This is a genomic window from Pseudomonas fluorescens, from assembly GCF_001648775.1.
GTDB lineage: Bacteria > Pseudomonadota > Gammaproteobacteria > Pseudomonadales > Pseudomonadaceae > Aquipseudomonas > Aquipseudomonas fluorescens_M.
The window spans coordinates 113458-169267 of the sequence record NZ_LVEJ01000016.1 but is presented as its reverse complement, the minus strand read 5'-3'; the positions used below and the strand labels follow the sequence as shown (position 1 = coordinate 169267).

Here is a 55810-nt window from a genome sequence, read left to right as displayed (position 1 = left end):
TGCCGACTTCATGGCTGGAACTGGTGATTCGCGAAGGGCGCAACCGTCAGGTGCGCCGGATGACGGCGGCAGTCGGCCTGCCGACATTACGGCTGGTGCGGGTGAAGATTGGTGACTGGACGATCGAAGGGCTCGACCAAGGTCAGTGGAAAGAAGTGCCGGCGCGCTTATAGAGCGCCGGATTCGATCAGGCCGATCACCACACTCTTGATGATGAACGCGGCCACGCCCAGGCCCAGCACGAAAAACAGAATGAACGAGCCAAAGCGCCCGGCCTTGGACTTTTTCGCCAGATCCCAGACGATGAAACCCATGAAAATGATCAGGATGCTGACCAGTCCGGTCATCATCCACTCTTCTAATAATGCTGGATCCATTGGGTTTCTCCGGCTTGGGCGCGGCTAAAAGGGCGCGGCGAGTATACGCCAAGGTGTGTGGGGTGGCATTGATCTGGGTCTGATCCGAAGCCTTTAGCCCTCACCCTAGCCCTCTTCCAGAGGGAGAGGGGACTGACCGAGGTGTCTGGCGTCATACATCGACCTGAAAGATCGAGTCGATTATGGATTCACAGCAGAGCCCTCAGGTCGGCGTACTTCTTCAGCATCTCACGGTCGGCCCCCTCTCCCTCCGGGAGAGGGCTGGGCGGGCGGCGTTCCGATGAGGGTGCCCTTGATCAACTACGTAAATGGGTGAGGGGCAATTCAGTGCTGTTGAGCACCTGATTCAGCACAAAGCTCGAGCGCACGCTTGTCACGCCTTCAATCCGCGTCAAATGCCCCAGCAACAACTTCTGATAGTGATCCATATCCGGCACCACCACTTTCAACTGGTAATCGGCATCCACGCCCGTCACCAGGCTGCACTCGAGCACCTGCGGCAACGTCCGGATCGCCGCCTCGAAGTTCTCGAAACGCTCCGGCGTATGCCGGTCCATGCCGATCAGCACATACGCGGTCAGGCTCAGCCCGAGCATCTTGCGATCGAGCAAAGCGACCTGACGCGAGATATAACCGTCGTCTTCCAGCTGTTTGACCCGACGCGAACAAGGCGAGGGCGACAGACCGATGCGCTCGGCCAACTCCTGGTTGGAGATGCGGGCGTCGCGCTGCAATTCCGCCAAAATGCTCAGGTCGTAACGGTCGAGTTTGCTCATCAGTCTGTCCTTGGTTGTAACTATTGCGGCGGATTATCTATCCAGGGTTAAAAATTGCGCAAGTGGTGTTTATTTCAGCAATCTTCGCAATCCTCTGTCGCGGCCTCAGGCCTATTCTTATCACCAGAATCACTGCTCGGTAACACAGTCCACGCGGCCCGCCCTATCCGGCCTGCCGCGGCCGCCACCCCCACCGGGGTTGTGCCGGCCCCCGAGCTGCACACTGTCCAGAAGACGGCGTGAGGTGAGCCGACGTCAAAAGCGTCGAGCCAGGACGAAGTTCTCTAGAAGGGAGGCCGACGGGTCTCCCTTTTTTCTTGCCTGCGATTTCATGCCAGACGCTCAATAAATAAGTTGCGCGACTGATAACCTGTTGCAGAACCCGTTGTGGGTATTCCCGGTCTTAGTGACAAGCCCTCTTACATTTACAGGCCCCGCAGTGAGAAAAAGCATGAAGTCGCGCATCTGGCGTCTGGCCGGTGTTGGTTTGCTGTGTGTGAGTGTCAGTGCGCAAGCGCTTGCCGATGAGCCGCAGAATCGTGGACCGGACGGCGGTGGCCATGGTCCGGATCATCAGGGCAATAATCAGGGGCATGGCGGCAACAATCAGCCGCGCCCGCAGAACAATCCATCGCAGAACCAGCCGCAACAGAATCAGCCGCGCCCGCAGAACAACGAGATCATTCGTGGCGACAACAGCCGCCAGTTCGAGCACAACGGCCAGCAGCACAACAACAATGGCCAGTGGCAAAACCACGACCAGAACCGCCCGGCCTACAACCCGAACCCGGTCCGTCAGCCGCCACCGCCGCCGCAACTGCCGGCCAACAGCCTGCCGATCCAGCCACGCCCCGACACCGTGCGCCAGACTCAGGAGCCGCGCCAAGGCTACTACCGCGACGAGCGTCCGCAAAACGGCTACAACAACCAGCATTGGCAAACCAACAACCGGCCCAATGACAATCGCTGGCCGGGGCGTCCCGATGGACACGGCAACGGTTGGGGGTCGGGCCCGCAATACCGGCCGGGGCATGTGATCGACCGCTTCCCGGATCGCGATTACCGCGTGCCGTATCGTGGCCAGGATTACTTCTTCTCTGGCGGCTACTGGTATCGCCCGCAAGGCCCGCGCTACATCGTTGTGCAGCCACCGCGTGGGATTCGTATCCAGTACTTGCCCGATTACGCCCGTGAAGTATGGATCGGGGGGTCGTTGCTGTTCCTCGCCGCCGGTTCCTATTACGCGTACCAGGAAGCGACGCAGGATTACGTGGTGGTCGAACCGCCAGTGCAGCAGCAACAGCCTCAGCCGCAATCACAAGGTTATGACGTCGAAGCGTACCCGGCCAACGGCCAGTCGCCGGAGCAAGTGCAGCAGGACGGATACCAGTGCTACCAGTACGCCGTGCAGCAAAGTGGTTTCGACCCGCGCACCGCGACGTATCAACCGGCGCCCGAAGTGGTTCAGGCGTACCGCCAGGCTCAGGGTAATTGCCTGAGCAGTCGCGGTTATCAGGTGAGCTACTGAAGCCGGGTTTGCGCCCCTTCAGACTTGACCACTTCCTGCGGGTCGGCGTGCACCAGCACTTCGGCGCGCGGGTAGGCCTTGTGAATGGCATCGGCGGCTTGATCGCTGATGCCGTGGGCCACTGACAGCGTCAACTCTCCCGGCAATTCCAGGTGCAACTGCACGAACCAGTGGTTGCCGGAGATCCGCGTGCGCAAGTCATGCGCGCCCAACACCCCCGGCACACTGCAGGCGAGTTCGAGCATGTGCTGACTGACGTCCGTCGGCAGCTCCTCATCCATCAACACCGAAAAACTTTCCCGGGCGATCTGGATCGCGCTCCACAGAATGTACGCAGCAATCCCCAGACCGAACCACGCATCCAGTTGATCAAAACCAAACCCGGCCAAAATCAGCGCAATCAGAATGCTGCCGTTGAGTAACATGTCCGAGCGATAGTGCAGCGAATCCGCGCGCACGGCGTTGGAACCGGTCTGTTTGATCACCCGATGCTGCAACACTAGCAACGCCGCCGTCAGCAGCAGCGAAAACACGATCACGCCGATGCTCAACCATGGCGCGCCGAGCGGTTGCGGATCGTGCAGCCGCTCGTACGCCTGAAACGCGATCAACACCGCACTGCCGCCGATGAACAACGCCTGCGCCATGCCCGCCAGCGATTCTGCCTTGCCGTGGCCATAACGGTGATCGTCATCGGCCGGGCGCAGCGCGTAATGCACCGCCAGCAGATTGAGCATCGAGGTGATGCCATCCAGCGCCGAGTCGGTGAGGCCGGCGAGCATGCTCACCGAGCCGCTCAGCCACCAGGCGATGGCTTTGGCGACGATCAGCGTGCAAGCGACCGCCACCGAGGCGCGGGTCGCCAGCCGTAGCAGGCGAGCGTGTTCGGGGCTGGAGGTCATTGCGTTTCCTTTTTATGCGGCAGGTTGCAGGCCGAACATGGCCAGTTGTTGAGTGCTGCCCTTGTGTTGAATCAGGCGCGGGTCATCCAGTGGGAAGTCTCTGCCGAGCTCGCTTTCGAGAATAGCCTGCAACTTGTGATTATCGACCTGACCGTCGGGGCCGATGGCTTGCTTGAGCTTGGCCGGATCGATTTGCGCGGTGTGGCCCGGTTCGAAATAAATCGCGCCAGTGGCAAAGTCGACGGCAAACGCGATCAGCCCGGGAATGATGTAGAACAGCAGGCCCACGGCGTCGAGCACGGCAATCGCCGGGTCGACTTTGCCGTCAATCTGACCGCGACGATCCGGATAGAAAATCGAACCGCACGCAGTGATTTGCGTGAGCAGGGTGGCGACCAGTACACCGCCGATCAGGCGAAAAGGTAAGCGCATGGGGAAATCTCCTGAGTCATTTGAAAACGAAGCGTAGTCGTCTGGAATTAAGACCCTGACGAACGCCCGGCAGTTCGCCGTTATACTCGCGCCTGGCAGGGCGTGCCCACAGTAAATTGCGGCCTCGTCTCACCCCTACCGAAATACGTTGAGGATTGAAGTTGTTTTCTCCAGATCGACACCGCGTGAAGGCTAATGAATCCTATCGGGGTTCGGCCCTACGGGCTAAAGCTGTGAGCGCGCCATGCTGCGTTGCGGGACTTGGCAAGGAAACGACCCTTACCTGCGTCCCGCGCCTTGCCTGGCACGCTCACAACTTTAACGCGACTCGCAATTTACTGTGGGCACGCCCTGGGGAGCCAGCATGATTTCTTTGCCAATCGATGAAGTTTTACCCGCCCTGCGTGAAGCCTTGGCGACGCGCCACGAAGCCGTGCTCGAAGCTCCGCCCGGCGCTGGTAAAACCACGCGCGTGCCGTTGGCCTTGCTCAATGAAGCGTGGCTGGCCGGGCAGACCATTCTGATGCTGGAACCGCGCCGTCTCGCCGCGCGTGCAGCGGCGGAACGGCTGGCCAGTGAGCTGGGCGAGAAGGTCGGGGAAACCGTCGGTTATCGCATCCGTCTCGACAGCAAGGTTGGCCCCAACACCCGTATCGAAGTGGTCACCGAAGGCATTCTCACCCGCCGCTTGCAGGATGATCCGGCGCTGGAAGGCGTGGGCCTGCTGATCTTCGACGAATTCCACGAACGCAGCCTCGATGCCGATCTGGCACTGGCCTTGAGTCTGAACGGTCGCGAGCTGTTTCGAGCTGAACAGCCGCTGAAGATTCTGTTGATGTCGGCCACGCTCGAAGGCGAGCGCCTGGCAGGATTGCTCGATGACGCGCCGATCCTGCGCAGCGAAGGCCGCATGTATCCGGTGACGATGCGCTGGGGGCGGCCGTTTCAGCCCGGCGAATACATCGATCAACGTGTCACGCAAACCGTGCTTGAAGCACTGCACGACGAAACCGGCAGCCTGTTGGTGTTCCTGCCGGGGCAGGCGGAAATTCGTCGCGTGCATCAACAATTGGCCGACGCGATCGGCGAGCGCAGCGATGTGTTGCTGTGCCCGTTGCACGGTGAACTCGACCTCAATGCGCAACGCGCGGCGATCGATCCGGCGCCGGCCGGTCAGCGCAAAGTGGTGCTGGCGACCAACATCGCCGAGACCAGTCTGACCATCAACGGCGTGCGCGTGGTGATCGATGCGGGGCTGGCGCGGGTGCCGCGTTTCGATCCTGGCAGCGGCATGACGCGTCTCGATACCCAGCGAATTTCCAAGGCCAGCGCTACTCAGCGCGCGGGCCGGGCGGGACGACTGGAACCGGGTGTTTGTTATCGCTTGTGGTCGCAGGATCAACACGAACAGCTTGCGGCTTACGGCAGTGCGGAAATTCTCTCGGCGGATCTCGCCAGTCTCGCGCTGCAATTGGGGCGCTGGGGCGTGACGCCGGGCGAACTGGTTTGGCTCGATGTTCCGCCAGCCGCTGCTTATGCCCAGGCGCAGGATTTGTTGCAACGACTTGGCGCGCTGGAAGGTGAAGCGCTGACGACCCATGGTCAGGCCATGGCTGAGTTGCCGGCGCATCCGCGCATCGGTCATTTGTTGTTGCGCGGTCAGGCGCTGGGTTTGGCCACCATGGCGTGCGACGTTGCCGCGTTGCTCGGTGAGCGCGATATCTTGCGCGGCGCCGGAGCGGATTTGCACAGTCGATTGGCCCTGCTGTCCGGTGAAGAACGCGCGGCCCGTAGTGCGCAGGGCGGGGTGCAACGGGCTAAGCAACTGGCGCGGCAATATCGCGGTTACCTGCGCGGCAAGTCCAGCGAGCCGGTCAGCGATCCCGATCATCCGCGCTGGCTCGGTGCGTTGCTGGCGCTGGCGTATCCGGATCGCGTTGCGCAACAGCGGCGCGCCGGAGGTGCCGAATATCGTCTGGCCAACGGTCGTGCGGCGCTGTTCGCCGAAGCCGACAGCTTGATGAAAGAGCCGTGGATCGTCATCGCCGACCTCGGCAGCCGCCAGGGTCAGCGTGAAGAGCGTATTTATCTGGCGGCTGATTTTGATCCGGCGCTGTTTGATTCCGTGCTCGCTGAACAGGTACGCAACGTCGATCAACTGGACTGGGACGAGCGCGAAGGCGTGCTGCGCGCCGAGCGTCAGCGCAAGGTCGGCGAGTTGGTTCTGAGCCGCGAACCGCTGACCGGCCTCGACGAAAATGCACGCAGTCAGGCGCTGGTGAATCTGGTGCGGCGCAAAGGTCTGGAGTTGCTGCCGTGGACGCCGGAGCTGCGCCAGTGGCAGGCGCGGGTGGCGTTGTTGCGTCAGTTGGAATTGAATAATCAGGCTGACAGTCAGTGGCCGGATGTCAGTGATGCGACGCTGCTGGATACCCTTGAAGATTGGCTGATGCCCTATCTGGGCAAGGTCTCGCGGCTCAGCCACTTTGCCAACCTGGACCTGTCGAGCATCGTCCGTAATCTGCTGCCCTGGCCGCTGCCGCAAAAGCTCGATGAGCTGGCGCCACATCATTTGAGCGTGCCGTCGGGTTCGTCGATTCGTCTGGACTACAGCGAGTTCCCACCGATCCTGGCGGTGCGTTTGCAGGAATTGTTCGGGCTGGCCGATACGCCGCGAATTGCCGGCGGGCGGCAGGTGGTCAAATTGCATCTGCTGTCGCCAGCGCGGCGACCGGTGCAGGTCACGCAGGATCTGGCCAACTTCTGGCGCAGCACCTATGCCGAGGTGAAGAAGGATCTGAAGGGGCGGTACCCGAAGCACTATTGGCCGGATGATCCGTTGGTGGCCGAGGCGACTGCACGGGCGAAACCGCGCGGTACCTGAAGAGCAAAAGATCGCGGCCTTCGGCAGCTCCCACAGGTTTTCGCGGCATGATCCGATTTTTAGTGGTGGGTCTTGGCGGTTAATTGTTCGCGGCAATAATCGGCGAACAGCTGCGCCGGTTTGGTCAACTGCCCGCGCTTGAGCCACGCCGCCACTAGGCCTGAACCGGTAACGTCTTCGACGATGTCCACGCACACGACTTTCTTGCCGTCGTAGGTGCATTCCGAATGCGGTTTGGTCACCAGAATCGAAAAGCCGAACCCCTGGCCAACCATCCCGCGCACCATCTCGATCGACGGCGAGCTGAACTCGATACGCGGCGTCAGGCCCAACTCTTCAAACAGGCTGACGAAGTAGGTTCGGCTCGGCTGCACGTCGAGCAGGATCATCGGGTCCAGACACAGATCGCGCAGTGACACTTGCTTGTATTCGGCGAAGCGATGGTCAGCGGGTAACAGCGCATACGGCCGTTGCGCGGGCATCAGCGGTTCGGTCTGGATGGTCGCGTCGAGTTCATGTTCGTAAAGAATCACCAGATCGAAGGCCCCCGAGGTCAGGCCTTGCACCAGCTCTTGCTGCTCGCCGTCGCGGATGCGGATTTTCACCCCCGGATACAGCGCCGAAAATCCGGCAATCAGTTGCGGCAAGTACAACGGCGCAACCGTTTCGAAACAGCCGATATCGATCTGTCCGGCGACCACGTCGTTGTCGGCGAGGGCGTTCTGTTCGAACTCCTTGGCCATGCGCAGCAGTTCCTGAGCCTTGCGCAGAAAGCGCGCACCGCTCGGCGTGAGGGAAACCCCTTGGGCGTGATGACGGATCAGCAGTTGCACGGCGAAGCTGTCTTCCAGCGCCTTGATCGCCGTGGAGATCGCCGGTTGCGCGATGTACAGCTTGCGCGAAGCCTCGGCAACGCTGCCGCATTCGACGGTGGTGATGAAGTATTTCAGCTGACGCAAATTGTAGGCGGCCACGGCAAACCTCAGGACGAGCGGACTCGACTTCCAAGCAATTTGTGCGCCGCCACGTCCGTTGCGCGACGATGTTGTTATCCCTCAACCATAGCCACCTGCGCGGTATTTTGGGGAAGTCATTGCCCAGTGTTTTTATTGCCTGCGAAGATATTTTTACTATTTTTAGCCCATGCGGGCCTGAGCGACCATCGAGGCACAATAACGTCTCAGGAGCATCCGTCGTGTTCGAGCTTGCAGAGTGGCAGCGCCGCGCCGTTGCATTGAAATTTCCCGATCAGGCCGTGATTGACGGCAAACATTGCGCCGCGCTGTCGGGGCAGACCTTTGCCGCGATCAACCCGGCGACTGGCGAATGCCTGGCCAATGTGGCGGCGTGCGGCGAGGAGGATGTCGACGCGGCGGTGCGCAATGCGCGACAGGTGTTCGAGGCCGGGACGTGGTCGCAACGCCCGCCGGCCGAGCGCAAGCCAGTGCTGCTGCGTCTGGCTGATTTGCTGATGACGCATCGCGAAGAACTGGCGCTGCTCGATTCGCTGAACATGGGCAAACCGGTGATGGATGCCTACAACATTGACGTGCCGGGCGCCGCCGGGGTGTTCCGTTGGTACGCGGAGGCCATCGACAAACTTTACGATCAGCTCGCCCCCAGTGCGCCGAATGTGTTGGCGACGATCACCCGCGAAGCACTGGGTGTGGTGGCGGCCGTGGTGCCATGGAACTTCCCGTTGGACATGGCCGCATGGAAGCTCGCGCCGGCCTTGGCGGCGGGGAATTCGGTGATCCTCAAACCAGCCGAGCAGTCACCGTTTTCGGCGTTGCGTCTAGCCGAGCTGGCGCTGGAAGCAGGGCTGCCGCCGGGTGTGCTGAACGTCTTGCCGGGGCTTGGTGAGCAAACCGGCAAGGCCTTGGGTTTACACGCGGATGTCGATTGTCTGGTGTTCACTGGCTCGACCCAGGTCGGCAAATATTTCATGCAGTACTCCGCGCAGTCGAACCTCAAGCAGGTGTGGCTGGAGTGCGGCGGCAAGAGCGCCAATCTGGTGTTCGCCGATTGTCAGGATCTGGATCTGGCGGCGGAGAAAGCTGCGTTCGGCATCTTCTTCAATCAGGGGGAAGTCTGCTCGGCCAACTCGCGACTGCTGGTGGAACGTTCGATTCATGATGAGTTTGTTGAACGCTTGAAAGCCCAGGCCGAGCTCTGGTTGCCGGGCGATCCGCTGGATCCGCAGAGCAGCGCTGGCGCCATCGTCGACCACAAACAGACGTCGGGCATCATGCGTTTTATTCGCAGTGCCGAGCAGTCAGGGGCGACCCGGGTTTGTGGCGGTCAGCAGCGGCGCTTCAACGGCTCGGACAACTTCATTGAACCGACGATTTTCACTGGCGTAACGGCGGACATGCCGTTGTTTCGTGAAGAGGTGTTTGGCCCGGTGCTGGCGGTGATGCCGTTCGATGATGAGGCCGAGGCTGTACGACTGGCCAATGACAGCGTGTACGGGCTTGCGGCGTCGTTGTGGACTGATGACCTCAACCGCGCGCATCGTGTGGCGCGGCTGTTACGCGCAGGCACGGTATCGGTCAACACGGTGGATGCACTGGATGTGACGGTGCCTTTCGGCGGCGGCAAACAATCGGGATTTGGCCGGGATCTATCGCTGCATTCGCTCGACAAATACACCCAGCTGAAAACTACCTGGTTTCAGTTGCGCTGACACCGAGTTGCCCCTTCGCGAGCAGGCTCGCTCCCACACTGGATCTATGCCACACCGAAGATCCTCTGTGGGAGCGAGCCTGCTCGCGAATGCGTTCGCCCGTTCAAAGCATTTCTCCAGACATGCACCCACCTCGCGCACCCGCGCAATCGCCGCCCTTTAGCAGTGCGCACTACCCAGTTTTTTCATCATTTGCAGCCAACAATTTCCTGATTTTCCTCACCGCGCACATGGGCCACCATCGATCTTGCCCGCCAGCCGAAGTTTGTCCGCCCAAGCGTCCGCGAGAGACCAACGGCAGCAACTGCACAACGGCCGGCGACCGTACTGCCCATGACAAAACTAAATCAACAGCGTCGGGAGTGCTCCATGATCAAGTCCTTGTGTATTCGTCTCACTCATCCTCTGGCAATTACTGCTCTGGCCGCCACGGTCGCGACCAGCGCCCAGGCCGGCACCTTGTCCATCGGCCACACCACGTGGGTCGGCTACGGCACGCTTTATCTGGCTCAGGACCTGGGCTACTTCAAGGAAAACGGTCTGACCGTCGAATTGCCGGTGGTCGAAGAGGCCTCGATGTACATGGCCGCACAGGCGTCCGGGCAATTATCCGGTTCGGCGTCGACCATCGATGAAGTGCTCAAATACCGCCCGCAGTTTTGCTTCAAAGCGGTCGCGGCACTGGATGACAGCCATGGTGGCGACGGTGTGCTGGTCGGCAAGGATGTGAAGAGCCTGCAAGAACTCAAGGGCAAATCCGTCGCGGTCAACGAGGGTTCAACCTCGCAATTCTGGCTCTCGTATCTGCTGAAAAAGAACGGCATGAAGATGAGCGACATCACCGTGCAGAACATGACCGCTGACGATGCCGCCACCGCGTTCATCGCCGGTCGCGTGCCCGCCGCGGTGACCTGGGAGCCGCATCTGTCGATGGTGCGCGACAAGCAGCAAGGCAAAGTGTTGATCGACAGCAGCAGCACCCCCGGGGTGATCGTCGATGTGGTCGCGCTCAATTGCACGGTTATCGAAAAACAGCCGGAAGACGTCAAGGCGCTGGTCGCCGGTTTGTACAAAGCCGTGCAGTACACCAAGGATCACCCGGAAGACGCGTACAAAATCATGGCCAAAGGCGTCGGCGGTTACCTGTCTGATCCGAAGGAGCTGGCTGCCGCCGCACAAGGCGTGCGTTTCTACGATCAGGCTATGAGCGAGAAACTTCTCGGCTCGCCGGGCAAACCGGGCGACAGCGCAGCGCTGATCAAACTGGCCAACGAAACCGCCAGCGAACTGCAGGGCAAACCTTACAACGTCAGCAACGACGAGCTGGTCGACAACCGTTTCGTCAGCCCGCTCTAGGAGGTATGCCATGTTCAAGCGCAATTCGTGGCTGAGCCGCAGCCTCACGCCGAAAACCGCTTTGCCGGTGCAAGTGGTGTGGAGCGCCAGCGCTCTGGCCTGGGTGTTGTTGGTCGGCTTGTGGGCCGGACTTTCTTATGGCGGCATCGTCCCGGGGATGTTCCTGCCAACGCCGGGCGCGGTGGTTGAAGCCGCCGTGCGCCTGAGCCGCGACGGCACACTTGGCACGCATGTGTGGGCGAGTGTCGAAGTGGTGATGGTCGGCTTTATTGTGTCGTCGCTGGTGGCGGTGCCGTTGGGGTTGCTGATGGGCAGCTTCCGCATCGTTCAGGCATTCCTTGAACCGCTGGTGAACTTCATCCGTTACCTGCCGGTGACCTCGTTCGTGCCGCTGTTCATTCTGTGGATCGGCATCGGTCTGGAGCAGCGCGTGTCGGTGATTATCTTCGGTGTGTTCTTCCAGCAACTGGTGATGATCGCCGACGTGTCGAAGGGTATTTCCAAGGACTTGATCAACGCCTCTTACACTTTGGGTTCCAATCGCCGCGATGCGGTGTTGCACGTGATCGCGCCGGCCTCGGTGCCGGGTGTACTCGACACCTTGCGCGTCACCATGGGCTGGGCCTGGACTTATCTGGTGGTGGCTGAACTGGTCGCTGCTTCCAGCGGTTTGGGTTACCTGAGCCTGAAGGCCATGCGCGGTTTTCAGGTCGACGTGATTTTCCTCGCCATCGCGATCATCGGCCTGCTCGGTCTGGTCACCGATCAACTGTTCCGTTTTCTCCGCTTGAGGGTTGCCGCATGGGCTCAGTGACAGCTGCCAATCATCGTTTTATCGAACCCGTCGCAACCCCGGCGCAAGCCGCGCCACGTTTGCAGGTGGACAAGGTCAGCCTGCGTTACCAGAAGCCTGACGGCGGCACCTTTACCGCGCTGGAAGAAGTTTCGTTTGAGGTGCCGGATCAACAGTTTGCCGTGCTGGTCGGGCCTTCGGGTTGCGGCAAGTCGAGCCTGTTGTACCTGACTGCCGGCCTGGCTGAGCCGACCTCCGGCGAGATCTACGTCGGTGGTCAGCAGGTGCAAGGTCCCGGCGCAGATCGCGGCATGGTTTTTCAGAGTTACACGTTGTTCCCGTGGCTGACGGTGCGGCAGAACGTCGAGTTCGGCCTCAAACGCCGCGGCATGCCGGCGGCGCGGCGCAAGGAGATTGTCGATTACTACGTCAACGAAGTCGGCCTCACCGGGTTCGCCGACAACTACGCCAAGCAGCTGTCGGGCGGGATGATGCAGCGCGTGGCGATCGCCCGCGCACTGGCCAATGACCCGCAGATTCTGCTGATGGACGAACCGTTCGGCGCGCTCGACAGCCAGACGCGTTTGCAGATGCAGCAGTTGTTGCTGCGGGTCTGGGGCAACAGCAAGAAGACCGTGCTGTTCGTCACCCATGACATCGACGAAGCGATTCTGCTCGGCGACCGGGTCTATGTGATGGGCGCGAAACCAGGGCGGATCAAGCAGATTCTCGATGTGCCGATCGAGCGTCCGCGCTCACTGGACATGGTCATGGAGCGCTCGTTCATCGACATGAAACGGCAGATCTTCGGGCTGCTGCATGACGACCTGGAAGAAGTGCATTAATGCGGAGATACACAACACCTGTGGGAGCGAGCTTGCTCGCGAAGGCGTAGTGTCAGTCGATGTATTTATTGCCTGACGCACCGCATTCGCGAGCAAGCTCGCTCCCACAATGTGACTTCACGGCAGGGCAAACACGGTTTTGACCCATCCCTGCAGGGTGTATTTCTGGTAGATGTGTTCAGGCACGTCGACATACGGATCCGTAATGAACCGTTCAGGAATCACCGGATTGGCCTCGTCAATCACCAGAATGTTCGCCGGATTGTAAAAGTCATAGTCGACTACGCTCTGGTTGGTGGTGATGACTTTTTTCCGTGAGGCCATGGCTTCGAAGAAACGGAAGCTCAACCCGGCCTGACCGGGCTTGGCAATGTCGAGAATGATCCGCGAGCGTTTGACCAGCTCACCCACCGATTCCAGCGACATTCTCTGCTCGAAAAAGGTGATGCCCGGATGCGCGCCCGAGACCGGTTTGCACTGGACCAGAAACTTGTAATCGGTGACTCCGAGGCGATCGAACTCCTGCGCGAGGCCGGCCAGTGCCGGCACCCGATCCTTGCCCGCCATCACCACAAACGCCGAATATTCACCGGGCGCGCCGTCGGCGCTGTAGTCGTCGTAGATGAAGTTGTAGAGTTTTTTCAGGCCGTAGCTTTCAGCATTCTGCGGATCAAAGGAAAACACCTCGTCATAGCCGGCAAGCGCTTCGCGGGTCATCGGCCAGCGACTGAAACTGTCGTAGAGGTAGGCGATCTTGCGCGCGCTGGCATTGAGGCCGGCGGTCAGTTGCCTGGGCTCGATTTGCGCCGGGTTGATGATCAACGCGACGTCAAAATGCGCAGATGCACCGAGGCGCTTCTTGAACTGGCGCAACTGCGCCCAGCGCTTCAGCGGGCGGCGGATGATTTTCGGGGCTCGATCAAAGCGGTTGGACAGCGACGATGTATCGATGAAGCACACATCGTTGTCACGCCTCAGATAGTCGGCGAGTTTGCTGGCGTAACCGCCGATGTCCTTGCACACCAGTAAGATTTTCATGCGAGTTCCATTTCTTCAATTCGGCGGCTGACGCCATGTTCGGTGGGGCTGGCCCGACAGTTTGCGCACGTCCGTCGCTAGGGCGCCGCCGGCAACAGGAAGCGCGCGATCACCGGCAGATGATCGGAGATGCGCAGGGTATCGTCCTGGCGCACCGTCGCTTCGACCCGTTTGATCTTCGGGCTGTAGAACAGGTAATCGACCGTGCGGTCCGGGCCATTCAGGCCGGGGTCGTTGGGATAGTGGGTCAGCCACTGCGCACGGTCGATGCCGCTGGCTTCGTTGTTGGTCGGGATCATCGGGTATTTGTCCCACAGCAGATGCAGTTCGCTGTCGGCGGAGTAGGGCGTGCGCTGTTCGGCCGGCAGGCGGTGGTACTGGCCAAGCGGCAACAGATTGAAGTCGCCGGCGATCAGCCACGGCAGGCCTTGGCTCTCGTACTTGTCGAGCACTTTGGCCACGGCGCTCACTTGTGCCTGCGCGGTGTCATCCGGTTGGCTGGCGCGCTCAAGGTGCGTATTGAACACAGTCAGTTGGCCGCCATCGCTCAAGGGCAGTTTGGTCGCGAGCAGGGCGTCTTTTGGCTGGAATTGACGACTGATGATATTCGCGGAGGCCACCGGCAATTGCAGGCGTTCGGCGTGCTCGATGCGGTAGCGGCTCAGGGTCGCCAGTTGTCGGCCGACGCTGCCGAAGATATGCCGATCAGGGACGAAGTCGGCTTTCCAGTCGAAAGCGCTGGCACTGCACGGGTACAGATCGGCGACGCGTTCCTGCAACAGTTTGAGCTGGTCCTGATAGTCGCTGGCCTTGGCGCCGTCATCGAGTTCCTGCAACAGCACCATATCGGGCTGTTCGTCGCGGATCACCCGCGCCACTTCGTCGAGGCTGAAGGCCATGTCTTCCGGCGTCGGCGCTTCATCATCGCCCTGAGCCAGATCATTCCAGAACACGTAACGCTTGCCGGCCAGAAACTGCACGTTCCAGGTCATGACCTTCAGCGCTTGCCCGGGCACCAGCGTCGGCGCGGTGGCGGTGCAACTGACCGGCAGGGTTTCGCGGGCGTCGGGGCGCCAGGTCAGGCTGAACATCAGCCCGCCGATCAGCACGATGGCGAGCACAACGAGCAACAGGGTGTAGCGCAGTAGGCGGGTCATGGCTCGACTTATAGCGTTACAGAAAGTGGCCCCGAGCATACCTGAGCGCGGGCGCGAAGCCCAAGCGCAGAGCGGTCAGCGTGCGCCATCACGCTTGTCGGGCAATTCACTGATCAGCATGAACAGGCGAAACAGCACCACGCTGGTGAACAGTTGCAGGAAGCTGTGAGCGCTGTCGATCAATATCGCGATCACAGGATTCTGCGGTTCGGGGTAGACCGCCAGCGTCGCGCCTTTGAGCAACCACAGCGGCGTCATCACGCAGAGAATGCACAGCAGGATCCGCCAGAAGTGCCCGCGGGTCAGGCGCAGGCTTTCTTTCATGGCCTGCAACGGTCCCATGCCGCGCAGCACCAGCAGGTATTCGCCGAACGCGAGCATGACCATCAACATCAGACCCGGAAGGAAATACAGCGACAGGCCCAACAGAATCAGCAAGGTGTTCAGCGCCGTGAGCAGGGCGAAACGTGGCCACAGGGTGGCGGCCATCGCCAATAGATCACGGTTGCGCGGCGCCTCGCCACGGCTGCGCGCATCGAGGAACAGGATCAGGGCGGCGGTGTACAGCGGATACACCAGCAGACCGACGACGATACTGATCGCCGAGATGTTTTCCGGCCCGCTGGCGTGGTCGACCACTTGTTGCAAAAACGCTTCGAAAATCACCAGCGGCAGGCACAACTGCACGATGCTGCCCAAATGGCGTTTGAAAAAATACAGAGAGTCGCGCAGTACTTCGAGGGCATTCATCGGTCGGTATCGCAGGTCGAAAACAGTGGCTCACTTTAACCGATGATGGCTGGCGCGACACAAACGTAAACATTCGGTAAAGGTCATTGAAACGTTTTGTCACCGCCTCCATTACAGGAGAGCACCTCGGCCAACGTGGACGAGGGCAACGTTATCCCCGGCAATCTACGAGGTCGCCATGAACAGCGAAGAGCAAACCCTGATCGATGGACTGTTTTCCCGGCTGCAACAGGCCGAAACGGAGGCAGCCCCGCGCGACGCCCAGGCTGAAACGCGGATCAAGGAACACCTGACGCGCCAACCGGCGGCAGGTTATTTCATGACCCAGGCGATTCTGGTGCAAGAGGCGGCGCTCAAGAGCCTCGATGAGCAGAACAAACAACTGACTCAGCAAGTCCAGCGTTTGCAGGCCGAGTTGCAATCGGCCAAGGCGCAGAGTGCCGCGCCGGCATCCAGCGGCGGCGGTGGTTTCCTGTCGAGCATTTTTGGTGGCAGTTCGCGTCCGGCGCCGACCCAAAGTGCCGCCCCGGCGTCGACTGGCGGCTGGCGTGAACCGGCCCCGCAGCAGAACTTCGGCGCTCCAGCACCACAACAGAACTTCGGCGCAACACCGCCTAATTACGCTCAGCAAGCGGCTCCGGCAGCGGGCAGCAGTTTCCTTGGTGGCGCCTTGAAAACCGCCGCCGGTGTCGCCGGTGGCGTGATGCTGGCGCAGGGCATCAGCAGCCTGTTCCATCACAATCAGCAGCCGGAAGAAATCGTTGAAGTGATCAAGGAAGAGCCGGCGCAGGTCGCTGACCAGAGCAACAATGGCTGGGGCGATGATCAGCGTGTGGCCGATAACGGCTTCTCTGGCAACGACCAGGGCGGATTCACCGACACTGACTACAGCAGCGACGACAACTCATCGTTCTTCGATGACGACGATTCCTTCGTCTGACCAACGGTCAATCACCAGGCAACACAAACACTGTGGCGAGGGAGCTTGCTCCCGTTGGACTGCGCAGCAGGCCTTTCTTTGAAAAGATGGGGTCGCTACGCAACCCAACGGGGGCAAGCCCCCTCGCCACAGTGGTTTTTACTGGCATACTGAGCGCCTTTTTCGGGCCCCGCGCCCGATCCCGCTTCGTGCGCTTGCGCGCCCACAGGAACTCCGGTGAAAAAAATCGCAGTGTTCGCCGACGTGCAGAACCTCTACTACACCGTGCGTCAGGCCTATGGTTGTCACTTCAACTACGCCGCATTGTGGGCCGACATCAGTAAGGACGGGCAGATCGTCGAGGCTTACGCCTACGCGATCGACCGTGGCGACAGCAAGCAGCAGCAGTTCCAGCAGATCCTGCGCAACCTCGGTTTCACCGTGAAGCTCAAGCCCTACATCCAGCGCAGCGACGGCTCGGCCAAGGGCGACTGGGACGTCGGCATCACCCTCGACATCATGGACGCCGCCGACCACGTCGACGAAATCGTCCTGGCCTCCGGTGACGGTGATTTCGACATGCTACTGGAGCGCATCATCAGCAAGCACGGCGTACAAGCAGTCGCCTACGGCGTGCCGGGCCTGACCGCCAATTCGCTGATCCGCGCCGCCAGCCGTTACGTGCCGATCGAAGGCGCGCTGCTGCTGAAGAATTAAGCAGAAAATTTGATTTGTACGGAGTTGAACCCGGTTTGGAACGCATTGCAGTCATCGACTTTGAAACCACCGGCCTCTCGCCGAACAGCAGCTGCCGCGCCACGGAAATCGCCGTGGTCATGCTGGAAAACGGCCGCATCGTCGAGCGTTACCAGAGCCTGATGAACGCTGGCGTGCGCGTCCCCGCATTCATCGAACAACTGACCGGCATCAGCAACGCCATGCTGCGTACCGCGCCGCCGGCCGAACAGGTGATGAACGAGGTCAACGAGTTTGTCGGCTGCACGCCGCTGGTGGCGCACAACGCCTCGTTTGACCAGAAGTTCTGGGACTTTGAACTGGGGCGGATCAAACGCACGCGGTTGCAGAACTTTGCCTGTTCGTTGTTACTGGCGCGCCGGTTGATGCCTGCGGCGCCGAATCACAAGCTCGGTACGCTGACCACTTTTGCGCGTTTGCCGCACACGGGGCAGGCTCACCGGGCGATGGCGGATGCGGAGATGGCGGCGAATCTGATGGCGCATCTGGCGGAGGAGTTGCGCCGCAAGCACGGCGTCAGCGAGCTGTCGCATGAGCTGCTGTGCAAATTGCAGAAAGTCCCGGCCGCGAAAGTCACCGAGCATTTGCAGCGCTACCGCTGACCTGAACCCAGTACAAAACCCCTGTGGGAGCGAGCCTGCTCGCGAAAGCGGTGTATCAGACAACATCAATGTTGAATGAAAAACCGTATTCGCGAGCAGGCTCGCTCCCACAGGGGGAATCATCGTCTTCAGGATTTGCCGTTGCCTTCGATCTGGCCTAACGGCACGCGCTTCTCGATCGCACTCGACAGCACAATAGACGTCTTGCTGAAGCCAAACTTCGCCACGCGATTGATCAACTCCTCCAGCTCCGTCATCGATCCCACCGCGGCCTTCATCATCACGCACGGATCGCCCGTCACTCGAAAGCACTCGGTCAGTTGCGGGATTTTCACCAGCTCGTCGTAGACCTTCTGACTGCCGTTCTGATGCAGGCGCAATTCGATCATGCACTGGATCGGCAGGCCGATTTTCGACAGGTCGATTTTTGCCTCATATCCGGTGATCACCCCGGCTGCCTCAAGCTTGGCCACGCGTTCGGCGACGGCCGGGGCGGAGAGGTTCACTTTGCGCGCGAGGTCGGCGTAGGACGCGCGGCCGTTTTCCAGCAGGGCGCTGAGCAGCATGCGGTCGTATTTGTCCAAGGCCGGACTCCTGAAAATGCCAGACTTTCGAAATCGTGGTTTATTCCACCGATCTCCGTGATTTCTAAAGTGTACCGGCGCTATAAACAGGTTTTGTAACTTATTTTTGCCCGCAAGCCTTTCTAGAATAACTAATCCCGAGAGCCTGATATTTGAGCTGCCCATGCCTGCCTTGCGCCGTTTTTCCTTGCCGCTGATCGCCGCGTTTTTTGCGTTGTACGTGATTTGGGGATCGACCTATCTGGTGATCCGCATCGGCGTCGAATACTGGCCACCGCTGATGCTTGGCGGTGTGCGCTTCGTGATCGCTGGCACGTTGATGTACGCCTTCCTGCGCTGGCGCGGGGCACCGGCGCCGACCTGGGCGCAATGGAAAGCGGCGGGGATCATCGGGATTTTGCTGCTCAGTTTCGGTAACGGCGCGGTGAGTGTGGCCGAGCACACCGGCGTGGCTTCTGGTGTAGCGGCGTTGGCGGTGGCGACCGTGCCTTTGTTCACGCTGCTGTGCGGATATTTCTGGGGCGCGCGCAATACGCGTCTGGAGTGGGCCGGTGTGGCGTTGGGGATTGTCGGTATTGCCATGCTCAACATGGGCTCCAACCTGCAATCGAGTCCGATGGGCGCGGCGTTGCTGATTTTCGCGGCGGCAGCCTGGGCGTTCGGTTCGGTGTGGAGCAGACATTTGCCGTTGCCGCAGGGCGCCATGGCCAGTGCCGTGGAAATGCTGGTCGGCGGTGTGGTGCTGCTGATCGGCAGCGCCGTCAGTGGCGAGCGTCTGCAAGCAATGCCGCCAGTTGAAGGCTGGCTGGCGCTGGCGTACCTGATCTTCTTTGGATCGATCATCGCCTTCAACTCTTATATGTATTTGCTCAAGCACGTGCGTCCAGCGGCAGCGACCAGTTATGCCTACGTCAACCCGGCGGTCGCGGTGTTGCTGGGGATTGTGTTTGTCGGCGAGACCATCGGGATCGAGGAAGCGCTGGCGATGCTGGTGATCATCAGCGCTGTGGTGTTGATCGGGCTGCCGCAGTGGCGCCGTCCTTCACAGCCGCCGATCGTAGCGCCGACAGCCGTTCGCGAAGAACAGCGTACGAATTAGGGTAAACTGCGCGGCATTGCATGCCCGCGTCATTTTTTCCTACGGTACTCCCATGACTTTCGCCACCCTTGGCCTGATCGAACCCTTGCTGCGCTCCCTCGAGACGCTCGGCTACCAGACCCCGACGCCGGTTCAGGCGCAAGCCATTCCGGCCGTGCTGGCGGGTCGTGACCTGATGGCTGCCGCCCAGACCGGCACCGGCAAGACCGCCGGTTTCGCCTTGCCGCTGCTGCAGTTGCTGAGCATGGAAGGGCCGAAAGTCGCTGCCAATTCGGCGCGTGCGCTGATTCTGGTGCCGACCCGTGAGCTGGCCGAGCAGGTTCATGAGTCTGTGCGCCAGTACGCCGAAAACCTGCCGCTGCGCACTTATGCGGTTTACGGCGGTGTCAGCATCAATCCGCAGATGATGAAGCTGCGCGGCGGCGTCGATGTGCTGGTCGCCACGCCGGGTCGCCTGATCGACCTGTTCCGCCAGAACGCGCTGAAACTCGATCAGTTGCAGACTCTGGTGCTGGATGAAGCCGACCGTATGCTCGACCTGGGCTTCTCCGAAGAGCTGGCGAACATTTACCGCATGCTGCCGAAAAAGCGCCAGACCCTGCTGTTCTCCGCGACCTTTTCCGATGATATCCGCCTGCTGGCCGGGCAAATGCTCAACGATCCGCTGAGCGTTGAAGTCAGCCCGCGCAACGTCGCCGCCAATACGGTCAAGCAGTGGATCGTGACGGTGGATAAGAAGCGCAAGGCCGAACTGTTTGTGCACCTGATGCGCAAGAACAAGTGGAAGCAGGTGCTGGTGTTCGCCAAGACCCGTAATGGTGTCGATGCGCTGGTGGAAAAACTTCAGGGCCTCGGTGTGAATGCCGACGGTATCCACGGCGACAAGCCGCAGGCAACCCGTCAGCGCGCGCTGGATCGTTTCAAACTCAGTGAAGTGCAGATTCTGGTCGCAACCGACGTTGCAGCGCGGGGACTGGATATCGAAGACTTGCCGTTGGTGATCAACTTTGATCTGCCAATCGTGGCTGAAGACTACATCCACCGCATTGGTCGTACCGGCCGAGCGGGCGCGACCGGTGAGGCGATCTCGTTGGTTTGTGCGGATGAAGTGAACATGTTGTCGGCGATCGAGATGCTGACGCGGCAGACCTTGAAGCGTCAGAACGAACCGGATTTCGAACCTGAGCACCGCGTGCCGGATACCGACGCCAGTGGTCAGGTGATCAAGAAGCCGAAGAAACCGAAGAAGCCGAAAGCTTCTGGCGGTGGCGGCAAGCGTAATCTGGGCAAGTGGGTGGACAGTGGCGAGACGCAGGCGCCGGAGCCATCGATCAAGCCTGTGCGTAAAGTGCCGGTGTTTAACACTGGACCTCGCAAGCGTAAGCCTTAAAGTCAAAAGCCCCTCACCCTAACCCTCTCCCAGGGGGAGAGGGGACTGATTGGGGGATATTCGGAATTACGCCGACCTGGTCCGACTGTTGTGAATCCACAATCGGCTCAGTCTTTCAGGTCGATGCATGACAGCAGACACCTCGGTCGGCTGACAAAATCCATAATCGACTCGGTGTTTCAGGTCGATGGATGACGTCAGACACCTCGGCCAGCCCTACTGAAAGTGCTTTGCCGAATCCATAATCGACTCGGTCCTTCAGGTCGATGGATGACGTCAGACACCTCGGTCGGCTCCCTCTCCCTCTGGGAGAGGGCTGGGGTGAGGGTTCAGGCAGACGCCGCGGATTTGAGCCACTGCACAATCCCCAACCCAGCCGCCCGCCCGCTGGCAAAACACCCCGTCAGCAAATAGCCACCCGTCGGCGCTTCCCAATCGAGCATCTCCCCCGCGCAGAACACCCCCGGCAACGCCTTGAGCATCAGGCGCTCATCCATCGCCTCGAACGTCACGCCCCCGGCACTGCTGATCGCCTCGTCCAACGGCCGCGTTTTGAGCAGAGTCAGCGGCAAGGCTTTGATCGCCCGCGCCAACAGCGCCGGATCGGCGAAGGTCGCCGAATCGGTCAACTCCCGCAACAGCGCCGCTTTCACTCCATCAATCCCGACCTGACTGTGCAAATGCTTGGCCATCGAACGCGAACCGCGTGGCTTGCTCAACGCCGCCTGCAATTTATCCACAGGCCGGTCGGGCAGCAGATCGATGTGAATAAGCGCCGCGCCATGCTGATTGATCGCCTCCCGAATCGGCGCCGACAGCGCGTAAATCAGGCTGCCTTCAATGCCGGTCGCGGTGATCACGCACTCGCCCAAGCGCGGCACATCGTCGTTCAAACCGATGGCGATATTTTTCAGCGGCGCGCCGGCGAATTTACTCACCATCAATTCGCTCCAGGCCTGCACCTCGAAGCCGCAATTGCTTGGCTGCAACGGCGCCAGTCCTACACCGCGTTGCTCCAGAGGCAGCATCCAAGCGCCGTCGGAACCGAGGCGAGCCCAACTGCCGCCGCCAAGGGCGAGCAGGGTGGCGTCGGGTTTCACGGTGATTTCGCCCTCGGGGCTGTCAATGCGCAGCGCGCCGTGTTCATCCCAACCGAGCCAGCGGTGGCGGGTGTGGATAACTACGCCACTGTCGCGCAGGCGTTTGAGCCATGCGCGTAGCAGCGGGGCGGCTTTCATGTCGGTAGGAAATACGCGACCAGAGCTGCCGATAAAGGTTTCGATGCCCAGATCATGAATCCATTGGCATAACGCATCGGCGTCGAAGCCGCGCAGCAGCGGGGCGATTTGCGGTGCGCGTTCGGCGTAGCGCGAGAGGAACGTCGGGTAGGCTTCGGAGTGGGTGATGTTCATGCCGCCGACGCCGGCCAGCAGGAATTTGCGTCCCACAGAAGGCATGCCGTCATAGAGGTCGACACGAATTCCAGCCTGGCTCAGCACTTCAGCGGCCATCAGGCCGGCAGGGCCACCGCCGATAATGGCGACGTGAGCGGAGGAGGAGGCGGAGTTCTGGGTCATGGCGTGCGCTGCGGTATGGCGGGATAAGGCGCGCATTCTAACAGCGCAGATCAATGTGGGAGATCCTTGTGGGAGCGAGCTTGCTCGCGAAAGCGGTGGGTCAGTCAATTAAATGTTGAGTGTACCGACGCCTTCGCGAGCAGGCTCGCTCCCACAGGAGAGTTTGATGAGCTCAGTATGTGGTTGAAAAATGATCAGTGCGCTGCAGGCCATAACCGGTATGGCCTGTAGTCCCTTTCACTCAGGTTATCCACAGGCAGTTCCACAGCGATTGTGGGTAAAGCAGCACAGCTCAATGACAACCGTGTGACTGCCAGACCCGTTGCGCACTGTGATGGAGGATGCCGTGGCGGCGGGCGAGGGCGTGGCGATCCTTGCTGTAGCCGCCGCCGATCACGCCCATCACCGGAATATCGCGGCCCAGACAATGGCGCATCACGCTTTCATCACGAGCAGCGACGCCTGCGTCGGTCAGTTGCAGATAACCGAGGGCGTCGTCCTTGTGCACATCCACTCCGGCGTCGTACAGCACCAGATCCGGTTGATACAGCGGCAGCAGGTAATTGAGTGTGTCGTCGACCACTTTCAAATAATCAGCATCGCCCATGCCTTTGGGCAGCGGAATGTCCCAGTCACTTTCCGCTTTTCGTGCAGGAAAATTCTTCTCGCAGTGCAGGGAAACGGTAACTGCCTCCGACGTGTCATGCAGGATCCGTGCGGTGCCGTCACCCTGATGCACGTCGCAATCGAAGATCAGCACGCGATTCACCCGGCCGCTTTGCAGCATGTAATGGCTGATGATCGCCAGGTCATTGAAGATGCAGAAGCCTGCCGGATAGTCGTAATGCGCATGGTGAGTGCCGCCGGCCAAGTGACAGGCCAGCCCATGCTCCAAGGCTTTCTCCGCGGCCAGAATCGAACCGCCGACCGCGCGCACCGTACGTCGCGCCAGAGCCTCATTCCATGGCAAGCCAAGGCGCCGCTGGTCTTCGCGGGACAACTCGCCGCTCATGTAGCGTTCGATATACGCACGGTCATGGGCGAGGGCGAGGATGTCGTTGGGGCAGATCTCCGGCCGCAACAGGTCGGCGTCGCGGGTCAAACCGCTGTCGACCAGGTGATCGCGCAACAACCGAAACTTGTCCATCGGGAAGCGGTGATCCGCCGGAAACTCGGGGCTGTAGTCTTCGTGGTAGATCAGCGGCAATGGCATGGCGATTTCGTGTAGGAACGTAGGAATAAGTGAAGGATCCTACCAGCGATGTAGACTTGCGGCATGGAAACGGAGGAGCACGATGGAGCCGATACTGGAACTGCAAAGCGCGCGCCTGCTGATGCGACAGTGGCAGGACGAGGATTTGCCGGCATTTGCGGCGATGTGTGCCGATCCTCAGGTGATGCGCTATTTTCCGGCACCGTTGAGCCGATTGGAAAGCGCCTCGATGATCGGCCGCGTGCGCGGGCATTTTGCCGAGCACGGTTTCGGCTTGTGGGCGCTGGAGCGCAAGGACAGCGGCGAATTTATCGGTTTCACCGGACTCGGCGTGGTCGGCTTTGATGCGCCGTTCACTCCAGCGGTGGAAATCGGCTGGCGTCTGGCCAAGGAACATTGGGGGCTGGGTTATGCCAGTGAAGCGGCGTGGACCGCTCTGCGTTGCGGCTTTGACCGCTTGGCCTTGAAGGAAATCGTTTCCTTCACTGCGCAAAGCAATCTGCCGTCGGAGAAAGTCATGCAGGCGATTGGCATGCATCACGCCCCGGAAGATGATTTCGATCACCCGAAACTGGCCGTCGATCACCCGCTACGCCGGCATGTGCTGTACCGCATCACTCGGGAACAATGGCTGCAAACCTTGCATGGCTAAGCCGACACGGACGTTTACAATGGCCGCCATATCATTGGCCCGTGCCAGAATCTGAATCGGCCGCCGCAGCCAAGACTGCGCGGCATAGCTTTGTGTGAGGAGAGTCTGAATGAGCCAAGTGTTGGAAGATCTGGTCGACCTGCTGACCCTGGAACCGATCGAAGAAAACCTGTTCCGTGGCCGTAGCCAGGACCTGGGTTTCCGTCAGTTGTTCGGTGGTCAGGTGCTCGGCCAGTCGCTGTCGGCGGCCAGTCAGACGGTTGAAGAGGCGCGTCATGTGCATTCCATGCACGGTTATTTCCTGCGTCCGGGCGATGCCAAGTTGCCGGTGGTTTATTCGGTTGATCGCGTGCGCGATGGCGGCAGTTTCAGCACGCGTCGGGTTACCGCCATTCAGAAGGGCCACCCGATTTTCACCTGCAGCGCTTCGTTTCAGTACGACGAGGCAGGCTTCGAGCACCAGAGTCAGATGCCGGTCGTGGTCGGCCCGGAAAACCTGCCGTCGGAGCTGGAACTGACTCAGCAACGCGCGCACCTGATTCCGGAACACATGCGTGAAAAACTGCTGTGCCCGAAACCGATCGAAGTGCGCCCGGTCACCGAGAAAGACCCGTACAACCCGCAACCGGCCGATCCGGTGAAGTACGTGTGGTTTCGCGCTGATGGCGCACTGGCCGACATCCCGGCGCTGCACAAATACCTGCTGGCCTACGCCTCGGACTTCGGCCTGCTGACCACCTCGATGCTGCCCCACGGCAAGTCGGTCTGGCAGAAAGACATGCAGGTCGCCAGCCTCGATCACGCGCTGTGGTTCCACAACGATCTGCGCGCCGATGACTGGTTGCTCTACGCGATGGACAGTCCTTGGGCCGGCAATTCCCGCGGGTTTTCCCGTGGCAGCGTGTACAACCGCGCCGGGCAACTGGTCGCGTCGGTGACGCAGGAAGGCTTGATCCGCCATCGCAAGGATTGGGCATGAGCCTGCAAGAGGTGAAGCACTGGGTGTTCGACATGGACGGCACGCTGACCGTCGCCGTGCATGATTTTGCGGCGATTCGCGTGGCGCTGGCGATTCCGCCGCAGGACGACATCCTCACTCATCTGGCCGCGTTGCCGGCAGATGAGGCCGCAGCGAAGCACGCCTGGTTGCTTGAACACGAAAGGGATCTGGCGCAGGGTTCGACCCCGGCGACCGGTGCGGTGGAGCTGGTGCGCGATCTGCATGCGCGCGGCTATCGCCTTGGCATTCTGACCCGCAATGCGCGGGAACTGGCGCATGTGACGCTGGAGGCGATTGGGCTGGCTGACTGCTTTGCCGTCGAAGACGTTTTGGGCCGCGACGAAGCGCCGCCGAAACCGCATCCGGGTGGTTTGTTGAAACTGGCAGACGCCTGGCAAGTGCCGGCCAGCGAGATGGTCATGGTCGGTGATTACCGTTTCGATCTGGATTGCGGGCGAGCAGCGGGCGCGCGAACGGTGTTGGTGAATCTGCCGGATAACCCGTGGCCGGAGTTGACGGATTGGCATGCGAAGGATTGTGTCGAGTTGCGGCGGATGCTTCTGGCCTGAAATCTCCGGTGCCTGAGCTGGCCTCTTCGCGAGCAAGCTCGCTCCCACATTTGGAACACATTCCCCTGTGGGAGCGAGCTTGCTCGCGAAGAGGGCATAAGGTCCACCAGAGAGCTTATTATTCAAACAACGCCTTCTGCCCCTCCGGCGAGGTCAACATCCCATCGCCGTTATGCCCGACCCCCGGCACTTCCACCAGCCGCTGATTCACCCCTTCCGGATGCCGGCGCAGCAAATACCCGAAGTACAACTTCCCACGCTCCAGGCGATACGCACCTTGCGCCTCGGCTTCACAACCCTTGTCCAGCGCCGGATGCTTGGGATCGATGTCCTGCTGCCCGAGCAGATAAATCACCTCGCGTTTGACGTAACTGCTTTCAAGCTGCAACGGCGTTTGCCCACCGGCGTACACCGGCGTGTCTGACAGACCATACTTCCAGCGATTGAAACCCACGCACTTGGCGTGATCGAACGCCACCGGTCGTTGCTCATTGAAATACGCATAGGAAGACGGATTGGCCACTACATAACGAAGGCGAATGCCGTTGGCCTTCAACGCTGGCTGATCCTTGGCGAGCAGGGCATAACGCTGCACCACTTGACCGCCACCGGAGTGGCCGAAAATCACGATCTGCTTCACGTCGGGAAACTGTTTGCGATCGCTGATCCGCGCGACGATCTCATCGAGCGCCGCGTAGGAACTCAACGGATTCGGTCCTGTGGATAACCCGCCGCCCATCCATTCGTTGCCTTGCCAGCGCAGCAGCGTCGGCGGCAACGAATACAGGGCCACGTCGCTTTCATTGAGAAACTGCGGGGCAATCACCAGCGTATGAGCGGTTTGTCCCGCCAGCTCTGCAGCGCTCTCGGCGCTTTTGCGATAGGTCTCGGCGTTGCGTAATCGGCCATGAATGACGATCAGCACGCGTTCGATTTTCTCCGGCGCAGGTCCGATGCCTAGCGCCATTTCCCCGGCCTTGAGTTGCAAACGACCGGGGCTGATCGCATCGACACCGGCGGCTTGCGCGGTGCTGCCAACAATCAGTAAAGCCAAAAGCCATTTATGCATTTACAGGTTTTTCGCCGCGAAGGTGTCGCACTGGCCGACCTGGCCCTGCGCGAATCCGGTTTTGAACCAGCGCACCCTTTGCGCCGACGTACCGTGGGTAAACGAGTCCGGCACCACACGGCCCTGACCTTGTTGTTGCAAGCGATCATCACCGATGGCGTTGGCCGCGTTCAAGGCTTCTTCGATGTCGCCCGGTTCCAGCCAGTTCAGACGCTTTTGCGCGCTGTAGGCCCAGACGCCGGCAAGGCAGTCGGCCTGCAATTCCTGGCGCACCAGCAAACCGCCGTCACCTTCCATTTGCCGACCCTGCTGGCGGGCTGCCTGAATTTTCGCCGAGACGCCGAGAAGCGTCTGCACATGGTGTCCGACTTCGTGAGCGATCACGTAGGCCTGAGCGAAATCACCGGCGGCCTTGAAGCGTTGCGACATCTCCTGGAAGAACGCCATGTCCAGATAGACCTTCTGGTCAGCCGGGCAGTAGAACGGACCGGTTGCCGAGGTCGCCAGACCGCAGGCGGAATTGACCCGATTGCTGAACAGCACCAGGGTCGGATCTTTATATTGGCGCCCGGCCTGTTGGAAAATCGCGCCCCAGGTGTCTTCGGTATCGCCGAGGATCGAGCGGACGAATTCGGCCTGTTCATCGTTGGCTGGCGGCGCCTGTCGGGTTTGCGAGGTCGGCGCCGGTTGCTGACCCACTTGCCCGGTCAGTTGGCCGAGAATCTGCAACGGGTCCTGCCCGGTGATCCAGCCGATACCGACGATCAGCAGAATCGCCCCGAGGCTCAGGCCTTTGCCGCCGCCGAAACGCATGCCGCCGCCACCGCCGGCATCATCACCACGGGCATCGACGACGTTGTCACTGCGTCGGCCTTTTTTCCATAGCATGTGGGAATCCTCTGTTTGTATCGGGTGCTGATGAGTGTTGCTGCTGTGTGAGTGTGGCGCCAGTCCGGTCGTCCGTCTATTGGCCACACGCAAACAGGCCCGGCCTCGTGCTGACGAGGTCGGGCCTGTTATTGACGATGGCGAGGCCTGCGAATTCAATCCCGTGGCGGGTTTCTTTCAGCAGGTCATGGTTTAGCGATCAAAGGCATCCCACTCGGGGGCAAAATCCGGGCTGACCTGACGTTCGCGTTTCGACAGTGCGGCGATCAATGCGCGGTCTTCATCGTCGAGTTCGACCTTGAGTGATGCCAGGTTGGCCAGTTGATTGGCACGGCTGCTGGCCTTGGGAATCGCCGCGACGTTGGGTTGATCGAGTAACCATTTCAACGCCACTTGAGTCGGCAGCACGCCGTGCTTTTGGGCGATCTGTTGAATCTGCGGGATGTCCGAGACCTTGTTGCGTGCCAGTGGCGTGTAGGCCGTCAGTGCCATGTCGTGTTGGCGGGCGTAGTCGAGCAGGGCGTTTTGGCCGAGGAGGACGTGGTACTCGACCTGAATCGCTGACAGACCAATCCCATATTCCTCGACGACATTGCGCAGCAACGGCAGAGGAAAATTCGCCACACCGATGTTGCGTGCCAAGCCTTGCTCCTTGAAGGAGGCCAACGTGGCGAGGGTGCTTGGCAAATCCCAGTCGGTGGTCGGCCAGTGGATCATGAACAGGTCAACGTAGTCGCTGCGCAAAGCAGTAAGGCTGCGGTCCAGGGAATGGCGCATCGCATCGGGTTGCAACTGGTCCCACCAGACCTTGGTGGTGACGTGAATCTGCTCGCGCGGTGTCGGCGTATTCGCCAATGCTTGTCCGACCGCGTCTTCATTGTTGTAGGCCGCTGCCGTGTCGATGTGTCGATAACCCAATTCCAGCGCTTGCTCGACGGCGCGGGTGCATTCGTCGTCGAGCATCGGCCAGGTGCCGAGACCGAGTTTCGGCATGTTCAAACCCTGGGCATTAACGATGTGCTGCATGGTCGATCTCCTGTTCGAAAGCAGTCATGCCGGCAATGTGCCGGGCGGCGATGTAACCGAAAGTCAGGGCCGGGCCGAGGTTGATCCCGCCCGCCGGGTAGTGGCCACCCATGATGCTGGCCATGTCACCGCCGGCGGCGTAGAGGCCGGCGATGGGCTGTTCGTTGGCATCCAGCACTTGCGCGTGCGGGTTGACCCTGAGCCCGGCGAAGGTGCCGAAGCAGCCCGGTTGGACTTTCACCGCGTAAAAAGGGCCGTGTTCTATTGGGGCAACGCAAGGGTTGGGAAGGTTCGCCGGGTCACCCTGTTTGCGGTTGTAAGGTGTTGTGCCGCGCCCGAACAACGGGTCTACGCCATGGCGTGCATGGCGGTTGTAGTCGTCGACGGTGTGGCGCAAGCCGCCTGGATCGATGCCACAAGCGCTGGCCAATTCTTCAACGCTGTTACCGGTTTTCAGATAGCCGCTGCGGATAAATTCTGACACGGGCAGCGGAAACGGCCTCGATATGCCGAGGCCATAACGCCGTTGAAAGGCGTGGGTGCAGATCAGCCACGAGGCGACCTCCTCACCTTCCGGCGCCGCATCGACCATGGCGCTGACGTAGTCGTAGTAACCGTTGGCTTCGTTGACGAAGCGTTGGCCGTTACGCAGCACGCCGATGATCCCCGGTTTTCCGCGTTCGATGATGTGTGGGAAATGGCCGGTGCTGCCGTCGGCATGTGGCACCTGCGATACCGGTGCCCAGGCCACGGGTGAGGCCACATCGGTATTGACCCGTGCGCCAACGCTTTCGCCCAGGCGCAGGCCATCGCCGTTGACGGCCAGCGGTGGCAGTGCCCAGTGTTCATGGCCGGTCGGAGTGCGTGGGAACAAGGCTTTGCGCCGCTCGATGTCGTTGGCGAAACCACCGGCGGCGAGCACCACGGCTTTGCGTGCATGAATGCGGACCGGGCCTTTGTGAGTGTTGATCACGGCGCCCGAAACGCGTGAACCGTCACGCAGCAGTTCCGTCACAGGCGCCGATTCCCAGAGCAGAACGCCAAGGTCTTCGGCGGACTTTGCCAGCCGTGCCACCAGCGCCACACCGTTGACCAGTTGCATGGCCCGGCCATGCACGGCAAGGTCAAACAGATGTCGAGTGAAGCGTTGGGTCACGTGCCATGCAGCTTTCAATGAGCGGGTCAGATTGAGGAATGCCGACAGATCCGCCCCGGCCATAATCGGCATGCCCATGAAGGACGTTTCGCGCATCGTTGTACGAAGGCGCTTGAGCAGGCGTCCGACCTTGCGTCCGTCATAAGGCGCTGCGATCACCGAGCGGCCGCCGGTGCCGGCACCCGGCGTGTCGCCATGAATGTCGGCAATGGCGTTGCCGTCAGCAAATTGCAGGGCGGTGTGCTGCTCGAAAAACGCGACCATGCGCGGCCCCGCTTCGAGGAAGGCGTCGATCATTGCCGGATCAAAATGCTCACCCAGTTCATGGCGCAGATAGGTGCGTGGTTGTTCGATGTCTTCGATGATGCCGGCACGCCGTGCCAAAGGATTGCACGGCACCCACGCCCAACCGCCCGACCAGGCGGTGGCGCCGCCGAACACTGAGTCTTTTTCGACGACGATGACTTTCAATCCATGCCATGCGGCGGTCACGGCGGCTGACAACCCGGCGGCGCCAGAACCGACGACCAATACGTCGCAGTCGATATCAGGGAGTTCGGCAGGCATCAAACAACGCTCCAGCGATCAATTGTTTTTGGAATTTGATTCCAGAAAGTAACCAGTGTTGCTGTCGTGCGACAAGCCTTGAACCCACAAAGCGGGCGGTTATCGAACAGCTGGTTCCAGATTTCGCTTTGTCGCCGATGTCTTCTAGAATTGGCGAAATTTCATTTGGATTTCCCCATGGCCGGCAGTCAAATCGAACGGGTTTTCAGCGTGCTGGAAAGCCTCACCAGTGATCCGCGCGGGCTGCCGATGCAGACGCTGGCCGAGCAACTGGACATCCCCAAGAGCGCAACGCACCGCTTGCTCGCCGAGCTGGTACGCCTGGGCTACGTGCGACAGAATCCGGAAACCTTGCGCTATCACCTGTCGACCAAACTGGTCGCGATGGGCTTTCAATACCTGTCGAGCAGCGGTGCCGATATTGTCCAGCCGGTGCTTGATCGGCTGGCTCAGGAAACCGGTGAACTGGTGCGTCTGGGCGTAATCGATGGCGAGCGGCAGACCTGGATCGCCAAGGCTCAGGGCGCGCGCACCGGTTTGCGTTATGACCCGGACATGGGCCGCGATGCGCCGCTGTTTTACACCGCCTCCGGGCATGCGTGGCTGGCGTGCATGAGTGACGCTGAGGCGCTGTCGTTGGTCGAGCGCCAGGCGGCAGAGGTGCCGGTGGGCGTCGGGCCGAATGCGCCGCGCTCCAATATCGAATTGCTGGAACGCCTGCGCCTGGCTCGCGAACAAGGTTATGCCTGTGTCGAAGAGAGTTCGGCAGTGGGGACTTCGGCGATTGCGGCGGTGGTCAGACATCCCACTGATGGTCGGGTGATCGGCGTGCTCAGTATCGCCGGGCCGAGTGCGCGAATGCCGGGCGCGCGGTTGCATGAGCTGGCGCCGTTGTTGCTGAAATTCACCGAGGAATTATCAGCGGCTAGCCTGGCCTCGGAACTGTTTATCTAATCCGAATTCACATAGGCCTCTGTGGGAGCGAGCTTGCTCGCGAATGCGTTCTGTCATTCAGTATTCAGGTCAGCTGAAAATCCGCTTTCGCGAGCAAGCTCGCTCCCACATTTGATTTTGGGTTGTTCATGGAAATTGTGCGGTGTTCGCACGGTTTTGTGGTTGATGGGTTTTTGATTCTGGAACTCGGTTCTAAATTGTTGCTGGAGTGGTATTCCAATAACAATCACAAGAGGATCGCGCCTTGAATTCGCCCCTTCGAATCGCCCTGATCGGCGCCGGCAACATGGGCCAGCAACATTACCGGCATCTGCAAACCCTCAGCGAAGCGACGCTGTGCGCGGTGGCTGATCCGGGCCCGCAAGCACAAGCTCTTGCGGCGCAATGGGGTGTAAGGCATTTCACCGATCACTGTCAGATGCTCGAGCACGTCAGGCCAGACGCGGTGATCGTCGCCAATCCGAATAATCAACACGTCAGCACCGCGCTCGATTGTCTGGCGGCGGGTGTGCCGGTGCTTCTGGAGAAACCGGTCGGCGTGCACCTCGATGAAGTGCGCGAACTGGTGGCTGCGGTAAACAGCAGCGGCGTGCCGGTGTTGGTTGGCCACCATCGACGCCACAATCCGCTGATCGTGCGCGCCCATGAATGGGTGCAGAGCGGGGCGCTCGGGCGTCTGACCACGGTCACGGCGCTGTTCCAGCTGCGCAAACCGGATCACTACTTCGACATCCCATGGCGCCGCGAACCGGGCGCCGGGATGTTGCTGACCAACCTGATTCACGACCTCGATTTGCTGCGGCACCTGTGCGGCGAAGTGCGCTCGGTGCAAGCGATCACCGACAACGCTGTGCGGGGTTTTGCCAATGAAGACAGCGCGGCGGTGTTGCTGCAATTCGAGGGCGGCACATTGGGTACGTTGAGCGGATCGGATGGGGTCGCCGCGCCATGGAGTTGGGAGCTGAGTTGCGGCGAGAACCCGGTGTATCCGCGTCAGGCCGATCAGCCGTGCTATCTGCTGGCCGGTACGGCCGGGGCCTTGAGCATTCCGCAGCTCAAACGCTGGCATTACGCGGCTGATCAGGTCGACGCCGGTTGGCATGATCCGTTGCTGGTGGTCGAAGAGTCCTACAGCGGTGACGAAGCTTTGCGCCTGCAGTTACTGCATTTCGTACAAGTGGCGCGGCGTGAAGTCGAGCCGTTGGTCAGTGCCGCCGATGCCGCCCGCACCCTTGCGCTGATTGACGCCATTCGCGAGGCCGCCGCTACCGGTCGAGCCTGCGCCCCTGCACTGATCGAGGCTTGAACATGAGTGAACGAATCCTCTCATTGGCCAGCCTCACGGTGCTGGAGTTGTCGCCACCGCAAATGGTCGAAGTGGCGGCGCGTGCCGGTTACAGCCATGTCGGTTTACGCCTTGAGCCGGCGACGCCTGAGGAATATCACTTCCCGTTGGTGGCCGATGGCGACTTGCGGCGTCAGACGTTGGCGCACTTGCGCGACACCGGCATCCGCGTGCTCGATGTGGAAATCCTGCGTCTGAAGCCGCAAACCGTCGTCGCTGACTTTGAGAAACTTCTCAGCGTGGGCGCGCAATTGGGCGCCACTGAATTACTCGTCGCCGGCAATGATCCTGACGAGCAGCGGCTCACCGATAACTTTGCGGCACTGTGTGATCTGGCCGCGCCTTACGGGTTGCATCCGCACCTGGAGTTCATGCCCTGGACGGATGCACGCAATCTGCAGCAAGCGCTGCGAATTGTTGAAAACGCTGATCGGGACAACGCCGCGGTGTTGGTCGACGCTTTCCACTTTGATCGTTCGGCGTCGCGACTGGAGGATCTGCAAGCGGTGCCAGCGGCGCGCCTGCGTTATGCGCAATTATGTGATGTGGCGGGGCCGAGGCCGTCAGACATGGCCGAGATCTTGCGTCAGGCGCGCAATGAGCGGCGGTTTCCCGGCGAGGGCGATTGTGATTTGCTCGGGTTGTTGCGGGCACTGCCGACTAATATTGCGTTGAGCCTGGAAATTCCCACGGTGAAACTGCTGGAGCAGGGCGTGAGCGGATTGCAGCGAGCGCAGATGGCGATTGATAAAACCCGAGCGTTGTTGGCGCGGCTGTAAGCGGTGCTGCGCACCTATCGCGGGCAAGCCCGCTCCCACAGGGACAGTGTCGTTCCTGTGGCGGCGATACTTGCCTGCGAAGATTTTTGATCTTTTTGGCAACACAAGGAAACTCAATGACCGTCAGCACTCCGCTCTCCGGTGTCAACCAACCCTTCAAGGGGATCTTGCTGATTGTCGTGGCAACCTTCCTGTTCTCCAGCCATGACGCGCTGTCGAAATACCTGTCCGGGTTCTATCCCATCGTGATGGTGGTCTGGGCGCGTTATCTGGTGCACACCTTGCTGATGGCAGGGATTTTTCTGCCGCAGTCCGGGTTGCGCGTCCTGCGTACCAAGAAGCCGTTATGGCAATTGGTCCGGGCACTTTGTCTGCTCGGCACCAGCCTGTTTTTCACCACCGCGCTGTTGTACATCCCGTTGGCGGAAGCCACGGCGGTCAACTTTCTTGCGCCGGTTTTGGTGACAGCCTTGTCCGTGCCGCTGCTCAAGGAACGGGTCAGTCGCGGCCAATGGATTGCGGTGATCTGCGGCTTTATCGGCGTGCTGATCATCGTCCACCCCGGCGGCGAACTGTTCACACCTGCGGTGTTGTTGCCGTTCTGTTCGGCGCTGTTTTTCTGCTTCTATCAGTTGCTGACCCGCAAGCTTGCGCAAATCGACAGCCCGACCACCAGTAACTTTTTTGCCGGGCTGTGCAACACGCTGGTGATGAGTGCGCTAGTGCCGTTCTTTTGGCAGGTGCCGACGCTGACCCATGCCGGGCTGATGCTGGCATTGGGCAGCTGTGGGATGACCGCGCATTTGTTTCTGACCCAGGCGTTTCGCCATGCCGCTCCGGCGTTGCTCGCACCGTTCGGTTATTGCCAGATTGTGTTCGCAGGGTTGTTGGGCTGGCTGCTGTTCAATCACACGCCGAGCCTGTTGACGGTGATCGGTATTGCAGTGATCTGTTGCAGCGGACTGGCGGCAGCGTGGCAACAGAGCCGCCGTTGAGCAGGCAGCGCAAGAAACTGTGGGAGCGAGCTTGCTCGCGAAAGCGGTGTGTCAGTCACATTTGTTTCGACTGTCAGTCCGCATTCGCGAGCAAGCTCGCTCCCACAAGGGGCCAATCAAGTGGCCAGGTTATTCGGTGATGGTAGGAATTTTGCGCGGTGCCATGAAGTACATCCACGTCAGCGCAATGAAATACATCGCCGGGATCAGGGTGAACAACACCGTGTAGTTGTTATTGGTGACGGTGAGAATGTGGCCGACGATCTGGGTCATGAACATCCCGCCGATCGCCGCGCACATGCCACCGAAACCGAACACCGTGCTCATCATGTGCTTGGGCGTGTAGTCCATCACCAGGCTCCAGATGTTCGCGGTCCACGCCTGATGCGCGCCGATGGCCAGAGAGATAGCGGCCACTGCAACCCACAGATTCGCCGAACCGGCCGCCATCACCACGCCAATGATGCAGCAGGCAAACAGGAACATCGACAGCAGCCGCGCCTTGATCGAATTCATCCCGCGACCGATCAGGAATGAAGACAAGATGCCGCCGCCAACGCTGCCGAAGTCAGCCGTGACGTAGATGATGATCAGCGGAATGCCCATCTGGGTGACGTTGATGCCCAGGTTGTATTGCTGATTGAGAAACGGCGGCAGCCAGTACAGGTAGAACCAGAACACCGGCGCGGTCAGCGAGTAGGCGAGGGCGAAGGCCCAGGTGCCGCGCATGCGCAGGATTTTCGAGAACGGCACGCGGGCCTGTTCCGGCTCGACTTCTTGCTGGATGTAGTCCAGTTCGGACTGTTTAACGCTCGGGTGATCTTCCGGGTTGAAGTACTTCAAGCCCCAGAACAGCAACCAGATGCCGCCCAGCGCCGACATGCACAGGAACGCCGCTTGCCAGCCCCAGACGTGGAGAACCAGTGGCAGCAGCATGGGCGTGAACATCGCGCCGACGTTGGTGCCGGCGTTGAAGATGCCGGTGGCGACCGCACGTTCGCCGGCCGGAAACCACAGGCGCGTGGTTTTCACGCAGGCCGGGTAGTTCGCCGCTTCCGTCAGGCCGAGGATGAACCGGCAGACCATGAAACCGACGGCTGACGTTGCCAAGCCATGAGCGCCGGTGGCCAGGCTCCACAGCAGCACGGCGCAGAAGAACACGCGTTTGACGCCGACCCGGTCGATCAACCGCCCCTGCAGGACGAAACCGATCGCGTAGCCGACCTGAAACCAGAAGTTGATGTTGGCGTAATCCATCGCCGTCCAGCTCATTTCCTTGGCGAGGATCGGCTGCATGACGCCGAGGGCGGCGCGGTCGATGTAGTTCAGGGTGGTGGCGAAAAACACCAGCGCCAGCATGCCCCATCGGGTCTTGCCGACGGCCATGGCGCCGCGGATCTTGTCGCCGATGCCACCCGTGGCAGTGCTCATGGCCGGAGCCATGCGGGAAGTCTGTGAAGGAATCATGTGTTCCACCCGTTTTTGGATTTGTTATTTGGTGTGCTTTTTTTTGTGCACGCTGCGACCGGTGGTTCAGATCCGGACTCAATGTGCGGTCGATGTTGGGCAGTGGACGAAAAATCGTCAATTCGCCAAACCGCCATTGTGTTCGATAATCGCACGCAAAACTAACCGGGTAGTACACTTTAAATTGCTGCCACGTTCGATGCAGCCAATAATTTCCCTCACTACAAAAACCATCCCAGCCAAAAAGCGGCGAAGTCCGGGAGTTGAAACATGCAGCGTTCCATTGCCACCGTTTCCTTGAGCGGCACCCTGCCGGAAAAACTCGAAGCCATCGCCGCCGCCGGGTTCGACGGGGTGGAGATTTTCGAAAACGACCTGCTGTATTACGACGGCAGTCCGCGCGAAGTTAAGCAGATGTGCGCCGACCTCGGCATCGCCATCACCCTGTTTCAGCCGTTCCGCGACTTCGAAGGCTGCCGCCGCGATCGTCTGGCGCGCAATCTGGAACGCGCCGAGCGCAAGTTCGACCTGATGCAGGAGTTGGGCACCGATCTGGTGCTGGTCTGCAGCAACGCCTCGGCCGACAGCGTCGGCGATCAACAAATCCTGGTCGATGATCTGCGCTTGCTGGCCGAGCATGCCGGCGCACGCGGTTTGCGCATTGGTTACGAAGCGCTGGCGTGGGGCCGTCACGTGAATACTTATCAACAGGTCTGGGACATCGTGCGTCAGGCCGATCACCCGAGCCTCGGGGTGTTGCTCGACAGCTTTCACACCTTGTCGCTGAAGGGCGATCCGCGCGCCATCGCCGACATTCCCGGCGACAAAATCTTCTTCGTGCAAATGGCCGATGCGCCGATCCTGGCCATGGATGTGCTGGAGTGGAGCCGGCATTTCCGCTGTTTCCCGGGGCAGGGCGAATTCGATCTGCCGGGGTTTCTCGCGCCGATCATCCAGAGCGGTTACACCGGGCCGCTGTCGCTGGAAATCTTCAATGACGGCTTCCGCGCCGCGCCACCACGGGCCAATGCCGCCGACGGTTTGCGTTCGCTGCTGTATCTGGAAGAGAAGACCCGCCAGCGTCTGGAGGACGCCGAACCTGTGGCCAACCGCGAAATACTCTTCGAAACACCGAAAGCCAGCGAGTACGACGGCATCGAGTTTCTTGAGTTCGCCGTTGATGAAAGCCTCGGCGCCAAGCTGTCGAACTGGCTGGAGCGTCTCGGTTTCGTCAAAGCGGGCCAGCATCGCTCCAAGAGCGTGAGCCTGTTGCGCCAGGGCGATATCAACCTGATCCTCAACTCCGAACCGTATTCGTTTGCTCACAGCTTTTTTGAAGCCCACGGCCCATCGTTGTGCGCCACGGCTGTGCGGGTCAAGGACAGCGCCAGTGCGCTGGCGCGCGCGGTCGCTTACAAAGGTCAGCCTTATCGCGGACTGGTCGGCCCCAACGAACTGGAACTGGCGGCGGTGCGCGCGCCGGACGGCAGCCTGATTTATCTGGTCGATGAACAGGCCGATGTCTACGGCACCGATTTCAATCTGCTCGCGGATGCGCCGGCCCGTGGCGGTCTCAAACGCATCGATCACATGGCCATGGCGCTGCCAGCCGACAGCCTCGACAGTTGGGTGCTGTTCTATAAGAGCCTGCTGGATTTCGAAGCGGACGATGAAGTGGTGCTGCCCGACCCGTACGGTCTGGTGAAAAGCCGCGCACTGCGCAGCCGCGACAGCTCGATCCGTTTGCCGCTGAACATTTCCGAGAACCGCAACACCGCCATTTCCCACGCGCTGTCGAGTTATCGCGGCTCCGGTGTGCATCACATCGCCTTCGATTGTGACGACATCTTCGCCGAAGTCAGTCGCGCCAAAGAGGCCGGCGTGCCGCTGCTGGATATCCCGCTCAACTATTACGACGACCTCGCCGCACGCTTTGATTTCGACGACGAATTTCTCAGTGAGCTGGCGTATTACAACGTGCTGTACGACCGTGACGCGCAGGGTGGTGAGCTGTTTCACGTCTACACCGAGCCGTTCGAAGGGCGCTTCTTCTTCGAGATCATCCAGCGCAAGAACGGCTACGCCGGTTACGGTGCGGCGAACGTCGCGGTGCGACTGGCGGCGATGGCCAAATCACGCAGTGGCGCCGTGCGCCAGGCGAAGTTGTAGGAAATTCGTAAACGCGGGATTAAACACAGGTCCCGCGGCTTCCTTCACTGTGCTGCGCGGCCCATAATCGCCGCCTGTGCAGTGATGGCCGTGAGCCCGCAATGACGATGAATACAGAACTTTCCGCAGCTACTGAAGTTTCCGCCGTAGAGCCGCGCAAGAGTCGCAAGAACAACCCGGAAAAGACCCGCGAGAATATCCTGCAGGAGGCGATCGTCGAGTTCGTTCAGCAGGGTTTGTCCGGTGCCCGCGTCGATGCGATCGCCGAGCGTATCCACACCTCCAAGCGCATGATCTATTACTACTTCGGCAGTAAGGAACAGTTGTACGTCGAGGTGCTGGAGAAGCTTTACGGCGATATCCGCAGCACCGAAAACCGCCTGCACCTGGCCGAGTTGGCGCCGGTGGCGGCGATTCGCCGATTGGTCGAGTTCACCTTCGATCACCATGATCGCAACGTCGATTTCGTGCGCATCGTCAGCATCGAAAACATCCACAACGCTGAATACGTGAAGCGTTCCGATGCGATCAAGGCGATGAACAACACCATCCTCGATTCGCTGAGCGAGATTCTGCGGCGTGGCGCTGATGAAGGTGTATTCCGTGCCGGGCTGGATGCGCTGGATGTGCATCTGCTGATCAGTTCGTTCTGTTTCTATCGCGTGTCGAACCGGCACACGTTTGGCGAGATCTTCCAGATTGATCTGCCGGATGAAAGCATCAAGCAGCGGCATCGCGAGATGATTTGCGAATCGGTGTTGCGCTACCTGCAGGCTTGACGCTTTTCCCTGTGGGAGCGAGCTTGCTCGCGAAAGCGGTGTATCAGGCAATGCATGTATTGCCTGACGGTACGCCTTCGCGAGCAAGCTCGCTCCCACACAGGTTCAACCATTCATGCTTTGAAAATGCGCCAGCATCCGCTGCGCATCCGGCACCACGCCGCTGAACAACTCAAACGCCTTCACTGCCTGAAACACCGCCATGTTGCCGCCATCCAGCGTCCGGCATCCCAGCGCGCGGGCATTGCGCAGCAGTTCGGTTTCCAGCGGGAAGTACACAATCTCCGCCACCCACAATTCCTTGCGCAGCAGTTCGACCGGCACCGGCATGCCCGGCAGTTTGGCCATGCCCATCGGCGTGGTGTTCACCAGCCCGTCAGCCTGATTCAGCGAGCTCGGCAGATCATGCCCGGCGATCGCACGAGCAACGCCGAAATGCTCATTGAGATTGTTCGCCAGGCTCCCGGCGCGCTCACTGTCGACATCGAAGATAGTCAGTTGCTGCACGCCTTCGCTCAGTAATGCGTGGGCCACTGCCGCACCCGCGCCGCCGGCGCCCATCTGGACTACACGTTCACGCGCAGCATCCTTCAGGCCACGGCGAAAACCTTCGGCAAAACCCAGGCAGTCAGTGTTGTGGCCGACACGTTTGCCGTCCTTCAACACCACCGTGTTCACCGCGCCGATGCCCTTGGCTTCCGGCGACAATTCATCCAGCAGCGGGATGATCGCCTGCTTGCACGGGAAGGTGATGTTCAGGCCGGTGTAGTTCATCCGCTCGGCCGCCAGCAGCAAGTCGGGCAGGGCGGTGCTGTCCATTTTCAACTGATCGAGATCGATCAATCGATACAGATAACGCATGCCCTGCGCATCGCCTTCATGTTCATGCAGCGCCGGCGTGCGCGAGGCCTGAATGCCTGCGCCGATCAGTCCGGCGAGTATCACGTTAGAGCGAGACATGTGATTCACCCCTTCAACCGCTGACTGAAATGTTCCAGCGCCAGGCGATAGCCATTGCTGCCAAACCCGGCCATCACCGCCGTGGCAATCGCCGAGACAAACGAGTGATGACGAAACGGTTCGCGGGCATGGACGTTGGACAGGTGCACTTCGATCACCGGCAATTCACTGGCCACCAGCGCATCGCGAATCGCCACCGAAGTGTGCGTCCACGCTGCGGGATTGATCACGATCCCGGCGCAACGGCCACGGGCGGCGTGAATCCAGTCGAGCAGTTCGCCTTCGTGATTGGTCTGGCGAAACTCCACGGCCAGGCCGAATTCTTCAGCAGCGCGACCGCACAACGCCGAGATATCCGCCAGGGTTTCGTGACCGTAAGTCGCCGGCTCGCGGGTGCCGAGCAGGTTCAGGTTCGGGCCGTTGAGCACCAGAACGATAGGGGGCATGAGGGGTGACTCCACTTATTGTTTTTGGCTTTGGCCAGAGGTTTCGGCCTGTGGAGATAAAATGTACTAGATGGTTACCATGGTCAATTGAACAAAAATGGTCTGGCCGATTTATGTTCGGTGATCGCACAGAAGCAATATTGATCGAGATATGACGACAGCTTTGCTTACGTTTTTTACCGGAGATTGACCGACTCATGACCCGTTCCGACGCTAGCCTCAAAAGCGGTGAAACGTCATGTGCTTGATCACCAGTCGTCGGATTTGAAAGGAGTCTCGAATCCTGAAACTTTTTAACCTAACGGATGGGTTAGCATGAAGGTGTGCAGCTACAAAGGATTATCGATTGTCATCATGCTGCGAGATGAACATTGCCCACCACACGTTCACGTGAATGCGGGCAGTTGGAGTGCCCGATTACAGTTCAGTGGCAAAACTCTTCTGACATTGATAGACGCATTGGAAGGAGTGGAAATCGATTTATGAAAGTCATCAAAGCTAAGCCATCCGCACGTCTTCCCCTCACGGAGGAGATGATCGACGCCGCCATCCAGCAAGGGCAAGCACGCCGAGCGAATAGCTTGCAGGCTATCTCCGTCACCTTTGAGAAACCATCCCTGATCATCCGGTTTGAAGACGGCAGCGGTGTGTTGCTACCGGTGGATCGTTATCCAGAGTTCGACGGGTTTGATGCAGGCGATTACGAGGGGCTGACAGTCGGCTTCGCAGGTACTGCGCTTTGCCATGAGGGCAAAGACCTTGACGTTTCCATTGCCGGGATGATTTCAGCGAGCCCGTCACTCATGAAGATGGCTGCGTCGGTGGTTGCATCGCGTAACGGTCGTCAAAGCAGTGCTGCAAAGTCCGAAGCTGCTCGAGCGAATGGCAAAAAGGGCGGGCGTCCACGCAAGGCCGATCCCGCGTTGTAAAACACAAAAAAGCCGTCAATCACGACGGCTTTCTCGTATCAGCTCCCCGCTATCAACGCCGGGTCAACAACACACCCGATTCCATGTGATGCGTCCACGGGAACTGGTCGAACAACGCGCACTGGGTAATACGGTGCGTGTCGTGCAACTGGGCGATGTTGGCTGCCAGGGTTTCCGGGTTGCAGGAGATGTACAGGATGTTGTCGAAGCGCCGGGTCAGCTCGCAGGTGTCCGGGTCCATGCCGGCGCGAGGCGGGTCGACGAAGACGCTGCCGAACTCGTAGCTCTTAAGGTCAATGCCTTGCAGGCGACGGAACGGGCGCACTTCGTTGAGCGCTTCGGTCAGTTCTTCGGCAGACAAACGCACCAGCGTGACGTTATCCACAGCGTTTTCGCTGAGGTTGCTGAGTGCGGCGTTGACCGAGGTCTTGCTGATTTCGGTGGCCAGCACTTTGCGCACGCGAGTGGCCAGCGGCAGGGTGAAGTTGCCGTTGCCGCAGTAAAGCTCGAGCAGATCGTCTGTGCGATCGCCCAGTGCTTCGTATGCCCAGTTCAACATCTTCTGATTCACCGTGCCGTTAGGCTGGGTGAACGCACCTTCCGGCTGGCGATAGCTGAACGTGCGACCGCCGACGTCGAGTTTCTCCACCACGTAATCGAGCCCGAGCACTTCGCGTTTGCCCTTCGAGCGACCAATGATGCTGACGCCGAGATCCGCCGACAGTTTGGTCGCCGCCGCGTGCCAGTGTTCGTCCAGCGGACGGTGGTAGCACAGGGTGATCATTGCATCGCCCGACAGCGTAGTGAGGAATTCGACCTGAAACAGCTTGTGGCTCAGCGCCGAACTGGCCTGCCATGCCGCTTTCAACTGCGGCATCAACTGATTGATGCGCAGGCTGGCGATCGGGAACTCTTCAATGAGGATCGGCGTGCGTTTGTCGTCTTGAGCGAACATCGCGTAATGCCGATCGCCGCCCTCGCGCCACAGGCGGAATTCGGCGCGTAGACGAAAGTTCTGCAGTGGCGAATCGAACACCGTCGGCTCGGGGGCATTGAACGGCGCCAGCAGGTCACGCAAGCGCGTGACCTTGGCTTCTAGTTGCTCGGCGTAAGCCTGGGAATCGAATGTCATGCGTTGAACCAACCCAACTTGATCACGAACAGAATCGACAGAATCACCAGCGCCGGGTTCAGCTCACGGGCACGGCCCGACAGCAGCTTGATCACGGTCCAGGAGATAAAGCCGAAGGCGATGCCGTTGGCGATCGAGTAAGTGAACGGCATGGCCAGCGCGGTCACGACAACTGGCGCGGCGACGGTGATGTCGTCCCAGTCTATTTCCGCCAGGCCCGAAGTCATCAATACGGCGACGAACAGCAGCGCTGGTGCAGTGGCGAAGGCCGGAACGCTGGCCGCCAGTGGCGAGAAGAACAGCGCCAGCAGGAACAGGATCGCCACGACGATGGCTGTCAGACCGGTACGCCCGCCCGCACTCACGCCGGCCGCGGATTCGATGTAGCTGGTGGTGGTCGAAGTACCCAGCAACGAACCGGCCATGGCCGCGGTGCTGTCGGCGATCAGCGCACGCCCCATTTTCGGCATATGACCGTCCTTGCCCATCAGGCCGGCGCGCTTGGCGACGCCGATCAGGGTGCCGGAGTTGTCGAACAGGTCGACGAACAGGAAGGCGAAAATCACGCTGACCAGACCGATGTCCAGTGCGCCTTTGATGTCCAGTTGCAGGAAAGTCGGGGCCAGCGAAGGTGGCATCGAGGTCACGCCGTTGAACGGAGTGAAGCCCATCACGATGGAAACGATGGTCACCGCCAGAATGCCGATCAGTACCGCACCGCGCACTTTCAGCGCTTCGAGGGCGACGATGAGGGCAAAGCCGAGGGTGGCGAGAATCGGTGCTGGCTGTTTCAGGTCACCGAGGCCGACCATGGTCGCCGGGTTGCTGACTACGATGCCGGCGTTGTGCAGGGCGATCAGTGCCAGGAACAGGCCGATACCGGCTGCAATCGCCGAGCGCAGTGGCAGCGGAATGCTGTTGATGATCCATTCACGGATGCGGAAGATCGACAGCAGGAAGAACAACACCGCCGAAATGAACACCGCGCCCAGCGCCACTTGCCAGGTGTGGCCCATGTGCAGAACTACGGTGTAAGTGAAGAAGGCGTTCAGGCCCATGCCCGGTGCGAGGGCGATCGGGTAGTTGGCGATCAGGCCCATGACGGTCGAACCGATGGCAGCCGCCAGACAGGTGGCGACGAACACCGCACCCTTGTCCATGCCGGTCTCGCCGAGAATGCTCGGGTTGACGAACAGAATGTAGGCCATGGCCAAGAAAGTCGTGATGCCCGCCAGAATCTCGGTGCGCACGTTGGTGTTATGTGCCTTGAGTTGAAACAGCCTTTCCAGCATGTCTGCTCCCCGTGGCGCGCGTGGCGCCGTGAATGTATCGACCTCAACAGCAAAGCACAGACCGTCGCAAGCGCCTGGAAAATTGTGGTGGGCCGGAAAAAGCCGCGCATCATACCAGCAGCGTGAGGAATATGGCGGTTGTTGGTGTCGATCGTCGGCGAAGTTTTGCGCTGAAGCCAACTGGGCCATACTGCGCGCTGAATTTTTTGCGCTGGGGATCGTATGAGCAAGGGCTGGATGAACGCTTTCGGGTTAATCGCAATGCTGATGGCCGCAGCCTCGGGTGTCTGGGCTGCATCGGCGGCGCCGTTGACGCAAGTGAAAGTGATCAAGGTGCAATCGCCTGCCTGTGGGCTTGAAGACATCGGCGACGGGCAGGCGCAGACCCAATGCAATCACAACGGCCCGAGCATCAAGGTCTATGTGCTGGAAGTCGGTTACGGCCAGAACCAGCCGCACGCTACCCTGGACGGTTTTGAAGTCAAAGGCACCCGGACGCCTGTGTGTGCTTTCGATAATGGCAACCTGACCGAATGCACCCCCGGCCGCAGCACCGTTGGTTCTCTCTATACCTTCGATCTTGCAGGCAAACAGGAAGGCACCTTCAGTTTCAGCAACACGTCGATCAACGCCCCACGCAACACCATGTCGACCCAGCTTTACATCAAGTAACGGCTGCTGCAGCGCGATCCGGGTGAAGCTGACTACGCTTCAAGTATCACCCAGCGGATAGCGCCCATGACCTTTAGAGCTCTGATTACCCTCGCCGAGGGCATCGATGATCTGCAAAGCGTGACCCTGATCGACGTATTGCGTCGCGCCAGCATCGAAGTGGTGGCGGCCAGTATCGAAGGCCGGCGGATGCTCACCTGCGCCCGCGGCACGCGCCTGACCGCTGACGGCATGCTGGTCGATGTGCTGGCGCAAACCTTCGACCTGATCGTCTTGCCCGGCGGCGCGGTCGGTTCGCAACACCTGGCCGCGCACCAGCCTCTGCAACAATTGCTTAAGGACCAATCCAGCGCCGGCCGCCTGTTCGCCGCCATCGCCGAATCCCCGGCGGTCGCCCTGCAAACCTTTGGCGTGCTGCGTCAACGCCGCATGACCTGTTTGCCCAGCGCCAGCCATCAACTCTCGGGCTGTACATTTGTTGATCAATCAGTGGTGGTCGACGGCAACTGCATCACCGCGCAAGGCTCCAGCGCTGCGCTGGAATTTGCCCTGACGCTGGTCGAGCAACTGGGCGGCAAGGCCTTGCGGGCGAAAGTGGCGGGGGAGTTGTAGGTCTGGATCGCTTCAGACCTTCGCCTCTTCCACCGGCACATGCATCCGATCCCGATTAGCCAGCGTCGGGAACAACTTGATCCACGTCCCCGTCACCACCAGCGTGCCGATGCCGCCCATGACCACTGCCGGTACGGTGCCGAACCAGTGGGCGGTCACGCCGGATTCGAATTCACCCAACTGGTTGGAAGCACCAATAAACAGCCCGTTCACCGCGCTGACCCGGCCGCGCATTTCGTCCGGGGTTTCCAGTTGTACGAAGGAGGCGCGGATCACCATGCTGATCATGTCCGCCGCGCCGAGCACCACCAGTACCGCCAGCGAGAACCAGAACGAGGTCGACAAGCCGAAGGCGATGGTGGCGACGCCAAACACCCCGACCGCCGTGAACATCACCCGGCCGACATTGCGCTCCACAGCAAATCGCGCGAGAAACAGCGACATCCCCAGTGCACCCACCGCCGGCGCCGACCGCAGCAGACCGAGGCCCCACGGCCCGGTCAGCAGAATGTCTTTGGCGAATACCGGCAACAACGCCGTGGCGCCACCGAGCAGTACCGCAAACAGATCCAGCGAAATCGCCCCGAGAATGTCCGGGCGGCTGCGAATGAAACGAATCCCCGCGAGCAACGAATCCAGCGTGGCTTTGCCTTTGTTCAATGGCGTCTGGCGCGCGGGCAGGTTGAGCATCAAGGTGCAGGCAATGATGTAGAGCAACACCGTCGGGCCATACACCCAGACGCTGCCGAATGCATAGAGCAAGCCGCCGAGGGCCGGGGCGACGATGGTGGCTGATTGCTGCGCCGATTGCGCTGCAGCGACCGCTCGGGGGAATAGCGCGCTGGGGACGATGCTTGGCAGCAAGGCCTGAGTGGTCGGCATTTCGAATGAGCGCGCCGCACCGAGCAGGAAGGCGAGGATAAAGATCATCTCGCGGGTCACGTTGTCGGTCGCACTGCCGATGGCCAGCGCCAGCGCAATCAACGCCTGCAACGACTGGCAGATCGCCGCAACTTTGCGTCGGTCATAGCGGTCGGCGACATGCCCGGTGTGCAGCATGAACAGCACGCGCGGGGCGAATTCGACCAAGCCGACCAGACCCAGATCGAGCACGTTGCCGGTCAGTTGGTAGAGGTTCCAGCCGATTGCCACGGTGAGCATCTGGAAACCGCTGGCGGTAAAGATCCGCGCGAACCAGAAAGCGAGAAATGGACGGTGATGACGTAACAGCAGGGGCTCTTGGCTGGGCATCTGAGGGCAGGTCTGGTTCGGGGGGAACCGCGAGATTATCACCAGTCTGTAACAGGAAGTTGCTATGACAAAAAATTTAGTTAGCCAGACATCGATTTCCTCAAGCTCGCCGCAAGAAATCCATTGCAGAGCATTGCCACGCCGATGAGGCAACTTGTCACGCGGCAAACGACCACGCAGTTCATCGGCAAAAATGGGACTACTCTTTCAACGTTGCTTGATCCAGATCAAGACCTCATACGGAATTGATCCGGTGGCCAGTTGGCCAGACTCCCTGCGTTGCGATGGTTGTTTAAAAAGAACGAATCAGAATTCGCCGCACTCCATATCCGTGGGGGCAGTGGGTGCAGGCCTCCGGGTCCGCAGCCGGTATTACCTGACAGAGGAAGCCATATGTTCGGTTTAGAGGCACTAGATCTCGCCCGAATTCAGTTCGCGTTCACCATCTCGTTCCACATCCTGTTCCCGGCCATCACCATTGGTCTGGCGAGTTACCTGGCGGTGCTCGAAGGCCTGTGGCTGAAAACCCACAACGATACCTACCGTGATCTCTACCATTTCTGGTCGAAGATCTTTGCCGTCAACTTCGGCATGGGCGTGGTTTCGGGGCTGGTCATGGCCTACCAGTTCGGCACCAACTGGAGCCGCTTCTCGGACTTCGCCGGCGCCGTCACCGGGCCGTTGCTGACCTATGAAGTGCTCACGGCATTCTTCCTTGAGGCCGGTTTCCTCGGGGTGATGCTGTTTGGCTGGAACAAGGTCGGACGCGGGCTGCACTTCTTCGCCACGGTGATGGTGGCCATCGGTACGCTGATTTCGACCTTCTGGATTCTCGCCTCCAACAGCTGGATGCAGACCCCGCAGGGCTTCGAAATCGTTAACGGCCAGGTCATTCCCACCGACTGGCTGGCGATCATTTTCAACCCTTCGTTCCCCTATCGCCTGATGCACATGGCGACGGCGGCGTTCGTGGCGACCGCGTTCTTCGTCGGCTCCTCGGCGGCCTGGCACTTGCTGCGCGGTAAGGACAATCCGGCGATCCGCACGATGCTGTCGATGGCGATGTGGATGGCGCTGATTGTCGCGCCGATCCAGGCAGTCATCGGCGACTTCCATGGCCTCAACACTCTCGAGCATCAGCCGGCGAAAATCGCCGCAATCGAGGGTCACTGGGAAAACAAAGGCGACGAAGCCACGCCGCTGATTCTGTTCGGCTGGCCGGACATGAAAGAAGAGAAAACCAAATTCGCCGTGGAGATCCCGTATCTCGGCAGCCTGATCCTCACGCACTCGCTGGACAAACAGGTGCCGGCACTCAAGGAATTCCCGCCAGAAGACCGGCCGAATTCGACCATCGTGTTCTGGTCGTTCCGGGTCATGGTCGGCCTCGGTTTCCTGATGATCTTCACCGGTCTGTGGAGCCTGTGGCTGCGCAAACGCGACACGCTCTACACCTCGCGGCCATTCCTTTATCTGGCGTTGTGGATGGGGCCGTCCGGCCTGATCGCGATTCTCGCTGGCTGGTTCACCACCGAAATCGGCCGTCAGCCGTGGGTGGTCTACGGGCTGATGCGCACGGCGGATGCGTCTTCCAACCACAGCTTCATGCAGATGAGCATCACCCTGATCATGTTTGTGGTGGTGTATTTCGCGCTGTTCGGCGCCGGTCTCGGCTACATGATGCGTCTGGTGCGCAAAGGGCCGAAGATCAGCGAGGGCGCGGAAACGCCGGACGGTGGTCCTGGCAAGAAACGCACACCAGCCCGTCCGTTGTCCGCTGCCGACGATTCGGCGGATGCCGATCACGGCGACGACGATGTCCGCCTGACCAAGGAGATTTGACTCATGGGTATTGATCTTCCACTGATCTGGGCCGTGATCATCATCTTCGGCATCATGATGTACGTGGTCATGGACGGCTTCGACCTGGGCATCGGGATTCTCTTCCCGTTTATCCCCGGCAAAGTCGATCGTGACGTAATGATGAACACTGTCGCCCCGGTCTGGGACGGCAATGAAACCTGGCTGGTACTGGGCGGCGCGGCGTTGTTCGGCGCATTCCCGCTGGCCTATTCGGTGGTGTTGTCGGCGCTGTACCTGCCATTGATCTTCATGCTGATTGGTTTGATCTTCCGCGGCGTGGCGTTCGAGTTCCGCTTCAAGGCCAAGGACGACAAGCGACATCTGTGGGACAAGGCCTTTATCGGCGGTTCAGTGGCGGCGACGTTCTTCCAGGGCGTGGCGCTGGGGGCGTTCATCGACGGCTTGCCGGTGGTCAATCGGCAGTTTGCCGGTGGCTCACTCGACTGGCTGACACCGTTCACGCTGTTCTGCGGCGCCGCACTGGTGGTGGCGTACGCCTTGCTCGGCTGCACCTGGCTGATCATGAAAACCGAAGGCAAGCTGCAAGAGCAGATGCACAATCTGGCGCGGCCACTGGCATTCGTGCTGTTGGCAGTGATCGGTATCGTCAGCCTGTGGACGCCACTGGCCCACCCGGAAATCGCCTCGCGCTGGTTCAGCATGCCGAATCTGTTCTGGTTCATGCCGGTGCCGATTCTGGTGCTGGTAACGATGTACGGCCTGATTCGCGCCGTGGCGCGCAATGCCAACTACATGCCGTTCCTGCTGACGCTGGTGCTGATTTTCCTCGGCTACAGCGGACTGGGCATCAGTTTGTGGCCGAACATCGTGCCACCGTCGATCTCGATCTGGGATGCCGCGGCACCCCCGCAAAGTCAGGGCTTTATGCTGGTGGGCACGCTGTTCATCATTCCGTTCATCCTGGGTTACACCTTCTGGAGCTACTACGTGTTCCGCGGCAAGGTCACCCATGAAGACGGTTATCACTAGTCTGCTGCTGCGCTCCCCTTGTGGGAGCGAGCCTGCTCGCGAAGGCGTCTTCAGTGACGCCATTGCTTAACGGAGGATCGATGCAATGCCCGGCAAACATTCCCTGCACGACATTGAAGAAGCCGAAAAAAAACCGCTATGGCAGCGGCTCGGCTGGTTGGCCTTGATCTGGGTCGGTAGTGTCGGCGTGCTGTTTATCGCCGCCAGCCTGATGCGCCTGTTCATGAATGCGGCAGGCCTGACCACGCACTGAATCATCCCGTCCCGGCGCCTTCGGGTACGGCTTTGTAACCCTCCTTGCGGAGGGTTTTTTTTGCCTTGCGCTTTACTTGCGCGCTTTGAGGATGACGAATTTCGGCGTGGCGGCGACTTGCTCAACGCCACGGAACAAGCGCGCCAGTTTGCTGTGATAACCCAGATGACGGTTCCCGACGATGTACAGCGCGCCGCCCACCACCAGCGCTTCGCGGGCCTGCTGGAACATGCGCCAGGCGAGGAAGTCGCCAACCACCTGCTGCTGATGGAACGGCGGATTGCACAGCACCACGTCCAGCGATTGCGGTTCCTGTCCGGCCAGACCGTCGCCGGCCCGCACGATCACCTCGCGATTGCCCAGTGCTGCGCGCCAGTTCTCTTCTGCTGATTGCACCGCCATGAACGATTCATCGACCAGCGTGTAATGCGCGTCAGGGTTCTGTAGGGCGCTGGCAATCGCCAATACACCGTTGCCACAGCCAAGATCGGCAACGCGTGCACTGCCGAGGTTCTTCGGCAGATGTGGAAGGAAAGCGCGTGTACCAATGTCCAGTCCTTCACGGCAGAACACGTTGGCGTGATTGCGTAATTCGATGGCCGGCTCATCGAGGCGATAACTCGACGGGTAGGGCGAAACCACCGCAGTTTTCGCCTCGGGTGTGGCGATCAGCAGTCGAGCCTTTTTCACTGCCAGTGAGGCGTGTACCGGGCCGACATAGCGTTCCAGCAGATCGCCGGCTGCGCGGGGCAGATGCTTGACCATGGCGGCGGCAATGACCTGCGCGCCGGGCGCCAGTTGCCCTTGCAGACGAATCAGTTGTTCTTCCAGCAGCGCCAGGGTTTTCGGTACACGAATCAGTACGCAGTCAAACGGTCCGACTAACGGCGCGCTGGCCGGAATGGGGATGATCGCGTCGAACGCTTGACCATTGCGCAGCAGGTTTTTTTCCAGACCCTGAAAACCCAGGAATGAATCGCCACTGCTATTGACCGTAACCTTACCGAGCAGGCTGGCCGCCAGTGCACCAAAGCTGTCGTTGAGCACCAATACCCGTGTGTCGATCGTCGGTTGCTGCGCCGCCAAATGGTTGAGCAGGTATTCGTCTGCGGCATCGAAAGCCTGCAGCGGTTCATTCTGCTGTTCGGGCTGGCGGATCAGGTCAAGTTGGGCGAAGGGCGTATCGAGCAAAGGCATGGGGCGGGGACTCAGGGTAATCGAGGGATGTCCCGCTGCCCTGGCGTCGTGCGGCGGAACTGACTGAGTGGACTGCAACGCAACATTCACGTCATCACTCAGAAAGGCCACAAATGGTACGTTTTTTTCTCTGTAAATACTCGCAAGTTTTGATCCGGGTGCAAGGCTGGGTGTTTAGATGATGCCGGCTCTGGCGGCCGCGATGACGGCAGAAATCTTGTTGCACACGTTGAGTTTCTCGATCACGTTCTGCACGTGGTAGTTGATTGTCCGCTCGCTCAGGCTAAGGATTTTTGAGATCTCATAGGCCGTCTTGCCGTTGGCGGATAGCTGCAGCACCTCCAGTTCGCGTGGCGAAAGGTGTGGCTGGCGAGGCTTGATGGCCTGCGCCGGCAAAGCCTTGGCGAACAGTTCGCTCAGATGACTGGTGGCATAGAACATATAGCCAAAATGCTCATACAACTCCAATGGACTGATCGGACAGTGCTTTCGCGCCAGACTTATCATGCTGCACAAGCCACTTTCTTCGTCGTGGTACGCCTGCGACCAGCCGTGTTGCAGTCCATGTTGTTGCAAGGCTTGCCATAACACCGGGGTATCTCGGTACACCGCTTCATTCCATACAAGCGGCATCATTGAGTGATTGCAGTGTGCTATTGCCGGGTCGATTTGACTGTATTTTTTTTGTTCATATTGCAGGTTCCATTCTTTAGGGTAATTGTTGATTTGCAAGGTATTAAGATGTAACTCCCGATGCGCAGAGGTCACTGCGATTGCGCAATAGTTAAACCCGAGGTTTTCGGCAAATCGCAGTAAAATCGGATAGGCAGCATCTATTCCCTTGGCGAAAGTCAGTTGTTTTAACTGCGACTCCTTCCACGTTTCCATTACTGAGTCTCCATTGGTGTAGCGGGGGGGCACCGAATGGATCCAAAAGATCCGGTACGCACCGCAGTGTAGGATGATTCCTACAATAGGCTCTAAATTTTTTCGCTCTTGAAGACAAGCGTATTTTTATAAAGCGTTATTAGCCATTAATCAGCTAATGGTATTTAAAGCGTCATCTTAAGGTTCGGAGTTTTTATTCAGTTTTTTAATCGAATGATTTCGTTGAGATTCATGCTGGAGCCTGGCGAATAACATTACCAATCATCGGTGTTTACCCCGCTCCATTTGCGCGACACTGACGGCAATCGTTCAATGGAGTACCCCATGACCGCCAGCGCAGAGAAGTACACCACGCAGACCCTGCTTGACGTGCAACCCCTGACCCCAAGCCTCTTCACCTTGCGTACCAGTCGCGACGCGGGGTTTCGTTTTCGCGCGGGGCAATTCGCCAGGCTGGGTGTCAGCAAGGCTGATGGCAGCATCGTCTGGCGCGCCTATTCGATGGTGTCATCGCCGTTCGACGAGTTTCTCGAGTTCTTCTCTATCGTGGTCCCGGGCGGCGAATTCACCAGTGAGCTGAGCCGGCTCAAGGTTGGCGATACATTGCTGGTGGATCGTCAGGCTTTCGGCTATCTGACCCTTGATCGTTTCGTCGACGGTCGGGATCTGTGGTTGTTATCCACAGGCACCGGCGTGGCGCCATTTTTGTCGATCCTGCAGGACTTCGAGGTCTGGGAAAAATTCGAACGGATCATCCTCGTGTACAGCGTGCGCGAGGCGCGCGAGTTGGCCTATCAGGCATTGATTGCCGAGCTGACGCAACGCGAATACCTGAGCGAATATGCGCACAAATTGCAGTTCATCCCGACGCTCACCCGCCAGGCGTATCCCGGTGCGCTAAAGGGGCGCATCACCACGCTGATTGAAAGCGGCGAACTGGAACGCGCCGCCGGTGTGGCGCTGTCAGCCGAACATTCGCGGGTGATGCTGTGCGGCAATCCGCAGATGATTGATGACACCCGCGCGCTGCTGAAAAAACGCCACATGAGCCTCAGCCTTACTCGCCGGCCTGGTCAGGTGGCGGTGGAAAACTATTGGTAAACAAACGGCGCCTCGCGGGCGCCGTTGTTTATTGTGCAGCAGGTTCAGGGCCGGTTGTTCTGGGCCTTGAGCAAATCGCGGATCTCGCCAAGCAACTCTTCTTCCTTGGTCGGCACCGGCGGCAGGGTAGGGGCCACGGCTTCTTCGCGCTTGAGGCGGTTGATCGCTTTGACACCCATGAAGATCGCGAAAGCGACGATCACGAAGTCCAGAATGGTCTGGAGGAACTTGCCGTAGGCCATCACCACCGCAGGCGCAGCGCCATCGGCAGCTTTGAGCGTGATGGCTAAATCACTGAAGTCCACTCCTCCGATCAGCAGGCCGATTGGCGGCATGATGACGTCACCGACAAACGACGAAACAATCTTGCCGAAAGCCGCACCGATGATGATACCGACGGCCATGTCGACCACATTGCCTTTGACCGCGAAGGCCTTGAACTCACTTAGCACGCCCATAGGTTATTTCCTTGTTACAGATGAGTTTGGTGTACGCAGTGTAAATCAGCAAAACGCGTCCTGCGCGAAACACCTTCTTACAATGCCCGTTTTTATCGACACATTAATCGGCGAATAGTTTGCAAAGTGCCACTAATCGCGCGCGAAATACGCTGTAACTCGCTGATCGGGAAGCCAAATTTCTCAATCGTCGAGTTACGAACTTTCTATTTATGTTTGCCGGTTCTGCCCTCTAGCCTCTGATTGGCGCACCTGGATGCGCCCAAAAAAACCAGAGGAACCTGATATGACGACCACTCCTGGCTTGGGGGCTTTTCCCTATCGCCGCACCCTTGGCGTATTGACCGCCAGCCTGCTGACCTTCTCCGTGCATGCCGCGCCGTTGACCCGCGATAACGGCGCAGCGGTGGGGGACAATCAGAATTCGCAGACCGCCGGAGCCAACGGCCCGGTGCTGTTGCAGGATGTGCAATTGATCCAGAAGCTGCAGCGTTTCGACCGTGAGCGCATTCCCGAGCGCGTGGTGCATGCCCGCGGCACGGGTGCCCACGGTACCTTTACGGTCACCAACGATCTCAGCGACCTGAGCAAGGCCAAAGTCTTTGCTGCGGGCCAGAGCACACCGGTGTTCGTGCGATTTTCCGCGGTGGTGCACGGCAACCATTCACCGGAAACCCTGCGTGATCCGCGCGGCTTCGCCACCAAGTTCTACACCGCTGACGGCAACTGGGACCTGGTCGGCAATAACTTCCCGACCTTCTTCATTCGCGACGCCATCAAGTTTCCGGACATGGTTCACGCCTTCAAACCTGACCCGCGCACTAACCTTGATGATGATTCGCGGCGTTTCGATTTCTTCTCGCACGTACCAGAAGCCACCCGCACATTAACCGAGTTGTATTCCAACTCCGGCACGCCAGCCAGTTATCGTGAGATGGACGGCAATGGCGTACATGCCTATAAGTTGATTAATGCCAAGGGTGAAGTGAGCTACGTCAAGTTTCACTGGAAGAGTTTGCAGGGGATAAAGAATCTGACGCCAAAGGAAGTCGCGAAAGTTCAGGGTCAGGATTACAGTCATATGACCAACGACTTGGTGACCAACATCAATAAAGGTAATTTCCCCAAGTGGGACTTGTACGTTCAAGTGCTGAAACCACAAGATTTGTCCAAGTTTGACTTCGACCCATTGGACGCTACCAAGATCTGGCCAGGTATTCCTGAACGAAAAGTTGGACAAATGGTGTTGAACCGCAATCCGGCGAATGTCTTCCAGGAAACAGAACAAGTTGCCATGGCTCCGGCCAATGTTGTCCCGGGTATCGAACCGTCGGAAGACCGTTTGTTGCAAGGCCGAGTGTTCTCATATGCCGACACGCAGATGTATCGCCTGGGTGCCAATGCCCTGCAACTGCCGATCAATGCGCCCAAGGTCGCCGTGAATAACGGCAATCAGGACGGTGCGATGAATTTTGGCGCGAGTAACTCCGGCGTCAACTATCAGCCGAGCCGTTTGCAGCCGCGCGAAGAAACAGCCAATGCGCGCTATAGCCAGTCGGCGCTGGCGGGCAGCACTCAACAGGCGAAGATCCAGCGCGAGCAGAACTTCAAACAGGCTGGCGATCTGTATCGTTCGCTGAGCAAAAAAGAACGCCGCGATCTGATTGAAAACTTCGGTGGCTCGCTGGCTAGCACCGATGACGAGAGCAAGCACATCATCCTGTCCTTCCTTTATAAGGCCGATCCGGAGTACGGCAGCGGTGTGACAGACGTGGCCAGGGGCGACCTGAACCGAGTCAAGGCGCTGGCGGCCAAACTGGTCGACTGATCGCGATGTAGCACGCGGGGCCTGAGTCGGGCCCCGTTCCGTTCAAGGAGACGACTGATGCGAATCTGTCTTTTACTGATAGCCGGGTGCCTGTCGTTCGCGGCATGGGCGGCACCGGTCGAGCAAAACCCTGAGGCGATTCAGGCACATCTGCAGGACTACTATTTCGACGCTGCCCGGCGCGGCGATGTGCCGATGCTCGAGACCTTCATCGAGTCCGGTTATTCACTCGATACCCGCGACCGCCAGGGTTACACCGCGCTGATTCTGGCGGCGTATCACGGTCAGGCGCCGGCGGTGGAGCGTTTGCTTGCTGCGGGCGCCGATGCCTGTGCCCAGGATCAACGCGGCAATACGGCGTTGATGGGGGCGATTTTCAAAGGCGAGTTGCAGATTGCCCGGCGCTTGATGGCCACCGATTGCAGCCCCGACCAACGCAACGGCGCCGGACAGACCGCCGCCATGTACGCCGGGTTGTTCAAACGCGAAGAATTGCTCGCGGCGCTGAAAGCCAAAGGCGCCGACTTGAATGCCGAAGATCCGCTGGGCAATAGCGCCGCGCGTCTGGCCAGTGGCGAGATCCGCACAGCCGCGCCGCGCTGAGCCGCGAGGTCTGCGTTATCATCGCGGTTTTGCCCCGGGGGTTCAGATGGCCAAGGCCAAGCGCATGTACGGCTGCACCGAATGCGGCGCAACGTTTCCCAAGTGGGCCGGGCAGTGCGGTGAATGTGGTGCCTGGAACACCCTGACCGAAACCATGATCGAAAGCGGTGGTGCCGCGGCACCCGCCGGCCGCACTGGTTGGTCCGGGCAGCAGGCGCAGATCAAGACACTGGCCGAAGTCAGCATTGAAGAGATC

General features: G+C 59.8%; 55 protein-coding genes and 1 pseudogene (2 of these 56 running past the window's edge). 32 read left to right on the top strand and 24 right to left on the bottom strand.

Going from position 1 to position 55810, the window contains the following annotated elements; translation table 11 throughout:
* Positions 1-173, top strand: the end of a protein-coding gene (locus tag A8O26_RS15430; protein ID WP_064118798.1) for a pseudouridine synthase. The gene continues 463 nt to the left of window position 1, outside the view; 173 of the gene's 636 nt are visible here — the last part of the coding sequence; its start codon lies off the left edge, out of view; the stop codon is at positions 171-173.
* Here the strand turns inward: A8O26_RS15430 and A8O26_RS15425 are convergent.
* Complete coding sequence (locus tag A8O26_RS15425) at positions 168-377, bottom strand: DUF2788 domain-containing protein (RefSeq protein ID WP_007909655.1); 210 nt, start codon at positions 375-377, stop codon at positions 168-170. The two genes, A8O26_RS15430 and A8O26_RS15425, sit on opposite strands and share 6 nt — an antisense overlap.
* A 296-nt stretch (positions 378-673) precedes the next feature.
* Positions 674-1153: an Lrp/AsnC family transcriptional regulator gene (locus tag A8O26_RS15420; protein ID WP_007909658.1), complete on the bottom strand. Its 480-nt coding sequence runs from the start codon at positions 1151-1153 to the stop codon at positions 674-676.
* A gap of 451 nt (positions 1154-1604) precedes the next feature.
* Here A8O26_RS15420 and A8O26_RS15415 point away from each other — a divergent pair, with 451 nt between their 5' ends.
* The gene (locus A8O26_RS15415) at positions 1605-2681 is read left to right on the top strand and encodes a DUF6515 family protein (RefSeq protein WP_064118797.1); all 1077 of its coding nucleotides are present in this window, start codon (positions 1605-1607) and stop codon (positions 2679-2681) included.
* Here the strand turns inward: A8O26_RS15415 and A8O26_RS15410 are convergent.
* Positions 2675-3583: a cation diffusion facilitator family transporter gene (locus tag A8O26_RS15410; protein ID WP_064118796.1), complete on the bottom strand. Its 909-nt coding sequence runs from the start codon at positions 3581-3583 to the stop codon at positions 2675-2677. The genes A8O26_RS15415 and A8O26_RS15410 overlap by 7 nt on opposite strands.
* A gap of 12 nt (positions 3584-3595) precedes the next feature.
* Positions 3596-4015, bottom strand: coding sequence for a hypothetical protein (locus A8O26_RS15405; RefSeq protein ID WP_034153788.1), 420 nt, complete (start codon positions 4013-4015; stop codon positions 3596-3598).
* Between the two features lie 364 nt (positions 4016-4379).
* Here A8O26_RS15405 and hrpB point away from each other — a divergent pair, with 364 nt between their 5' ends.
* On the top strand, positions 4380-6899 hold the full coding sequence (hrpB, locus tag A8O26_RS15400) for an ATP-dependent helicase HrpB (RefSeq protein ID WP_064118795.1): 2520 nt from the start codon (positions 4380-4382) through the stop codon (positions 6897-6899).
* Positions 6900-6958: 59 nt separating this feature from the next.
* Here hrpB and A8O26_RS15395 read toward each other — a convergent pair whose 3' ends face one another.
* Complete coding sequence (locus tag A8O26_RS15395; RefSeq protein WP_064118794.1) at positions 6959-7873, bottom strand: LysR substrate-binding domain-containing protein; 915 nt, start codon at positions 7871-7873, stop codon at positions 6959-6961.
* Between the two features lie 221 nt (positions 7874-8094).
* Between A8O26_RS15395 and A8O26_RS15390 the strand changes: the two genes are divergently transcribed.
* From A8O26_RS15390 to A8O26_RS15375, 4 genes are all read left to right on the top strand, one after another.
* The gene (locus A8O26_RS15390; protein WP_064118793.1) at positions 8095-9585 is read left to right on the top strand and encodes an aldehyde dehydrogenase; all 1491 of its coding nucleotides are present in this window, start codon (positions 8095-8097) and stop codon (positions 9583-9585) included.
* A gap of 369 nt (positions 9586-9954) precedes the next feature.
* Complete coding sequence (locus tag A8O26_RS15385) at positions 9955-10941, top strand: ABC transporter substrate-binding protein (RefSeq protein ID WP_064118792.1); 987 nt, start codon at positions 9955-9957, stop codon at positions 10939-10941.
* A gap of 10 nt (positions 10942-10951) precedes the next feature.
* Positions 10952-11755 (top strand): ABC transporter permease, encoded by an 804-nt coding sequence (locus A8O26_RS15380; RefSeq protein WP_064118791.1) that lies wholly within the window; start codon positions 10952-10954, stop codon positions 11753-11755.
* On the top strand, positions 11743-12579 hold the full coding sequence (locus A8O26_RS15375; RefSeq protein WP_064118790.1) for an ABC transporter ATP-binding protein: 837 nt from the start codon (positions 11743-11745) through the stop codon (positions 12577-12579). The genes A8O26_RS15380 and A8O26_RS15375 overlap by 13 nt, the downstream gene beginning before the upstream one ends.
* 117 nt (positions 12580-12696) lie before the next feature.
* Here A8O26_RS15375 and A8O26_RS15370 read toward each other — a convergent pair whose 3' ends face one another.
* The 3 genes from A8O26_RS15370 to A8O26_RS15360 form a co-directional block, all read right to left on the bottom strand.
* Complete coding sequence (locus tag A8O26_RS15370) at positions 12697-13617, bottom strand: hypothetical protein (RefSeq protein WP_064118789.1); 921 nt, start codon at positions 13615-13617, stop codon at positions 12697-12699.
* A gap of 77 nt (positions 13618-13694) precedes the next feature.
* Entirely contained in the window at positions 13695-14774 is a 1080-nt protein-coding gene (locus A8O26_RS15365; protein ID WP_064118788.1) for an endonuclease/exonuclease/phosphatase family protein, read from the bottom strand.
* A gap of 75 nt (positions 14775-14849) precedes the next feature.
* Complete coding sequence (locus tag A8O26_RS15360) at positions 14850-15524, bottom strand: YciC family protein (protein WP_064118787.1); 675 nt, start codon at positions 15522-15524, stop codon at positions 14850-14852.
* Between the two features lie 178 nt (positions 15525-15702).
* On the opposite strand from A8O26_RS15360, the gene A8O26_RS15355 reads away from it, so the two are divergent.
* The 3 genes from A8O26_RS15355 (at position 15703) to A8O26_RS15345 (ending at position 17801) form a co-directional block, all read left to right on the top strand.
* Complete coding sequence (locus A8O26_RS15355) at positions 15703-16464, top strand: DUF2076 domain-containing protein (RefSeq protein WP_064118786.1); 762 nt, start codon at positions 15703-15705, stop codon at positions 16462-16464.
* A gap of 216 nt (positions 16465-16680) precedes the next feature.
* The gene (locus A8O26_RS15350) at positions 16681-17160 is read left to right on the top strand and encodes a LabA-like NYN domain-containing protein (protein ID WP_007949802.1); all 480 of its coding nucleotides are present in this window, start codon (positions 16681-16683) and stop codon (positions 17158-17160) included.
* Between the two features lie 35 nt (positions 17161-17195).
* Positions 17196-17801, top strand: coding sequence for a 3'-5' exonuclease (locus A8O26_RS15345; protein ID WP_064118785.1), 606 nt, complete (start codon positions 17196-17198; stop codon positions 17799-17801).
* Positions 17802-17929: 128 nt separating this feature from the next.
* Here A8O26_RS15345 and A8O26_RS15340 read toward each other — a convergent pair whose 3' ends face one another.
* Positions 17930-18385, bottom strand: coding sequence for an Lrp/AsnC family transcriptional regulator (locus tag A8O26_RS15340; RefSeq protein WP_064118784.1), 456 nt, complete (start codon positions 18383-18385; stop codon positions 17930-17932).
* Between the two features lie 163 nt (positions 18386-18548).
* On the opposite strand from A8O26_RS15340, the gene yedA reads away from it, so the two are divergent.
* A complete protein-coding gene (gene yedA, locus A8O26_RS15335; RefSeq protein ID WP_064118783.1) occupies positions 18549-19484 on the top strand; it encodes a drug/metabolite exporter YedA in 936 nt (311 codons plus the stop codon).
* Positions 19485-19536: 52 nt separating this feature from the next.
* Positions 19537-20874, top strand: coding sequence for a DEAD/DEAH box helicase (locus tag A8O26_RS15330; RefSeq protein ID WP_064118782.1), 1338 nt, complete (start codon positions 19537-19539; stop codon positions 20872-20874).
* Positions 20875-21203: 329 nt separating this feature from the next.
* Here A8O26_RS15330 and A8O26_RS15325 read toward each other — a convergent pair whose 3' ends face one another.
* Together A8O26_RS15325 and A8O26_RS15320 are read right to left on the bottom strand one after the other, a co-directional pair.
* Entirely contained in the window at positions 21204-22451 is a 1248-nt protein-coding gene (locus A8O26_RS15325) for a TIGR03862 family flavoprotein (RefSeq protein ID WP_064118880.1), read from the bottom strand.
* A gap of 292 nt (positions 22452-22743) precedes the next feature.
* Positions 22744-23664, bottom strand: coding sequence for a histone deacetylase family protein (locus tag A8O26_RS15320; RefSeq protein WP_064118781.1), 921 nt, complete (start codon positions 23662-23664; stop codon positions 22744-22746).
* An 82-nt stretch (positions 23665-23746) separates the two neighbouring features.
* Between A8O26_RS15320 and A8O26_RS15315 the strand changes: the two genes are divergently transcribed.
* The 3 genes from A8O26_RS15315 to A8O26_RS15305 all read left to right on the top strand — a co-directional run bounded on the left by A8O26_RS15315 (position 23747) and on the right by A8O26_RS15305 (position 25885).
* Entirely contained in the window at positions 23747-24316 is a 570-nt protein-coding gene (locus tag A8O26_RS15315; RefSeq protein ID WP_064118780.1) for a GNAT family N-acetyltransferase, read from the top strand.
* Between the two features lie 109 nt (positions 24317-24425).
* Complete coding sequence (tesB, locus tag A8O26_RS15310; protein WP_003228466.1) at positions 24426-25295, top strand: acyl-CoA thioesterase II; 870 nt, start codon at positions 24426-24428, stop codon at positions 25293-25295.
* Positions 25292-25885, top strand: coding sequence for an HAD family hydrolase (locus tag A8O26_RS15305; RefSeq protein WP_064118779.1), 594 nt, complete (start codon positions 25292-25294; stop codon positions 25883-25885). Before tesB ends, A8O26_RS15305 begins: the two co-directional genes overlap by 4 nt.
* 118 nt (positions 25886-26003) lie before the next feature.
* Here the strand turns inward: A8O26_RS15305 and A8O26_RS15300 are convergent, their stop codons facing one another.
* The 4 genes from A8O26_RS15300 to A8O26_RS15285 all read right to left on the bottom strand — a co-directional run bounded on the left by A8O26_RS15300 (position 26004) and on the right by A8O26_RS15285 (position 30591).
* A complete protein-coding gene (locus A8O26_RS15300; protein ID WP_064118778.1) occupies positions 26004-26954 on the bottom strand; it encodes an alpha/beta hydrolase in 951 nt (316 codons plus the stop codon).
* Positions 26955-27842: a KPN_02809 family neutral zinc metallopeptidase gene (gene ypfJ, locus A8O26_RS15295; protein WP_064118777.1), complete on the bottom strand. Its 888-nt coding sequence runs from the start codon at positions 27840-27842 to the stop codon at positions 26955-26957.
* A 192-nt stretch (positions 27843-28034) separates the two neighbouring features.
* Entirely contained in the window at positions 28035-28868 is an 834-nt protein-coding gene (locus A8O26_RS15290) for an aldo/keto reductase (RefSeq protein WP_064118776.1), read from the bottom strand.
* The gene (locus A8O26_RS15285) at positions 28852-30591 is read right to left on the bottom strand and encodes an FAD-dependent oxidoreductase (RefSeq protein ID WP_064118775.1); all 1740 of its coding nucleotides are present in this window, start codon (positions 30589-30591) and stop codon (positions 28852-28854) included. The genes A8O26_RS15290 and A8O26_RS15285 overlap by 17 nt, the downstream gene beginning before the upstream one ends.
* A gap of 177 nt (positions 30592-30768) precedes the next feature.
* On the opposite strand from A8O26_RS15285, the gene A8O26_RS15280 reads away from it, so the two are divergent.
* The 4 genes from A8O26_RS15280 to A8O26_RS15265 all read left to right on the top strand — a co-directional run bounded on the left by A8O26_RS15280 (position 30769) and on the right by A8O26_RS15265 (position 34664).
* A complete protein-coding gene (locus A8O26_RS15280) occupies positions 30769-31545 on the top strand; it encodes an IclR family transcriptional regulator (protein ID WP_064118774.1) in 777 nt (258 codons plus the stop codon).
* 244 nt (positions 31546-31789) lie between these two features.
* The gene (locus tag A8O26_RS15275; protein WP_064118773.1) at positions 31790-32851 is read left to right on the top strand and encodes a Gfo/Idh/MocA family protein; all 1062 of its coding nucleotides are present in this window, start codon (positions 31790-31792) and stop codon (positions 32849-32851) included.
* A 2-nt stretch (positions 32852-32853) separates the two neighbouring features.
* The gene (locus A8O26_RS15270) at positions 32854-33669 is read left to right on the top strand and encodes a sugar phosphate isomerase/epimerase family protein (RefSeq protein WP_064118772.1); all 816 of its coding nucleotides are present in this window, start codon (positions 32854-32856) and stop codon (positions 33667-33669) included.
* Positions 33670-33785: 116 nt separating this feature from the next.
* Positions 33786-34664, top strand: a complete 879-nt coding sequence (locus A8O26_RS15265) for a DMT family transporter (RefSeq protein WP_064118771.1) — start codon at positions 33786-33788, stop codon at positions 34662-34664.
* 129 nt (positions 34665-34793) lie between these two features.
* On the opposite strand, the gene A8O26_RS15260 is transcribed toward A8O26_RS15265, so the two are convergent.
* Positions 34794-36131, bottom strand: a complete 1338-nt coding sequence (locus A8O26_RS15260) for an MFS transporter (RefSeq protein ID WP_064118770.1) — start codon at positions 36129-36131, stop codon at positions 34794-34796.
* A gap of 270 nt (positions 36132-36401) precedes the next feature.
* On the opposite strand from A8O26_RS15260, the gene quiC reads away from it, so the two are divergent.
* Both quiC and A8O26_RS15250 read left to right on the top strand, forming a co-directional pair.
* Positions 36402-38300, top strand: coding sequence for a 3-dehydroshikimate dehydratase QuiC (gene quiC, locus A8O26_RS15255; RefSeq protein ID WP_064118769.1), 1899 nt, complete (start codon positions 36402-36404; stop codon positions 38298-38300).
* A gap of 101 nt (positions 38301-38401) precedes the next feature.
* Entirely contained in the window at positions 38402-39079 is a 678-nt protein-coding gene (locus tag A8O26_RS15250) for a TetR family transcriptional regulator (RefSeq protein ID WP_064118768.1), read from the top strand.
* Positions 39080-39184: 105 nt separating this feature from the next.
* On the opposite strand, the gene A8O26_RS15245 is transcribed toward A8O26_RS15250, so the two are convergent.
* Together A8O26_RS15245 and aroQ are read right to left on the bottom strand one after the other, a co-directional pair.
* On the bottom strand, positions 39185-40039 hold the full coding sequence (locus A8O26_RS15245) for a shikimate dehydrogenase (protein WP_064118767.1): 855 nt from the start codon (positions 40037-40039) through the stop codon (positions 39185-39187).
* Positions 40040-40044: 5 nt separating this feature from the next.
* Positions 40045-40485 (bottom strand): type II 3-dehydroquinate dehydratase, encoded by a 441-nt coding sequence (gene aroQ / locus A8O26_RS15240; protein WP_064118766.1) that lies wholly within the window; start codon positions 40483-40485, stop codon positions 40045-40047.
* A 315-nt stretch (positions 40486-40800) separates the two neighbouring features.
* Between aroQ and A8O26_RS30235 the strand changes: the two are divergent.
* Positions 40801-40914 (top strand): annotated as a pseudogene (locus tag A8O26_RS30235) (DUF4160 domain-containing protein); the annotation flags it as partial.
* A 53-nt stretch (positions 40915-40967) separates the two neighbouring features.
* Positions 40968-41414, top strand: a complete 447-nt coding sequence (locus A8O26_RS15235; RefSeq protein ID WP_064118765.1) for a DUF2442 domain-containing protein — start codon at positions 40968-40970, stop codon at positions 41412-41414.
* 52 nt (positions 41415-41466) lie between these two features.
* On the opposite strand, the gene trmA is transcribed toward A8O26_RS15235, so the two are convergent.
* Both trmA and A8O26_RS15225 read right to left on the bottom strand, forming a co-directional pair.
* Positions 41467-42546 (bottom strand): tRNA (uridine(54)-C5)-methyltransferase TrmA, encoded by a 1080-nt coding sequence (gene trmA / locus A8O26_RS15230; protein ID WP_064118764.1) that lies wholly within the window; start codon positions 42544-42546, stop codon positions 41467-41469.
* The gene (locus A8O26_RS15225; RefSeq protein WP_064118763.1) at positions 42543-43838 is read right to left on the bottom strand and encodes an NCS2 family permease; all 1296 of its coding nucleotides are present in this window, start codon (positions 43836-43838) and stop codon (positions 42543-42545) included. Before A8O26_RS15225 ends, trmA begins: the two co-directional genes overlap by 4 nt.
* A gap of 222 nt (positions 43839-44060) precedes the next feature.
* Here A8O26_RS15225 and A8O26_RS15220 point away from each other — a divergent pair, with 222 nt between their 5' ends.
* Positions 44061-44510, top strand: coding sequence for a DUF4879 domain-containing protein (locus tag A8O26_RS15220; RefSeq protein ID WP_064118762.1), 450 nt, complete (start codon positions 44061-44063; stop codon positions 44508-44510).
* A 66-nt stretch (positions 44511-44576) separates the two neighbouring features.
* Complete coding sequence (locus tag A8O26_RS15215; protein WP_064118761.1) at positions 44577-45122, top strand: DJ-1 family glyoxalase III; 546 nt, start codon at positions 44577-44579, stop codon at positions 45120-45122.
* A 12-nt stretch (positions 45123-45134) separates the two neighbouring features.
* Here A8O26_RS15215 and A8O26_RS15210 read toward each other — a convergent pair whose 3' ends face one another.
* A complete protein-coding gene (locus A8O26_RS15210; protein WP_064118760.1) occupies positions 45135-46373 on the bottom strand; it encodes an MFS transporter in 1239 nt (412 codons plus the stop codon).
* A 393-nt stretch (positions 46374-46766) separates the two neighbouring features.
* Between A8O26_RS15210 and A8O26_RS15205 the strand changes: the two genes are divergently transcribed.
* From A8O26_RS15205 to A8O26_RS29195, 3 genes are all read left to right on the top strand, one after another.
* A complete protein-coding gene (locus A8O26_RS15205; RefSeq protein WP_064118759.1) occupies positions 46767-48215 on the top strand; it encodes a cytochrome ubiquinol oxidase subunit I in 1449 nt (482 codons plus the stop codon).
* Between the two features lie 3 nt (positions 48216-48218).
* The gene (gene cydB, locus A8O26_RS15200) at positions 48219-49226 is read left to right on the top strand and encodes a cytochrome d ubiquinol oxidase subunit II (RefSeq protein WP_064118758.1); all 1008 of its coding nucleotides are present in this window, start codon (positions 48219-48221) and stop codon (positions 49224-49226) included.
* Positions 49227-49311: 85 nt separating this feature from the next.
* Complete coding sequence (locus A8O26_RS29195; protein WP_064503200.1) at positions 49312-49479, top strand: DUF2474 domain-containing protein; 168 nt, start codon at positions 49312-49314, stop codon at positions 49477-49479.
* 72 nt (positions 49480-49551) lie between these two features.
* Here the strand turns inward: A8O26_RS29195 and A8O26_RS15195 are convergent, their stop codons facing one another.
* Both A8O26_RS15195 and A8O26_RS15190 read right to left on the bottom strand, forming a co-directional pair.
* Positions 49552-50676: a methyltransferase gene (locus A8O26_RS15195; protein WP_064118757.1), complete on the bottom strand. Its 1125-nt coding sequence runs from the start codon at positions 50674-50676 to the stop codon at positions 49552-49554.
* 174 nt (positions 50677-50850) lie between these two features.
* Complete coding sequence (locus tag A8O26_RS15190) at positions 50851-51564, bottom strand: autoinducer binding domain-containing protein (RefSeq protein WP_064118756.1); 714 nt, start codon at positions 51562-51564, stop codon at positions 50851-50853.
* 324 nt (positions 51565-51888) lie between these two features.
* Between A8O26_RS15190 and A8O26_RS15185 the strand changes: the two genes are divergently transcribed.
* On the top strand, positions 51889-52665 hold the full coding sequence (locus A8O26_RS15185; RefSeq protein WP_064118755.1) for a ferredoxin--NADP reductase: 777 nt from the start codon (positions 51889-51891) through the stop codon (positions 52663-52665).
* Between the two features lie 44 nt (positions 52666-52709).
* Here the strand turns inward: A8O26_RS15185 and mscL are convergent, their stop codons facing one another.
* A complete protein-coding gene (mscL, locus tag A8O26_RS15180) occupies positions 52710-53123 on the bottom strand; it encodes a large-conductance mechanosensitive channel protein MscL (protein WP_064118754.1) in 414 nt (137 codons plus the stop codon).
* A gap of 286 nt (positions 53124-53409) precedes the next feature.
* Between mscL and katB the strand changes: the two genes are divergently transcribed.
* The 3 genes in view from katB to radA are tightly spaced (at most 57 nt apart) and all read left to right on the top strand, a layout consistent with a single transcriptional unit that may run on beyond the window.
* Complete coding sequence (katB, locus tag A8O26_RS15175; protein ID WP_064118753.1) at positions 53410-54951, top strand: catalase KatB; 1542 nt, start codon at positions 53410-53412, stop codon at positions 54949-54951.
* Positions 54952-55008: 57 nt separating this feature from the next.
* On the top strand, positions 55009-55554 hold the full coding sequence (locus A8O26_RS15170) for an ankyrin repeat domain-containing protein (RefSeq protein ID WP_064118752.1): 546 nt from the start codon (positions 55009-55011) through the stop codon (positions 55552-55554).
* Positions 55555-55600: 46 nt separating this feature from the next.
* Positions 55601-55810, top strand: the 5' end (the start) of a protein-coding gene (radA, locus tag A8O26_RS15165) for a DNA repair protein RadA (protein WP_064118751.1). Its footprint extends 1158 nt past the window's final position; 210 of the gene's 1368 nt are visible here — the first part of the coding sequence; its start codon is at positions 55601-55603; its stop codon lies beyond the right edge, outside the window.

Bases quoted from the DNA above. Each gene is read 5' to 3' on its own strand.
- katB (WP_064118753.1), top strand. From the start codon at position 53,410: ATGACGACCACTCCTGGCTTGGGGGCTTTTCCCTATCGCCGCACCCTT.
- A8O26_RS15305 (WP_064118779.1), top strand. From the start codon at position 25,292: ATGAGCCTGCAAGAGGTGAAGCACTGGGTGTTCGACATGGACGGCACG.
- A8O26_RS15285 (WP_064118775.1), bottom strand. From the start codon at position 30,591: ATGCCTGCCGAACTCCCTGATATCGACTGCGACGTATTGGTCGTCGGT.
- aroQ (WP_064118766.1), bottom strand. From the start codon at position 40,485: ATGCCCCCTATCGTTCTGGTGCTCAACGGCCCGAACCTGAACCTGCTC.
- A8O26_RS15290 (WP_064118776.1), bottom strand. From the start codon at position 28,868: ATGCAGCACATCGTTAATGCCCAGGGTTTGAACATGCCGAAACTCGGT.
- cydB (WP_064118758.1), top strand. From the start codon at position 48,219: ATGGGTATTGATCTTCCACTGATCTGGGCCGTGATCATCATCTTCGGC.
- A8O26_RS15370 (WP_064118789.1), bottom strand. From the start codon at position 13,617: ATGAAAATCTTACTGGTGTGCAAGGACATCGGCGGTTACGCCAGCAAA.
- A8O26_RS15355 (WP_064118786.1), top strand. From the start codon at position 15,703: ATGAACAGCGAAGAGCAAACCCTGATCGATGGACTGTTTTCCCGGCTG.
- tesB (WP_003228466.1), top strand. From the start codon at position 24,426: ATGAGCCAAGTGTTGGAAGATCTGGTCGACCTGCTGACCCTGGAACCG.
- A8O26_RS15420 (WP_007909658.1), bottom strand. From the start codon at position 1,153: ATGAGCAAACTCGACCGTTACGACCTGAGCATTTTGGCGGAATTGCAG.
- A8O26_RS15365 (WP_064118788.1), bottom strand. From the start codon at position 14,774: ATGACCCGCCTACTGCGCTACACCCTGTTGCTCGTTGTGCTCGCCATC.
- A8O26_RS15320 (WP_064118781.1), bottom strand. From the start codon at position 23,664: ATGCCATTGCCGCTGATCTACCACGAAGACTACAGCCCCGAGTTTCCG.
- A8O26_RS15185 (WP_064118755.1), top strand. From the start codon at position 51,889: ATGACCGCCAGCGCAGAGAAGTACACCACGCAGACCCTGCTTGACGTG.
- hrpB (WP_064118795.1), top strand. From the start codon at position 4,380: ATGATTTCTTTGCCAATCGATGAAGTTTTACCCGCCCTGCGTGAAGCC.
- A8O26_RS15210 (WP_064118760.1), bottom strand. From the start codon at position 46,373: ATGCCCAGCCAAGAGCCCCTGCTGTTACGTCATCACCGTCCATTTCTC.
- A8O26_RS15280 (WP_064118774.1), top strand. From the start codon at position 30,769: ATGGCCGGCAGTCAAATCGAACGGGTTTTCAGCGTGCTGGAAAGCCTC.
- A8O26_RS15315 (WP_064118780.1), top strand. From the start codon at position 23,747: ATGGAGCCGATACTGGAACTGCAAAGCGCGCGCCTGCTGATGCGACAG.
- A8O26_RS15385 (WP_064118792.1), top strand. From the start codon at position 9,955: ATGATCAAGTCCTTGTGTATTCGTCTCACTCATCCTCTGGCAATTACT.
- A8O26_RS15225 (WP_064118763.1), bottom strand. From the start codon at position 43,838: ATGCTGGAAAGGCTGTTTCAACTCAAGGCACATAACACCAACGTGCGC.
- ypfJ (WP_064118777.1), bottom strand. From the start codon at position 27,842: ATGCTATGGAAAAAAGGCCGACGCAGTGACAACGTCGTCGATGCCCGT.
- quiC (WP_064118769.1), top strand. From the start codon at position 36,402: ATGCAGCGTTCCATTGCCACCGTTTCCTTGAGCGGCACCCTGCCGGAA.
- A8O26_RS15220 (WP_064118762.1), top strand. From the start codon at position 44,061: ATGAGCAAGGGCTGGATGAACGCTTTCGGGTTAATCGCAATGCTGATG.
- A8O26_RS15270 (WP_064118772.1), top strand. From the start codon at position 32,854: ATGAGTGAACGAATCCTCTCATTGGCCAGCCTCACGGTGCTGGAGTTG.
- A8O26_RS15325 (WP_064118880.1), bottom strand. From the start codon at position 22,451: ATGACCCAGAACTCCGCCTCCTCCTCCGCTCACGTCGCCATTATCGGC.
- A8O26_RS15260 (WP_064118770.1), bottom strand. From the start codon at position 36,131: ATGATTCCTTCACAGACTTCCCGCATGGCTCCGGCCATGAGCACTGCC.
- A8O26_RS15410 (WP_064118796.1), bottom strand. From the start codon at position 3,583: ATGACCTCCAGCCCCGAACACGCTCGCCTGCTACGGCTGGCGACCCGC.
- A8O26_RS15235 (WP_064118765.1), top strand. From the start codon at position 40,968: ATGAAAGTCATCAAAGCTAAGCCATCCGCACGTCTTCCCCTCACGGAG.
- A8O26_RS15425 (WP_007909655.1), bottom strand. From the start codon at position 377: ATGGATCCAGCATTATTAGAAGAGTGGATGATGACCGGACTGGTCAGC.
- A8O26_RS15190 (WP_064118756.1), bottom strand. From the start codon at position 51,564: ATGGAAACGTGGAAGGAGTCGCAGTTAAAACAACTGACTTTCGCCAAG.
- A8O26_RS15415 (WP_064118797.1), top strand. From the start codon at position 1,605: ATGAAGTCGCGCATCTGGCGTCTGGCCGGTGTTGGTTTGCTGTGTGTG.
- A8O26_RS15195 (WP_064118757.1), bottom strand. From the start codon at position 50,676: ATGCCTTTGCTCGATACGCCCTTCGCCCAACTTGACCTGATCCGCCAG.
- A8O26_RS15375 (WP_064118790.1), top strand. From the start codon at position 11,743: ATGGGCTCAGTGACAGCTGCCAATCATCGTTTTATCGAACCCGTCGCA.
- A8O26_RS15330 (WP_064118782.1), top strand. From the start codon at position 19,537: ATGACTTTCGCCACCCTTGGCCTGATCGAACCCTTGCTGCGCTCCCTC.
- trmA (WP_064118764.1), bottom strand. From the start codon at position 42,546: ATGACATTCGATTCCCAGGCTTACGCCGAGCAACTAGAAGCCAAGGTC.
- mscL (WP_064118754.1), bottom strand. From the start codon at position 53,123: ATGGGCGTGCTAAGTGAGTTCAAGGCCTTCGCGGTCAAAGGCAATGTG.
- A8O26_RS15205 (WP_064118759.1), top strand. From the start codon at position 46,767: ATGTTCGGTTTAGAGGCACTAGATCTCGCCCGAATTCAGTTCGCGTTC.
- A8O26_RS29195 (WP_064503200.1), top strand. From the start codon at position 49,312: ATGCCCGGCAAACATTCCCTGCACGACATTGAAGAAGCCGAAAAAAAA.
- A8O26_RS15245 (WP_064118767.1), bottom strand. From the start codon at position 40,039: ATGTCTCGCTCTAACGTGATACTCGCCGGACTGATCGGCGCAGGCATT.
- yedA (WP_064118783.1), top strand. From the start codon at position 18,549: ATGCCTGCCTTGCGCCGTTTTTCCTTGCCGCTGATCGCCGCGTTTTTT.
- A8O26_RS15250 (WP_064118768.1), top strand. From the start codon at position 38,402: ATGACGATGAATACAGAACTTTCCGCAGCTACTGAAGTTTCCGCCGTA.
- A8O26_RS15170 (WP_064118752.1), top strand. From the start codon at position 55,009: ATGCGAATCTGTCTTTTACTGATAGCCGGGTGCCTGTCGTTCGCGGCA.
- A8O26_RS15300 (WP_064118778.1), bottom strand. From the start codon at position 26,954: ATGCATAAATGGCTTTTGGCTTTACTGATTGTTGGCAGCACCGCGCAA.
- A8O26_RS15405 (WP_034153788.1), bottom strand. From the start codon at position 4,015: ATGCGCTTACCTTTTCGCCTGATCGGCGGTGTACTGGTCGCCACCCTG.
- A8O26_RS15265 (WP_064118771.1), top strand. From the start codon at position 33,786: ATGACCGTCAGCACTCCGCTCTCCGGTGTCAACCAACCCTTCAAGGGG.
- A8O26_RS15380 (WP_064118791.1), top strand. From the start codon at position 10,952: ATGTTCAAGCGCAATTCGTGGCTGAGCCGCAGCCTCACGCCGAAAACC.
- A8O26_RS15360 (WP_064118787.1), bottom strand. From the start codon at position 15,524: ATGAATGCCCTCGAAGTACTGCGCGACTCTCTGTATTTTTTCAAACGC.
- A8O26_RS15215 (WP_064118761.1), top strand. From the start codon at position 44,577: ATGACCTTTAGAGCTCTGATTACCCTCGCCGAGGGCATCGATGATCTG.